Annotated in this window: 55 protein-coding genes and 1 tRNA gene (1 of these 56 running past the window's edge); 16 read left to right on the top strand and 40 right to left on the bottom strand. The window is 62.7% G+C overall.

The window, feature by feature from the left end:
* From QWI75_RS13035 to QWI75_RS12855, 37 genes are all read right to left on the bottom strand, one after another.
* Positions 1–566, bottom strand: partial view of a glycosyltransferase family 4 protein gene (locus QWI75_RS13035; RefSeq protein WP_289269012.1) — the 5' end (the start) only. The gene continues 598 nt to the left of window position 1, outside the view; 566 of the gene's 1,164 nt are visible here — the first part of the coding sequence; its start codon is at positions 564–566; the stop codon falls past the left edge of the window.
* The gene (locus QWI75_RS13030) at positions 547–1,653 is read right to left on the bottom strand and encodes a DegT/DnrJ/EryC1/StrS family aminotransferase (protein WP_289269011.1); all 1,107 of its coding nucleotides are present in this window, start codon (positions 1,651–1,653) and stop codon (positions 547–549) included. Before QWI75_RS13030 ends, QWI75_RS13035 begins: the two co-directional genes overlap by 20 nt.
* A 21-nt stretch (positions 1,654–1,674) precedes the next feature.
* Entirely contained in the window at positions 1,675–2,337 is a 663-nt protein-coding gene (locus QWI75_RS13025; RefSeq protein WP_289269010.1) for a PIG-L deacetylase family protein, read from the bottom strand.
* Between the two features lie 49 nt (positions 2,338–2,386).
* Positions 2,387–3,094, bottom strand: a complete 708-nt coding sequence (locus QWI75_RS13020; RefSeq protein ID WP_289269009.1) for a WbqC family protein — start codon at positions 3,092–3,094, stop codon at positions 2,387–2,389.
* Positions 3,091–4,689, bottom strand: a complete 1,599-nt coding sequence (locus QWI75_RS13015; RefSeq protein ID WP_289269008.1) for a hypothetical protein — start codon at positions 4,687–4,689, stop codon at positions 3,091–3,093. Before QWI75_RS13015 ends, QWI75_RS13020 begins: the two co-directional genes overlap by 4 nt.
* Entirely contained in the window at positions 4,686–5,897 is a 1,212-nt protein-coding gene (locus QWI75_RS13010) for a glycosyltransferase family 4 protein (RefSeq protein ID WP_289269007.1), read from the bottom strand. The genes QWI75_RS13015 and QWI75_RS13010 overlap by 4 nt, the downstream gene beginning before the upstream one ends.
* A 15-nt stretch (positions 5,898–5,912) precedes the next feature.
* Entirely contained in the window at positions 5,913–7,154 is a 1,242-nt protein-coding gene (locus tag QWI75_RS13005) for a glycosyltransferase family 4 protein (protein WP_289269006.1), read from the bottom strand.
* Entirely contained in the window at positions 7,132–9,054 is a 1,923-nt protein-coding gene (asnB, locus tag QWI75_RS13000; RefSeq protein WP_289269005.1) for an asparagine synthase (glutamine-hydrolyzing), read from the bottom strand. Before asnB ends, QWI75_RS13005 begins: the two co-directional genes overlap by 23 nt.
* A 7-nt stretch (positions 9,055–9,061) precedes the next feature.
* Positions 9,062–9,262, bottom strand: coding sequence for a hypothetical protein (locus QWI75_RS12995; protein WP_289269004.1), 201 nt, complete (start codon positions 9,260–9,262; stop codon positions 9,062–9,064).
* Entirely contained in the window at positions 9,259–10,206 is a 948-nt protein-coding gene (locus tag QWI75_RS12990; protein WP_289269003.1) for a class I SAM-dependent methyltransferase, read from the bottom strand. The genes QWI75_RS12995 and QWI75_RS12990 overlap by 4 nt, the downstream gene beginning before the upstream one ends.
* The gene (locus QWI75_RS12985) at positions 10,203–11,321 is read right to left on the bottom strand and encodes a glycosyltransferase family 4 protein (protein ID WP_289269002.1); all 1,119 of its coding nucleotides are present in this window, start codon (positions 11,319–11,321) and stop codon (positions 10,203–10,205) included. Before QWI75_RS12985 ends, QWI75_RS12990 begins: the two co-directional genes overlap by 4 nt.
* 40 nt (positions 11,322–11,361) lie before the next feature.
* On the bottom strand, positions 11,362–12,174 hold the full coding sequence (locus tag QWI75_RS12980) for a class I SAM-dependent methyltransferase (RefSeq protein ID WP_289269001.1): 813 nt from the start codon (positions 12,172–12,174) through the stop codon (positions 11,362–11,364).
* The gene (locus QWI75_RS12975) at positions 12,171–13,301 is read right to left on the bottom strand and encodes a glycosyltransferase family 4 protein (RefSeq protein ID WP_289269000.1); all 1,131 of its coding nucleotides are present in this window, start codon (positions 13,299–13,301) and stop codon (positions 12,171–12,173) included. Before QWI75_RS12975 ends, QWI75_RS12980 begins: the two co-directional genes overlap by 4 nt.
* A 20-nt stretch (positions 13,302–13,321) precedes the next feature.
* Positions 13,322–14,308, bottom strand: a complete 987-nt coding sequence (locus QWI75_RS12970) for a glycosyltransferase family 2 protein (RefSeq protein ID WP_289268999.1) — start codon at positions 14,306–14,308, stop codon at positions 13,322–13,324.
* Entirely contained in the window at positions 14,305–15,339 is a 1,035-nt protein-coding gene (locus tag QWI75_RS12965) for a glycosyltransferase family 2 protein (protein WP_289268998.1), read from the bottom strand. The genes QWI75_RS12970 and QWI75_RS12965 overlap by 4 nt, the downstream gene beginning before the upstream one ends.
* Positions 15,333–16,511, bottom strand: coding sequence for a glycosyltransferase (locus QWI75_RS12960; protein WP_289268997.1), 1,179 nt, complete (start codon positions 16,509–16,511; stop codon positions 15,333–15,335). The genes QWI75_RS12965 and QWI75_RS12960 overlap by 7 nt, the downstream gene beginning before the upstream one ends.
* Positions 16,508–17,194 (bottom strand): class I SAM-dependent methyltransferase, encoded by a 687-nt coding sequence (locus tag QWI75_RS12955; protein WP_289268996.1) that lies wholly within the window; start codon positions 17,192–17,194, stop codon positions 16,508–16,510. The genes QWI75_RS12960 and QWI75_RS12955 overlap by 4 nt, the downstream gene beginning before the upstream one ends.
* A gap of 4 nt (positions 17,195–17,198) precedes the next feature.
* On the bottom strand, positions 17,199–18,335 hold the full coding sequence (locus QWI75_RS12950) for a glycosyltransferase family 4 protein (RefSeq protein ID WP_289268995.1): 1,137 nt from the start codon (positions 18,333–18,335) through the stop codon (positions 17,199–17,201).
* A gap of 45 nt (positions 18,336–18,380) precedes the next feature.
* The gene (locus QWI75_RS12945; RefSeq protein ID WP_289268994.1) at positions 18,381–19,910 is read right to left on the bottom strand and encodes an oligosaccharide flippase family protein; all 1,530 of its coding nucleotides are present in this window, start codon (positions 19,908–19,910) and stop codon (positions 18,381–18,383) included.
* A gap of 10 nt (positions 19,911–19,920) precedes the next feature.
* The gene (locus QWI75_RS12940; protein WP_289268993.1) at positions 19,921–21,378 is read right to left on the bottom strand and encodes an O-antigen ligase family protein; all 1,458 of its coding nucleotides are present in this window, start codon (positions 21,376–21,378) and stop codon (positions 19,921–19,923) included.
* A 19-nt stretch (positions 21,379–21,397) separates the two neighbouring features.
* On the bottom strand, positions 21,398–23,536 hold the full coding sequence (locus QWI75_RS12935; protein WP_289268992.1) for a GumC family protein: 2,139 nt from the start codon (positions 23,534–23,536) through the stop codon (positions 21,398–21,400).
* Positions 23,537–23,569: 33 nt separating this feature from the next.
* Positions 23,570–24,373: a polysaccharide biosynthesis/export family protein gene (locus QWI75_RS12930; RefSeq protein WP_289268991.1), complete on the bottom strand. Its 804-nt coding sequence runs from the start codon at positions 24,371–24,373 to the stop codon at positions 23,570–23,572.
* On the bottom strand, positions 24,370–25,380 hold the full coding sequence (locus QWI75_RS12925; RefSeq protein ID WP_289268990.1) for an HD-GYP domain-containing protein: 1,011 nt from the start codon (positions 25,378–25,380) through the stop codon (positions 24,370–24,372). The genes QWI75_RS12930 and QWI75_RS12925 overlap by 4 nt, the downstream gene beginning before the upstream one ends.
* Positions 25,381–25,383: 3 nt before the next feature.
* Positions 25,384–25,581: a hypothetical protein gene (locus QWI75_RS12920; RefSeq protein WP_289268989.1), complete on the bottom strand. Its 198-nt coding sequence runs from the start codon at positions 25,579–25,581 to the stop codon at positions 25,384–25,386.
* 244 nt (positions 25,582–25,825) lie between these two features.
* On the bottom strand, positions 25,826–28,498 hold the full coding sequence (locus QWI75_RS12915) for a DNA internalization-related competence protein ComEC/Rec2 (RefSeq protein ID WP_289268988.1): 2,673 nt from the start codon (positions 28,496–28,498) through the stop codon (positions 25,826–25,828).
* 25 nt (positions 28,499–28,523) lie between these two features.
* A complete protein-coding gene (glmM, locus tag QWI75_RS12910; RefSeq protein WP_289268987.1) occupies positions 28,524–29,873 on the bottom strand; it encodes a phosphoglucosamine mutase in 1,350 nt (449 codons plus the stop codon).
* 13 nt (positions 29,874–29,886) lie between these two features.
* The gene (gene folP / locus QWI75_RS12905) at positions 29,887–30,705 is read right to left on the bottom strand and encodes a dihydropteroate synthase (RefSeq protein WP_289268986.1); all 819 of its coding nucleotides are present in this window, start codon (positions 30,703–30,705) and stop codon (positions 29,887–29,889) included.
* 153 nt (positions 30,706–30,858) lie between these two features.
* A complete protein-coding gene (ftsH, locus tag QWI75_RS12900) occupies positions 30,859–32,670 on the bottom strand; it encodes an ATP-dependent zinc metalloprotease FtsH (protein WP_289268985.1) in 1,812 nt (603 codons plus the stop codon).
* A gap of 98 nt (positions 32,671–32,768) precedes the next feature.
* Positions 32,769–33,317 (bottom strand): hypoxanthine phosphoribosyltransferase, encoded by a 549-nt coding sequence (gene hpt / locus QWI75_RS12895; RefSeq protein WP_370693576.1) that lies wholly within the window; start codon positions 33,315–33,317, stop codon positions 32,769–32,771.
* 9 nt (positions 33,318–33,326) lie between these two features.
* Positions 33,327–34,817, bottom strand: coding sequence for a tRNA lysidine(34) synthetase TilS (gene tilS / locus QWI75_RS12890; RefSeq protein ID WP_289268984.1), 1,491 nt, complete (start codon positions 34,815–34,817; stop codon positions 33,327–33,329).
* The gene (locus tag QWI75_RS12885) at positions 34,814–35,779 is read right to left on the bottom strand and encodes a bifunctional riboflavin kinase/FAD synthetase (protein ID WP_289268983.1); all 966 of its coding nucleotides are present in this window, start codon (positions 35,777–35,779) and stop codon (positions 34,814–34,816) included. The genes tilS and QWI75_RS12885 overlap by 4 nt, the downstream gene beginning before the upstream one ends.
* Before the next feature lie 2 nt (positions 35,780–35,781).
* Entirely contained in the window at positions 35,782–36,759 is a 978-nt protein-coding gene (hemB, locus tag QWI75_RS12880; RefSeq protein ID WP_289268982.1) for a porphobilinogen synthase, read from the bottom strand.
* 4 nt (positions 36,760–36,763) lie between these two features.
* Positions 36,764–37,165 carry a CBS domain-containing protein gene (locus QWI75_RS12875; RefSeq protein WP_289268981.1) on the bottom strand — a complete coding sequence of 134 codons (402 nt, stop codon included), beginning with the start codon at positions 37,163–37,165 and terminating at the stop codon, positions 36,764–36,766.
* A 53-nt stretch (positions 37,166–37,218) separates the two neighbouring features.
* Positions 37,219–38,772: a uroporphyrinogen-III C-methyltransferase gene (cobA, locus tag QWI75_RS12870; RefSeq protein WP_289268980.1), complete on the bottom strand. Its 1,554-nt coding sequence runs from the start codon at positions 38,770–38,772 to the stop codon at positions 37,219–37,221.
* A 5-nt stretch (positions 38,773–38,777) separates the two neighbouring features.
* The gene (hemC, locus tag QWI75_RS12865; RefSeq protein ID WP_289268979.1) at positions 38,778–39,719 is read right to left on the bottom strand and encodes a hydroxymethylbilane synthase; all 942 of its coding nucleotides are present in this window, start codon (positions 39,717–39,719) and stop codon (positions 38,778–38,780) included.
* Positions 39,720–39,909: 190 nt separating this feature from the next.
* Complete coding sequence (hemA, locus tag QWI75_RS12860) at positions 39,910–41,325, bottom strand: glutamyl-tRNA reductase (protein ID WP_289268978.1); 1,416 nt, start codon at positions 41,323–41,325, stop codon at positions 39,910–39,912.
* Position 41,326: 1 nt separating this feature from the next.
* Complete coding sequence (locus tag QWI75_RS12855; RefSeq protein WP_289268977.1) at positions 41,327–42,130, bottom strand: cytochrome C assembly family protein; 804 nt, start codon at positions 42,128–42,130, stop codon at positions 41,327–41,329.
* A gap of 160 nt (positions 42,131–42,290) precedes the next feature.
* On the opposite strand from QWI75_RS12855, the gene rsmI reads away from it, so the two are divergent.
* The gene (rsmI, locus tag QWI75_RS12850) at positions 42,291–43,088 is read left to right on the top strand and encodes a 16S rRNA (cytidine(1402)-2'-O)-methyltransferase (protein ID WP_289268976.1); all 798 of its coding nucleotides are present in this window, start codon (positions 42,291–42,293) and stop codon (positions 43,086–43,088) included.
* On the opposite strand, the gene QWI75_RS12845 is transcribed toward rsmI, so the two are convergent.
* From QWI75_RS12845 to QWI75_RS12835, 3 genes are all read right to left on the bottom strand, one after another.
* Positions 43,057–43,326: a sulfurtransferase TusA family protein gene (locus QWI75_RS12845; RefSeq protein ID WP_289268975.1), complete on the bottom strand. Its 270-nt coding sequence runs from the start codon at positions 43,324–43,326 to the stop codon at positions 43,057–43,059. The genes rsmI and QWI75_RS12845 overlap by 32 nt on opposite strands.
* Positions 43,327–43,484: 158 nt before the next feature.
* On the bottom strand, positions 43,485–44,255 hold the full coding sequence (locus QWI75_RS12840) for a hypothetical protein (RefSeq protein WP_289268974.1): 771 nt from the start codon (positions 44,253–44,255) through the stop codon (positions 43,485–43,487).
* Between the two features lie 288 nt (positions 44,256–44,543).
* Positions 44,544–44,630, bottom strand: a tRNA-Leu gene (locus QWI75_RS12835).
* A gap of 174 nt (positions 44,631–44,804) precedes the next feature.
* On the opposite strand from QWI75_RS12835, the gene QWI75_RS12830 reads away from it, so the two are divergent.
* From QWI75_RS12830 to QWI75_RS12760, 15 genes are all read left to right on the top strand, one after another.
* The gene (locus QWI75_RS12830) at positions 44,805–45,086 is read left to right on the top strand and encodes a Fe(2+)-trafficking protein (RefSeq protein ID WP_289268973.1); all 282 of its coding nucleotides are present in this window, start codon (positions 44,805–44,807) and stop codon (positions 45,084–45,086) included.
* Positions 45,087–45,406: 320 nt separating this feature from the next.
* On the top strand, positions 45,407–45,862 hold the full coding sequence (locus QWI75_RS12825) for a bifunctional nuclease family protein (RefSeq protein WP_289268972.1): 456 nt from the start codon (positions 45,407–45,409) through the stop codon (positions 45,860–45,862).
* 14 nt (positions 45,863–45,876) lie between these two features.
* The gene (locus QWI75_RS12820) at positions 45,877–46,359 is read left to right on the top strand and encodes a bifunctional nuclease family protein (protein WP_289268971.1); all 483 of its coding nucleotides are present in this window, start codon (positions 45,877–45,879) and stop codon (positions 46,357–46,359) included.
* A gap of 84 nt (positions 46,360–46,443) precedes the next feature.
* Positions 46,444–46,872, top strand: a complete 429-nt coding sequence (gene rplM, locus QWI75_RS12815; protein WP_289268970.1) for a 50S ribosomal protein L13 — start codon at positions 46,444–46,446, stop codon at positions 46,870–46,872.
* A gap of 40 nt (positions 46,873–46,912) precedes the next feature.
* Positions 46,913–47,305, top strand: a complete 393-nt coding sequence (gene rpsI, locus QWI75_RS12810) for a 30S ribosomal protein S9 (RefSeq protein ID WP_289268969.1) — start codon at positions 46,913–46,915, stop codon at positions 47,303–47,305.
* A 92-nt stretch (positions 47,306–47,397) separates the two neighbouring features.
* Positions 47,398–48,477 (top strand): N-acetyl-gamma-glutamyl-phosphate reductase, encoded by a 1,080-nt coding sequence (gene argC / locus QWI75_RS12805; protein ID WP_289268968.1) that lies wholly within the window; start codon positions 47,398–47,400, stop codon positions 48,475–48,477.
* Positions 48,478–48,531: 54 nt separating this feature from the next.
* Complete coding sequence (argJ, locus tag QWI75_RS12800; RefSeq protein ID WP_289268967.1) at positions 48,532–49,737, top strand: bifunctional glutamate N-acetyltransferase/amino-acid acetyltransferase ArgJ; 1,206 nt, start codon at positions 48,532–48,534, stop codon at positions 49,735–49,737.
* 241 nt (positions 49,738–49,978) lie between these two features.
* Positions 49,979–50,761 carry a 30S ribosomal protein S2 gene (gene rpsB, locus QWI75_RS12795; RefSeq protein ID WP_289268966.1) on the top strand — a complete coding sequence of 261 codons (783 nt, stop codon included), beginning with the start codon at positions 49,979–49,981 and terminating at the stop codon, positions 50,759–50,761.
* A 68-nt stretch (positions 50,762–50,829) separates the two neighbouring features.
* Positions 50,830–51,426 carry a translation elongation factor Ts gene (gene tsf / locus QWI75_RS12790; protein ID WP_289268965.1) on the top strand — a complete coding sequence of 199 codons (597 nt, stop codon included), beginning with the start codon at positions 50,830–50,832 and terminating at the stop codon, positions 51,424–51,426.
* Complete coding sequence (pyrH, locus tag QWI75_RS12785) at positions 51,423–52,148, top strand: UMP kinase (protein ID WP_289268964.1); 726 nt, start codon at positions 51,423–51,425, stop codon at positions 52,146–52,148. Before tsf ends, pyrH begins: the two co-directional genes overlap by 4 nt.
* A gap of 46 nt (positions 52,149–52,194) precedes the next feature.
* Positions 52,195–52,752, top strand: a complete 558-nt coding sequence (gene frr, locus QWI75_RS12780; protein ID WP_289268963.1) for a ribosome recycling factor — start codon at positions 52,195–52,197, stop codon at positions 52,750–52,752.
* A 28-nt stretch (positions 52,753–52,780) separates the two neighbouring features.
* Positions 52,781–53,911 carry an alanine racemase gene (gene alr / locus QWI75_RS12775; RefSeq protein ID WP_289268962.1) on the top strand — a complete coding sequence of 377 codons (1,131 nt, stop codon included), beginning with the start codon at positions 52,781–52,783 and terminating at the stop codon, positions 53,909–53,911.
* Between the two features lie 239 nt (positions 53,912–54,150).
* Positions 54,151–54,966: a hypothetical protein gene (locus QWI75_RS12770; protein WP_289268961.1), complete on the top strand. Its 816-nt coding sequence runs from the start codon at positions 54,151–54,153 to the stop codon at positions 54,964–54,966.
* Between the two features lie 257 nt (positions 54,967–55,223).
* On the top strand, positions 55,224–55,901 hold the full coding sequence (locus tag QWI75_RS12765) for an FKBP-type peptidyl-prolyl cis-trans isomerase (RefSeq protein ID WP_289268960.1): 678 nt from the start codon (positions 55,224–55,226) through the stop codon (positions 55,899–55,901).
* Positions 55,902–56,041: 140 nt separating this feature from the next.
* The gene (locus tag QWI75_RS12760) at positions 56,042–56,575 is read left to right on the top strand and encodes a hypothetical protein (RefSeq protein ID WP_289268959.1); all 534 of its coding nucleotides are present in this window, start codon (positions 56,042–56,044) and stop codon (positions 56,573–56,575) included.
* Positions 56,576–56,596 lie beyond the last annotated feature (21 nt).

Raw genomic sequence — 56,596 nt, 5'->3', positions numbered from 1 at the left:
GCGCTCGTGATGCCGACGATCCACAACAAGGTGAGCGCCAGGTTGGCGGCATCTCCCATCGGCGAGGCCGGAAACAGGGTCAGCACCTTGCCGGAGGCAGTCACGAGCCCGGCTGCCAGAATGTGGGAGAACAACTTGAACCTGGCCGGTACTTCGCGGGCGTCGTCAAACAGGCCGACCACGAACAACAACGAGCCGGCGATCAGGAGCGCCGCCATCCATCCGGCCAGGATCGAGTTCATCAGCAGAGCGAGCACCAGAGCCAAATACACGGCCACGCCCCCTGTCCGCGGCGTGGCATGGCGGTGAATCTTGCGGGCGGCTGGCACGTCCACCAGTCCCCACCGATGCCCGGCCCAGGCCGCGATGGGAGTCAGGGCGATGCTGGTCCAAAAGGAGAGCAGCAGAATGTGGAGCCACCGTTCCCCCTGCTCGATGAACCACCCTTGGACGGTGGGCGTCAGCAAGAGAGCGGTGAGCGCCAATCCGGAGAGGCCCGCGGCGCCGGTCCACTGGAATATCCTGGCGGGAGGAGCGAGGGCCGGATCAAGTTCGAGCGACCTCACCACAAGCCTCCTGGATTGTTGCAAGACAACATTGCAGGTCTTCCTCGGTCATCGACGGATAAATGGGAAGCGACAGCGCGGTGCGGGAGGCTTCCTCGCTGGCGGGAAAGCCCTTGTGGCCCAGGTATTGGTGCAGGGGGCGAAACACGGGGCGACGTGCCTGAAGCCCCGCGGCATGAAAGCGAGCCAGCAGCGAGTCTGTCGGATCAACCGTCGCGGCCGAACTTCCCCACGGGCCTTCGGCCTTTAGACGCACGACGTACCGAAAGTAGACGTGCGTGCGGGCGGACGGCACCGACGGGCCGATCAGCCCCTTACCGGCCCGAGTCTCTGCCAAGGTCTGCCGATAGACCTCCGCAATCCGGCGTCGCCTGGCGATGAATGCGGGGAGACGAGCCAGTTGCGCCCGGCCCAGCGCCGCATGGAGATCCGACATCTTGAGGTTGGACGACCCCAACGTCAGCACAGGACGCTCGTCGTATTCGCGGAACTGGCGGACACGATCGAGCAGGGCGCTGTCATTGGACAGGATCATGCCCCCCTCACCGGCGCACAGGAGCTTGGTGGCGTAGAATGAGCAAACCGTCAGCGTCCCGACGGACCCGACCGGTCGGCCTGCCACCGTTGCTCCGAGCGTGTGGGCACAGTCTTCGATCAGCGGTACGTCCAACTGTTGCAGGGCTTCGAGATCGGCCGGCAGGCCGAACAGATGCGGCACGAGGATGGCTCTCGTCTTCGTCGTGAGCGCCCGCCGCGCGGAGGCCGGATCGATATTCAAGGTCTCGGGATCGATGTCGGCCAAGACGGGCCTGGCCCCGACGCGCGTGATGGCCTGCCAGGGCGCCGAGCAGACATAGCTGGGCAGGATCACTTCGTCATGCTCGCCGATATGAAGCGCGCGCAGCGCCAGCTCGAGCGCCATCGTGCCGGAATTGACCGCCACGCCTCCCTGGAGGCCGAGATATTCCGCCATCGCCTGTTCGAAGCGCGCGACTGCGGGACCCTGCGCAATCTGGCCGGAGCGCAGCACGTCGAGCACGGCCTGTTCGTCAACCGGTTCAATGCAGGGTTTGGAGTGGGGAATCATCGCATGCTCCCGATGCGCAGACTACACATTGATGAACAGTCTGAGCGGCACGAACCCCTCCGCGTTGCGTACGCGCCCTTGGATGCCGCGGAAGTGCGCTGCCGACCGGATGATATCGACGATCGATAGGCCTTCGATGTTGGTCTTGGCGACCTGCGATGCGTGGGCGCGGATCGACGCGAGCTTGTCGTCCAGCACTTCGTCGATGTCCACGAAAACCGTCGGAGAAAAATGTTGCGTCGTCGGCCCCTCGTAGAACAGCACGTTCTTGGTGTAGCGGGTAGCCGTGATCGTGCTTTCGGCCAGGTGCCGGTGATCCTGATGGGTGTCGTCGAAGTAATGGACGAAGATGAAATGGGGTTGAATGGCCTTCACGATCCGTTCGAGTTTCTGGATCAGGCGGCGGCCGGACGGCAATTGGGTGTCGCGGTATCCGCCCCAGTACAGTTGCTCCGCGCACAGGACCTTGGCCGCCAGACGTTGTTCCCGGCGGCGGATGCCGCGCGAGGCGCCCAACTCCCCTTCCGTCATGACCATTAAAAACACGCGATGGCCGTTCCTGGCGTACTTGATCAGGGTCCCGCCGCAGCCGGCCTCGATGTCGTCCGGGTGCGCGCCGATGGCCAGGAGCCGCATGGCGCCCGACCGGTCTTGAGCGGGCCTGAGAATCCGCGAGGCGGTCATCGATAAGACGTCTCCCCTCCGTCCGGTCCGACCGAACCGAGCCGCATCGTCACGCGCACACAATGCGTCCGTTTGCCGATTCTTCGATCACCAGCCTGCGGAACCCGGACGGGCCTTCCATCATCAGCAGGTCCAGCGCGCTCATGCCGGGAATGAACGGGTCGTAGCACTGGATATAGACCGGGTGCTGGAACCGTTGCAGCTCCAGCCGGAAGCCGGAGGTCTCGAATCGCGGGCGATCCAGATATTGTTCGGCTCCTGGTCCAGCCAGGTACGTGGCCGCGCCCACTGCGCGGCAGATGTCGATCAATCGATCCGTCGGCTGGTCCCGGAGGGACAGCTCGGACGCCAATCGGACCGGCGTCATGATCTGAAAGGTCTCCAGCAGCCAGCGGATGACTGCGAGGTTGAGATCGACCAGCCGCTCCCAATCTGTCTCATAGAGACGCCGAAGCCCGGCGAGCGCCAGGTCTCGATAGGGCGCCTTTGCGTAGTGCAGGGCCAAGGCGCGCAGGTGTCGGCGCCGCCAATCGACCTGCCGGTTGACATGCACCTCGTTGATGCGTTGGCCGAACCGCTGGTGCACGGGAACCGTCAGCCATTGCCATTCATGGGCGGTCCTGATTCGGTTGCGGTTCTGCCATTCCTGCTTCTTGAATTGCACCTGATCCAGCACCACGAAGAGGTCTGCCCGCGCGATCTTCTCCAGATAGCCCAGCCAGGGGAGGAATTGCGGTTGATGGATCGTGACCTTCACGGACGTGTCTCTCGGACGACGGCGGCAGTGAGCTGATCGGACGGTAGGGGTGGCATGGGCCCGACGAAGACGGGATTGCTGACGAGCTCCCCCTCCCCTTCCACCAGCAGGCGATAGGCCAACCATTGGCCGGCCGGCACGGTCTTGTCCGGGATCTCGATGGTCAGCGGGGTCGTCCCGGAGAACCGTGTCAGCGTCTCGCCGGAGCGAATGAGGGTAGCGGTGATGTGGTGGGCTTGCCGATCCGTGGTCGAGACGGACGCTCGAATCACCATATCGCGATGGCCTTCCGGGTCAAGGATCTCTCCTACAGAGGCGCTTCGGCGACCCGCGTCGCATTCTACCCGAAAGGTTTCCAGACGGAGAGCAAACTCTTTCTTCCGACGCTCGACGGCATAGAGTCGGCCTGTCCGGATAGCCTCCAACAGGTCGTCCGGCGTCCGGCCGTGAACGGAAACAATCGACAGCACCTGATCCAGATCCTTCCCGGCCTGGTCCAGGCTGTGAAAGGCGATCTCGCCGAGCATCACGGGCGGTTGCGGCCGTTCGCCGCGGAGGAACAGCTCGATGGCCTGGTCCCAGACCTGCCCCGGCTGAACCGCGCGATGCACGTCCTGGTACAACCCGCCGAAGCCGGTATGGCGATCGGTCAGGATCACCGCCTCCGGATGGGGCTCCGTCCTCACGGTCACCCGGCCCAACGGCCCGAAGGAGTAGGTTTCATGATCGCGCGCTTCGACCATCGACCAAAAGACCAATCCACCGGTGCCGCGCGCCGCATCGATGAACTGTTGATAGGGGCGGTAGCCCTGCCCGCTGTCATAGATGGGATACGGAGGTTGGCCGATAGGCCAGGCGGTCCAGAGCAATGCCGCGCCAATTGCGGCGAGGCCGCACATCACAGCCAGCCTCAGCCGGCTCAGCCGAGCGGCGAGCCCTTGGCGGAGCGCCTGGCGGTCCCTTATGCCCATCACTGTCGCCAGCGTGACCAGCAGAGGCGGCAGCATCAAGGCCATCATCGATTCCGCCGTGAGGTGATAGGAAGCCGGGTTGCCGTTCGCGGGAAGCTGTCCATAGCGAACCGGGTCGTTGAGGCCGAACACGAGGAGATTCTTCTGGCTGTCGTGCAGGGTCAGATCGCCGTTCCAGAGAGAGCCGGTCCAATAGGCGTAAGGGGCTGCTTCGACGCCCGGTATCAGCAGAATGTTGGGATGTCTCGATTGGACGTCTGCCAGCTCCGCGAGATAGCGTTCGATGCCATAGTCGATCAGGGAAGGAAAGTGTCTGGCATAGCGGAGCAGGGTCCTGAACGGCGGGAGCCCGTATTCATACCGAAGGGCCAAATTCTCGGTGAAGATGACGGCGTCGAGCCCGAGTTGTTCAGCCCTCTGTGCGATGGCCTCCAGCGGGAGAACGCCGGTGCTGGCTTGGCTGTGCACATGGATCGCGACCGCGAGTTGGACCAGTTCCTCCGCAGAGACAGCGTTCAGTGGGGACCAGGTCAAGGCCAGGAGCAGGCAAAGTCCGAACGCGAAGCAGGACCCTGCCGCCGGTCTCTTCCTTATCTGTCCACGCCGAACGTGCTCGATCGTCATGGGCTGGTGGCGGTCCGCGGCCAAGAGGCTGGTTGGAGACAACTCACATAAACGGACTCGACAGCCCTGACCATGCCGGCGGCATTGAACTCGGCCCCGATACTCTCGCGCGCCGCCTGTCCCATGGCTTGGGCTCGCACAGGGTCGTCCAGCAATTCGGCCATGGCGGCGGCCAGCGCCGGGCTATCCCCCGGCGGAACCAGCAGGCCTGTGCGTCCCTGCTCGATGATCCCGGGGATGCCTCCGACGTTGGTCGCCACCACCGGAAGCGCGGCGGCCATCGCTTCGATCAGCGCCCGGCCCATTCCCTCGTTCTGAGACGGGAACACGAACAGATCCAAGGCCGCGAGGCATTCAGCGATATCGTGGCGATGGCCGAGAAACCTCACCCGATCGCCGATGTCCAGCCGCGAGGCCAGAGCCGCCAGGTCATCATGCAGTTCACCGGTTCCGATGATCACTAAGAACAACGAGGGTCTGGATGGCGCGAGCCGGGCGAAGGCTTCGATGAGCCGGCGATGGCCCTTTACTTCGGTCAGCCAGCCGACCGTTCCCACGAGAATCGAATCGACCGGACAATGGAACAGGACCGGCCGTCGATCAGGTCTGGGTTCAACCGAGCGGAAGCGTGCGAGGTCGATCCCGCTGGGAATGACCGACCAATCCTCTGCCCGTCCAACCATCCGAACGACATGGTCGTCGCGTTCAGCCGTGGTCAGCGCAATGAAGTGCGTGGTCACAAGGGCGAGGATTCGTTCGATCTGCAGGAACAGCCAGGAGACCGGCCGGCTGAAGTGTCCGTAGAACACATGCCCATGGGGCGTATGGACGATCACCGGCACGGAAGCCAGCCAGGCCGCGATCCGGCCGAGCGCGCCGGCTTTGGACGTATGGGTATGGACAATGGCCGGTTTCGTGCGGCGAAATAAGCAAAGGAGCGCCCAGAGCGATTTCAGATCGCGGATCGGGCTCGGATGCCGGACGAGGTCCTTGATGATGATCCAGGGTGCCCCGGCCTGATTAAGCCGATGTCCCTGTTGCCACGTGGCTTCCAATCCCCCTTGCGCGGACCAGCGATCCGGATCGCCGACCACGAGCATCGGGCGAAAATGGCTTCGGTCATGGCCCAGCATGGTCAGCATCGTGTTTTCAGCGGAGCCGCCGTGGTCCAACCTGGTGATGACATGGATGACGGAATAGGGCGCCATCGTGATTCGCCTGAATCAGGCCGCGCGACGATCTGCCGCGCAGACGCTTCCGCCATGCTCAGCGAGCAACGACGCGAGGGCGTCGATCTGCCTCGGCCAGTTCCACTCCTGCTCGATGAGCCGCCGGCCTTTGCTCGCCAAACGTTCCTGTTCGCCCGGGAGTTCTCGGAAACGGCGGAGCAATCGCCCCAACCCATCGGCGAGATCCGGCGCAAGGGGCCCGTCCGTGACCAAAGACGGATCGATGCGCCTGAGAACTTCCGGCAGGGCTCCCACCGGAGTGCCGAGAACCGGAGTGCCGGCTGCGAGTGCCTCGACCGTGACGAGGCCGAAGCCTTCCAACTCCAGAGTCGGCATGACAACGAGATCGGCGCATTGATAATACCGGCACAGTTGTGCTTCCGGCACAAACCCCAGGAGCCGCACGCGATCGGCGAGATGTCGCTGCACGATCCGGTCGTGAAGAGCCTGGCGCAACGGTCCCTCCCCGCCGATGAGCAGAAGCAGGTCCCTCCCCTCCTCTTCGAGCAGCGAGACCGAATCGATGAGGTGCTCCAGTCCCATCCGGGGCACGAGATTGCGGAGAGTGAACAGGATCGTGCGGTCCAGAGGTAGGTCCAGCTCACGCCGGACTTGCACGCGGTCCTCGGGCGGCTGAAACTGCTCGTGGTCCGCCGCCCCGGGGATGAGGGCGATCCTGTCCGGCGGAATCCGGTGCGTACCCATTACGCGCGTTTTCATGAACTCGCTCATGACGACGACCTGCGCGCAGCGGTTCATGACGTAATCCTCGACCAGGAAGCGAGCGTGGCGGTTCGCCCTGTGCCTGAACTGTTGCGCCGGTCCGTCCGCCTGCGGCGCCCGGGAGACAAACTCTTCATGGGCCAGCGACAGACACATATAGATCCAGGCCTGCGGCACGTCCGCCCGTCGCAACAAGGGTCCGATGCCTGCCGTCGATTGATAGACGATCACGAGGTCCGGTCTGGCGAGACGCGCAGTCCGATCGAAACACTCGACCGACCGTTGCACGGAGGAGAGGATGAAGGACAGTTCATTGGATCTCGAGACGGCAAAGCGGTGTTCCTGCACCGGCCCGATCTTGACGAAAGGGCGGGCATCGCCTTCCGGAGCCCTGGTGACAAGGTGGACCTGGTGACCCCTTGCGGCCAATCCGAGCGCCTGCTGGCGCAACATGCGTTCGGCTCCGCCGATCACGAGCGCGGCCGAGACGTCAGCGAGCAACAGTATAGTCATGGTTCTCGATTCTCCGAGCCATCCAGACCTCAAGCATCAGCAACGCATAGAGTTGATCCGTGAAGTTGCGCCGCCCGCTCAGGTGCTCGTCCATCAGCCATTGCACGTAGGCGGGACGCAGAATCCGCCGGAAGAGGCCGGACGCGGCCGTCAGGTGATCCTGCAACAACTCGCGGAGGTCCTCCCGGAGCCAGCGGGCGAGCGGCACGCGGAAGCCCTGTTTCGGACCTTCCAGCACAAAGGCCGGAAGCCAGGGCTCAAGCGCCGCCCGTAAGAATCCTTTCAGATGCCACCCGTCGAAACGCGCTGCGGTGGATAGGCTCTTGGCAAACGCCAGCAGCCGATGGTCGCAAAACGGGACCCGGAGCTCCAGTGAATGGACCATGCTCAGACGATCCGCCATGCGGAGCAGATCGTCCGGCAAATAGGTTTGGAGATCGAGGCCCATTGCCCGGTCGGCCAGGGTCTCGCCAGGCCAGTCCTGGAAGAGGACGCGCGACCGGGCCGACGGGGCATGTCCGGAGATCCGGGCCAGGAACTCCGGCTCGAACGCTTCCGTCCCCCATTCCGGCGGGATGAAGGTTGTCCAGGAGAGATATTGTTCGACCGGCTCGCCCGTTCCAAAGCGGAGAAATCGCTTGAGCCGTCCCGTTTGATCCCGTCCGTCCGTGCCTTCCGGCAAGAGCCTCGTCGCGAGCGAGGACAAAGCGGACCGTACCGGGCGAGGCAGGCCGAGATAGGGGCCGAGCGCTCTCATGCCCAGGTATCGGGGATATCCGCCGAACAGTTCGTCGCCCCCGATGCCGGACAAGGCGACGGTCACGGACAGTTTGGCGACTTCGGACACGAGATAGGTCGGGATGGCCGCGGAGTCGGCAAAGGGCTCGCCCATGGCGGCGGCGAGGCATGGCAGCAACGTGGCGTGGTCCGGGGAGAGGATCGCTTCGGTATGGGCGCTGTCGAAATGGTTGGCGACCGCCCGCGCCCGCGCCAGCTCATTGTAGGACTGATCGGATGGGGCCGCGTACCCGATCGAAAAGGTGCGAATCGTGCCGGAGGTCACCTGGCGCATCATGGCGAGGATCGCCGAACTGTCCAGCCCTCCGGACAAGAACAGTCCCAGCGGCACGTCGCTGATCAGATGGGCCTTCACGGTGTCGCGAAACAGCTCGATGAATTGCTCGCGGGCTTCAGCCATCGAGGACCAGGTCGGTTTGCCGGCCGGTTCGTCGAGTGCCGCGTACCGGAGAATCTCGATCCGGCCGAGCCGATACTGCAACAGGCAACCGGGAAGCAAATGCTCAATTCCGCGGTACAGAGTCCGCGGGCTCGGGACATAGAGCCAGGTCAGATAATCGAGCAGCGCCTCCGGTTCCGGCTCCGATCTGTCCAGCGCACAGGCCAATGACGGGAGTTCGGATGAGAAGGCCAAATGGAACCGGGCGCCGGCCTCCCCTTCTCCTGTCGCATAGTAGAGCGGCTTGATCCCCATCCGGTCTCGGGCCAGCAGGAGCGTCTCGCGTTCGCTGTCCCAGAGGGCGAAGGCAAACATGCCCCGCAGCCGTTTGACGCCCGCGGTTCCCTCCTCTTCGTAGAGGTGCGCCAGCACTTCCGTGTCGCAATGGGAAGAAAAGCGGTGTCCTTTCCGCATCAGCTCGTCCTGCAGTTCGCGATAGTTGTAGATCTCCCCGTTGAGCGCGACCCGGACCGTTCCGGTCTCGTTGGACATCGGCTGATGGCCTCCTTGCGGATCGATCACCTGGAGGCGGCGCGCGCCGATGCCCACGCCGGGCGACAGATAGCGCCCTTCATCGTCCGGCCCGCGATGCCTCAGGGCCGGAAGCATCCGGTCCAGCCACTCCGCCGGTTCGGAACCGATGACGCCGCAGATGCCGCACATGGTCTGGTTACCGTTTCTCCGGGTTGGCCTGTTGCAACTGAAGCTCGCGCTCGGAATCGAAGGGCTGGTAGTCCTTCACTTCATGCTGGTAGTACGTGCCGACGAAATAGCTGAGGCCGAGCACCAACAGCGCGGTCAATAGGGCGAGCAGGACGGTCGCCTCGCCCCACTTGAGCCGTTCTCTCCAGCGAGTGGTGAAGATCGTCATCGGCCTGCGCCGTCCCCTGCGTCAACCAGATTGCCGGCGTGTGCCACGTCGCCGTGAGCCTGCTCCGGCTTCGATGCGAGGGCTTCGATCGACGGCCCCCAGGGCAACCGGTCGAGGCCGAGACAGGCCGAGAGGCCGTAGCCGACCTTCAACGCCTGTTTCGCCAACGTCCGGACCATTCCTCCCGCTTCCCCATTGGCATAGGCGTCGCCCTCGCTCAAGGGGGCCGTGCGGATGTCGATCCGTTCAAACCCGGCTCGTGTCAGGAAATGCTGGAGCGAGCGCCGGCCGAAGCCATAGAGGTGAAAGACCGTCATCGTCGACAACATCCGGCTCCACCGCCCGGTCAATAGGCGGAGGTGAAAGGGACCGTTGGGCACTCGAAGATAGAGAATCCCGCCGGGACGAAGCACACGCCAGGCCGCTTGAAGGGCTGTGAAGGGGTCAGGCAGGTGGTCCAGCACATTGAGAAACACGATCGCATCGGCCGAGTGACCGGAGATGTCCGTGAGGGGCCAAGCGGCCTGCCGGATCTCGATCCCTCCAGTCCGGCGCTTCCCGTTCCTGTCCCCGGACGGATCAAGACCCATCACCGACCATCCTGCCTGCTGGGCCAGTTCGAGCAGCCGGCCGTTTCCGCAGCCGACATCGATCAGAAAGCGGCGAGCGCCAGGCCGATGGTCGCACACACCCCTGAAGCGCGCTGCGCGCGACTCGATGCGCCGGAGGGCGTGGGCCTGCAAGTTGTCTCTCGGGCCGGACTGTTCCGCGGCGAATTGCCGAGTGTACTCCTGTTCATAAAAAAGCTCCAAGGCCCGGGGAGCGGGGGCTTCTCGCCGAGCGTACAGATCGCAGGCTCGGCAGTGCACCAATTGGAGGCCTGACGGTAGTCTCACCATCTCAGCCAGACTGTCGCGACAGGCGCAGGTCACCGCCCGGATCATGAGGCCTTTCTCCGATGTTCCCAACTCGCCGCCTGCTCGATCACCTGGATGACCCGCTCCGCCGCGTGATCGGGCGTGAAATGTCGGGCCCGCTCGAGCCCCTTGGATCCGAGGTGATCTTGAAGCGATGGGTCTTCCAGCACCCGTCTCATGGCGGAGGTCATCGACTCTTTATCGGTCGGATCGCACAAGACTGCGGCGGCGCCGACGACTTCTGGGAGCGAGGCGCGGTTCGACGCCACGACCGCCGTTCCGCAGGCCATGGCCTCCAGCGCCGGCAGCCCGAAGCCCTCTTCAAGAGAGGGCAGCACGAACAATGAACAGGCGCTGTACAGCATGGGCAAGTCCCGATCGTCGATCAGCCCGGGAAAGCGCACGTGGCTGGCGATTCCGAGAGACAGAGCCAGCCTGTCCAGCTCGGGCCGGTGCGCCGCGTCTCCTCCCGCCAGCACCAGGCGATACCGCCCGCGCAAGGCCGGAGGCAGCGCGGCGTAGGCCTGAAGGAGGCGCGGCAGATTCTTGTGCGGCTTGAAATTGCCGACACAGAGCAGGTATGGCGCGTCGATGCCGTATCGCCGCAACGTCGTGTCGTCGGGCGCCGTCGGTCTGAATTCAGATCCCAACGTGACCGGGATCACGTGGACCTTGCCCGGATTGACCCGCAACCGTGTGACGATCCTGTGCTTCGAGTAGTGCGAGTCGGCGATGATGGAGGCGGCTCGCCGCGAATAGAGCGTCGCCAGTCCGGTCATGGCGCGGTCGTAGATGGGGCGATGGGTTCCCGGATAGCCGATAAACAGCAAGTCGTGGATGGTGATGACGGTGGGACAGGGCGTCCTCAACGGGCATTTGTAATAGGGGGAAAAGAACACCGTCACCTCGTCCCTGCGAAGCGACGCCGGGAGGGTAATCTGATCCCACCAGGATGTCCAGGGGGCGGCCAGGCGCTTCACGGGGAGGTGGGCCAAATCCTCAGGCAAGGAGGTGGACCGGTCGCCGTAGACGACGCAGTCCCACTTCTTCCGATCGAGCGCCCGCAGGACCTCCCGCAGATAACGGCCGATCCCCGTCCGCGCCCCTGTTTGCAGCTCCCGCCCGTCGATGCCCAATTTCATCGTGGACCCGAGTGCCGCGCTCCGGCTGATCCAGAGACGCTCACGACCCGTTCCCCTTGCGGGCGACGAGCTGCAGGCCCATGCCCCAATGCAGACCGGTCGCGCGATACCACCAATAGGCGAGCCGGTCCACCAGCCGTTTAGCCGTGGTGACCGCTGCCCCCTCATCGTAGCCGATCGTCAGGTCTCGAAACCCGGCCTTCTCCGCCAAGGCCCGTAACGTGGGTACGTTGAAGTAATAGAGATGCAGCTCCCGTTCATCCGGTTCGTAAAGCGGAGGCCACCGCCCCCTTGCGACCAGATAGGCCAGGCGGAACAGGTAATCACGGCCGTTGGGAGTCGCCAGCAACAAGAGCCCTCCTGGGCGGAGCAGCCGGAGGACTTCGGACAGGAGACGCAAGGGATCTCTCACATGTTCAATGACGTGCCAGCAGGTCGCCACGTCGAACGAGCCGGAGCGAAGTCCGGCTTCCCAGATCTCTCCGCGATGGATCGTCAGATCAGGCGAGGCCTGGGAGGCAAAGGCCGACAGCTCCGTGCCGGCAACCTGCCAGCCTCGGCTCCGAGCCAACCGGAGAAATGTCCCTTCGCCGCAGCCGACATCCAACAGCGTCCCCTTCTCAGACCATAAGGATTCCACCAGTTGCATGCGCCTGATCCACATGCGCCGGCGTTCATCGTCCTGGGATTGCCATTCCTCATAATAGTGGGCGCCGTAGGCCGATTCGATGGTCGGCCGGTCGGGCAAGGGCGTGACGAAGACCAGCTTGCAGGAACAACGCACCACCCTGGTGGGCGCGAGGTCCTCCAGAACGGTCCAGGCCGTGCCTCCGCAGAGATTGCAAGCCGTCATGGTTGACCGAAGAGCAACGATCGGTACAGGTTCCCCACCGCCTGGAGATGTCGATCGAGCGTGAAACAGGTTTCCACCCGATGTCTCCCATTGGCGCCCAGATAGTCGGCCAGCGGCCGGTTGGCCAACAGTCCCTGCACCGCCTCGGCCAGCGCCTGCGAATCGGACGGCGGGACGAGCACGCCGGTATAGCCGGCCCTCACGATCTCCCGGGCGCCCCCGGCATTGGTCGCCACTACCGCCTTGCGCATGGCCATGGCTTCAAGAAGCACCCGACCGAAATGTTCGCCGAGCGAGGGCAGCACGAACACCTGGCCGGCGGCGAGCGCGAGCTGCGGGCGGGAAAGCCAGCCCGTAAAGTGCAGGGTCCGCTCAAGGCCCAGATCTTTGGCGAGACGTTCGAGCGAGCTTCGCTCCTCGCCGTCGCCGACCAGAAGCCAATGGATCTCCGGCAGGCGGTCCGCCAGACGGCGCGCCGCCTGAATCAAAAACCGATAGCCCTTGTAGGGAACGAAGCGCCCGACGCTGACCACGACCGGAGCGTCCGCGGGAATCCCATAACTCCGGCGAAACGATGTCAGGTCCGCCGCCGGAACCGGATCATAGTCCGCCGGGTCGATGCCGTTATGGATGCAGACCAGCTTGTCCTGCGGGACGAACTGGAAGCGGCTTCCGACCGCATGGGAATTGACGATGATGCGATCCGCGGAGGCTGCCAGCAGACGGTCCAGCAGCCCGTCAGAGTCCGCCACGCGGACATGCCAGACGGTCCGCGCTTTCGTCGTTCGGCGAGCCAGGGCCGCATACACCATGGCGCGCGATCCGTTGGCGTGCACCAACTCCGCTCGACAGTCGGCAATGAGCCGCCGCAACAGGCTGATTCCCGCCCTCATGGCGGCGTTCGGCCATCGGCAGGAGGGCATGGGCATGACATGGGTTGGAATGTGCATGGCGCGACCGTATTCGGCCACCCGGCCTTCGCCTGGTACGACCAGGATGGGGGACCAGACTTCGCGGTCGAGGCCCTTCAGCAAGGTCAGCAGGCTGATCTCTCCCCCACCGATGATGTCGGCATGGTGCGAGACGTAAAGCACGGGAACAGGCCGATTCATTATGGCCTTGTGCATGGCCTTGTGGTCGTTTCCGATCACGGTGATGGCAGGGGGCCGGGCGATCTCTTCGCGGCCCAGGCCATGCCCCGCCCCACATCGGCGCCCAGATCCATGACGAGTTTGACGACCGGCACCAGCCAGAGGGCCTTCCGATGGGGGTAGTATCGCCAAGCAAAGCGATAACGCCGGAGTAGAACTCCATAGTAGATCAGCATCACGAGGGCCAGAAGGGAAATCCGGTTTGACGCACCGGCCAACAGTCCGATAACCGGGATCGATTTGAGTGTCCAGGAACTGCGCAAGAGGCCAATCACGCAGCCAAGGCGGTCGAGACGATATTGGATCGTGGCGACGTCGCTGCGGCCTCGCCTGACGAACCAGGAGAAGACCTTGCCCAGACCGTCGCGGGTCCGATGGTAGACCTGCGCATCTGGCATAAACAGGCAGGGACCGATTGCCGAAATCCGCTCCGCGACCAGGGCGTCCTCCCCGCCCCATGGCGTCTCCTCCGGAAACCCACCGATCTGCTCCAAGACGGCACGGCGGTAGGCGCAGTTACAGGTGGACAGATGACGCGTGGGCATCGTGCGCCCCCTAGCCTCATGGAGGGAGCGGAGCCCGCCGCCCGGAAATCCCAGGATATGCTCGGCATAGCCGATCGGGCCGCAGCCCTTGACGAGCACGGCGCCCGCCACGCCGAGGACCGATTGGTCTGAGCGAAAGGGGCGGAGCAGAGCGGAGGCCCATCCGGGCGCGGCTCGGCAATCATCGTCGATAAACAGCAGGATGTCGCCGCCGGCGGCCTTCAAGCCGCTGTTGCGCGCATGGCCGAATCCACGGCCCAGCGGCGGCAGGTGCACGTAACGAACGTCAGGAATCTCCCGCGCCTTGGGACATTCCTCCACGACGATCAGCTCCGCCTGCCGTCCGACTTCATCGCAGCTTCTGATGGAGGCGATGGCCGCGATCAAGTCGTCGGGACGATCCTTGGAACAGACGATGATCGAGATGGACGGCGTCATAAACAGAGCGTTCCATACTTCACGGAACCCACCAATCGGCCGGCGGTCATGGCGCCGGATTTGGCGATCAACAGGACTCCCAGGCCAAACGATGTGAGCCAGGAGGCCTCGACCGGTTCGGTAACTGCCCGTTGATGGGCCTGCCTGGCCAGCCAGAACAGATAGGCAGGGACCAGCCATCCAACGATTGGCACGATGAGCGAACCAGCCAGGATCGCCAAACATTTCTTGTCAGCCGAGGCGCAATCGATCCAACCGGCGACCGGGGCACGGCTCCAGGTCGCTGATCCTTGCGGCAGATCCACCCAGAGCCCGCGGGTGACATGTTTATGGATCAGATAGGCCTGGCCCAGACCGAACCCATAGGCCTGCCGCAAAATCGCGCGCCACGTTGTTCGATGGTGGTGGATCACCTGAGCCTCCGGTCGATACAGCAGGCGCCATCCTGCCGCGTAGAGGCGCGCGCAGAGGTCGTAGTCCTCTCCATAAATCGCGACGCTCTCATCGAATCCCTGGAGTCTCTCCAGAACAGTCCGGCGCACCGCGAGGTTGGCGGTCGGATAGCCTCCCTGAAGCGGCGTCCAATGGTCGTGGAGCGAGGCCTCTTTGGGAAGCCGCAAGGTGTAGAGCATGCTGAAGAGTTCGGGCAGCGTCGATCCAGGATCACCGCTTACCCGGCCTGCCACTGCACCGATCTTGGGATCATCAAATGATTCCAGCAACCGCCCGAGCCAGTCCGGCGCCGGTGAGCAATCGGCGTCCGTGAACAGGATGATGTCACCGCTGGCGGCCTTGATCCCCGTGTTACGGGCAATAGAGGCGCTGTGTGGCGCTGCGGACAGGAGCTGAACCCGAAACGGATGGGACTCTCCTTCATAGGTCTTGGCCAGGAGCAGGCTCTCGTCGGTCGAGCCGTTATCGATGAGGACGACTTCGCCGGGAGAGGGGCGAAGGTTGTCCAACGCGCGCAGGCAAGCCGGGAGGGTGCGGGCTGCGTTCAGGATGGGCACCACGACGGAACTGGTCAACATGCGATCGCCTGTTCCTTAAGCCATGTGCGATAGAGTCCCTCCAGCGGCGCCAGGCAACGGTCCCAATCGTAGCGAGCTTCAATCAGGTTCCTTGCCGATCGTCCCAGATCGGCCCTCATCCAGGGATCGGTCAAGAGCCCGCAGAGGGCTTCGCCGAGCGCTGGAAGGTCGTCGGCCAGGATCACCTCGCGGCCTGCTTCGGCCTCGATGCCCTGCAATCCGATGCTCGTCGTCACGACCGGCAGGCCGGCCGCCATCGCTTCCAAAATCTTGGTCCTGGTTCCGGCTCCGGTGAAGTGCGGCGCCGCAAAGACCGTGGCCTCGCGGAGATAGGGCCTCATGTCGGGCACGTTCGCGATGACGCGCACGCGAGGGCCGGCCAATCGTTGCACGCGCGGATGGGGATGGCGTCCGACCAGGCGAAGCTCGGCATCCGGGTGGCTCGCCAGCACCATCGGGAGGAGGTGCAACGCCAGCAGTTCCGCCGCCTCGATATTGGGAGCAAACCCCAGGTCTCCGGTGAACAGGATCACGCCCTGAGGAGCCTCACCGGATGGCGGCGGAGTCACGGCGGAAGAATCCACGCCGTTGGGCACCACCAGCACCTGACGTCCAGGCCTGGTGCGGAGACAACGCAACCGGTCCTGCTCCGAGACGACAAGCACGCAGGCCGTGCTGGGCCAACAGAAGGCGTCGAAGAGGCCGAAGCGCGCCAGACGAAAGGCGTTGCGCGCTCGGACCAGCGGTCCTCGTTCCTGTGTCAGGGCACGGATCGCTCCGGAGAGTCCATAGGCCCAGACATCCAATACCAGCGGGATGGACAGGTCGGTCGGGAGATAGGGAACCATGGCCGGCTTTTCGATCTGCATAGCGCCGTATTTTCTATCCCGGAGCCGATGCAGGATAGCCTCGGCGAGCGCCGGGTCTTTCTCATAGGGCCCCAGGTGGCTGCGTTTCCGCCAGGCGGGCCGAACCGTTTGTGGAACGATCTCGACCTCCCGGCACCAGGCGCGCAACTGCGCCTCACTCCCCTCCGCCCCCGGTGTTTGCGGAGCGATCAGATCCAGATCGAACCGTTGAGCAAGAAAACGGACGAGGTGATACATCCGGATGGCGCCGCCGCCGAACGTGGGCGAGGGCAAGCTTGGGGCGATAAAAAGCAGGCGCCTCATGTGCCGCCACCTGGCGTCGGAGGAGATGCTTTCCAAAGGACGAACTTATAATCGGCTGGCGTGCCGATGGCGGCCCATTCCCGCATCAGCCGGAGCAGATCCTTGGCTCGTTCGGACGGACTCGTCTCCCCGCTTAGCTCCGTCTCATAACAGCGCCGGTATCGGAAGCCGGCTTGCTTGAATAACCTGGTCCAATACCCTAACGGTTGCACGTTGATGTGGGTCGGATCGCGGGTGGCATTGGGATGCTGAGGATGACAGATTTTGAGGTAGGCCCGTCCATCGGGTGCCAAGACTCGGTGGATGTCGATGAGGACCGGCAAGGGATCGACCAAGTGTTCGAACAGGTCGAGGGCCGTCACAAGGTCCAAGCTTCCGTTCCGGAACGGAAGTCCTGTCACCACGTCACCAACCAAGAGTCGCCCCCGCAAAGCGTTTTCGGCGCACGCGACGGCGTAGGGGCTCGCGTCGAGGCCGAACGAATGGGGAATGCCTGAAGCGGACAGGGCCTCGACGAGATAGCCCTTGGCGCACCCAAGATCCAGCGAGCGGGAGGCCATCATGTGGCGGCACAAGAAGCGGCCGGTGCGCATTGCCCATGGATAGATCAACTCTCTGGTATGGGGCGGGCTCTGTCTGGTTCGGCCTTCAAAATACTCGCGATCGTAGAGCGTCGTACTCATAAACCTACGCGGCCTCCCGATGCGCTTGTCCCGACTTCAACAACCGATGGACCTCCGTCGCGCTTCGCCGCCATGAGAACTGCGCAGCTCGAACCATTCCCTCACGCCCGAGGCGCTCCCTGGTCATGTCATCGCGACAGATCAGACAGAGGGCATCGGCCCAGGCCTCGATTGAATCGGGAGGCAGGCAGATGCCCGCTCCTCCCACCACTTCCGGCAAGGCTCCGCCGGTTGAGACGATCGCCGGGACGCCACAGGTCATGGCGTCCAGCACCGGTAGTCCAAATCCTTCATACAAAGACGGAAACACGAACGCCGTGGCGCCGGAATACATGGCCGGAACATCGGAATCCGGCACGCGCCCGGTCAGGATGATGTGCCGGCGGCTAGGCAGATCTTTCAAGAACTCCAACGCTTGTTCTCCCCAGCGAGGATCACCGACGATGACCAAGGGAACATCCAATCGGCCGGTCTCATGGGCCAGAGCAAAGGCGCGGAGCAAGGTCGAGACGTTCTTGTGTGGGCCGAGCGAACCCAGGTACAAGAGATAACGGGGCGGAAGTCCATAACGGTCGCGGATGGCCGAGAGCGCAGCAGGTGGGATGGTGGACCATTCTTCGTGCCGTCCCGGATACACGACCTGGACGCGATCCGGTTCCACCTTCAGCAGTTCGATCAGATCCGCCTTGGTTCGATGAGAGATCGTGATCAGCCTGTCCGAGCGCTCCACCGTCTCGCGCACCAGCGCCAAGAACTCTCTTCGGCGAGGAAAGAGGTGTGGAAGGCGCAACGGGATGAGGTCGTAGATGAGGCTGATGATGGTGGCGTGCGTCAATGTCGGAGTCATGAGGCAGGTCGAGAGATAGCCGTCGAGCGCCTGCCAGCTTCGGTCCATGGGCAAACAGGATGGAGGGAGCCAACGCCATCCGAATCGGAGCAGACGGTCGGGCGTCCACAGGGTCGTTGTCGGCGCCAAATCAGAGAAGCTGTGGTCGTGCCGGTGATCGCGCCAACTACGGCGCAGGAACAGGCGCCAGTGCGTATCAGTGGCACCGGCCACGAGGGTCCGGACCAGAGGCGTGACATAAGAACTGATGCCTCCCTGTCCCACCATCGGACCCGCGTCGATTCCGATCATCATACGTGCATCCCGGTGACGGTCGCTCCGCCGCATCAAGCGGATGGGTCACGAGCGATGTCTCCCCTGCCAGGTCTCGCGAATCCGTGACACGATCGCAAGTCCATCCTGCCAACCGATGGTCCTGGTGGCTCGGAGCAGGCAGACGTACACAGTCAGCGCGCAGCCTGTGGCGGCGATTGGTCCCCAATGGGACGACTGCCACAGGGTCAAGGCACCGGCTCCCGCAGCCAAGGCGATGCAGACGATCATCCTCGCCGGCGGCCTGTATCCCAGTTCTTTCATCACCAGCCAGGCTCCGATCACCAGCAGGAGGATCTCCGAGACCAGGGTCGCGATGGCGGCGCCCATGCCACTCCACAGGGGAATGACCGCCAGGTTGACCATGACATTGACGAGCAGCGCGAGCGAGAGGCCTCGCAGCCAGGCATACTCCTTATGCTTGGCCTGCAGGGTCGTGCAGAGCGGGACGTAGAGCCAATTGGCCGCTGCGGACCAGGCCAGAATGGCCAACATCGGCGCCGCGTCCTTGAAGGCTGCTCCGTAAAGAGCGTCCAACATCCAAGCGGCGAGGCCGCTGAAGATCAACGCAACAGCCGGCGCCATGACGGCGAAGACCTTCATGACCCGGTGGAATGTGCCGGACGTTCCGGCGCGCAGTTCGTCTACCATGTACGGGAACAGAGTGCCCGCGGCGGAGGCTCCGAAATGGGTCAGCATCGTGATCGGTTTGTAGGCGGCGCTGTAGAGGCCGAGGACGGAACCGGGAACGAACTGGCTCAGCAACAACAGATCGCATCGGGTGTACGCACTTTGCAGGAAGGCCGTGAGTCCGAAAGGGGCAGCCGTCCGGAGGAACGCGCCGATGGGATGAGCGGTCGGACTGTCCGATTGGATGAATTTCGCAGCCGCACCGCGTGCGACGAGCACGGCCAGGAGCGTAACCAAGACCTGGGACCACAAGAAGGCCGGCACGGTGCCGCTGCCGATGGCGGCGATCCCCAACGCCAGCGAGCCGGCCGCCGCCATCGCGGTTTCCACGCCGGCCAGCAGGTCGTAGCGCGCCCGGCCCGCGAGCACGGCCAGGTACGGCCAACTCAACGACGCCAGCGACATCTGTATCGCGGCCAAAACGATGTTGGTGATCGTCGTGGCGCGAACCGGAAGGCACCAAGCCGTCAGCATCACCAGTCCACAGGCCGTGGCGGCCGCGCCTCTTTGGATCGTTCGCGCGGTGGAGAGGACGGCTGCCGTCGAGCCGGGGGCCGACGCGACGGTTCTGGTGACCACTGTGCTGATGCCGAGATGGGGCAGCAGACCGAACAGGCCGGCAAGGCCCGTGGCATAGGCGAACTGGCCGAGCCCGTCGGTTCCCAGCGTCCGTGCCAGCACGACGGAATTGCCGACCGTGAGCCCGTACGTGAGGAGTCGGTTGAGCAGCAACAGACCCGTGACACGGCTGAACGAGGGCATAGACCGCCGGGCCGCCGGTTCGGCCTCTGCGCAGGGCTCTCTTCTGACCGTCAGACTGTCAGTACGGGTCGTGCCGACTGCGGGCATCGTCTCGATTCGCTCCATGGCTGATCATCTAACGCGGTATGACCGGTCCAAGACCGGGAATGAACTGACGCTCGTCAGCCAGACCATTCGTCCGCGACGCGGAGTCATCCGGATTCCTTTGCGGCGCGGCGGGATTCCCCAGCATGTGCCCCTTCACGACCAACCCGGCGAACAGCCAGAACGGTTCCATGATGCGCACGATGATGAAGGTGTTCGATCCGATCGCATGCACGAGCAGGCCGAGGAATCCCAGTACGAACCCCAGGCTGATCGCCTGTAGATATGGATCGGGAGAGAGGTGATAGCCGGTCATCCCGGCCCTGAAGAGGCTCCACAGCAGGACGCCGAAGGCCGCCAGCCCGATGAGTCCGGTTTCGGTCAAGACGTGGGGGTACATCGCATCCATGAAGGGACCGCCGGTGACCCCCTTGCCCCACAAAGGAGAAGTCAGCCACACCTCGCCTGCCTGCTTCCAAGACCGGAGACGGTCGGAGGTGGACGTATCGATCCGGAGCGCCCCCACCTTGATCTGTCCCTCCTCTGCCGGCTGGTTGAAGGTGTAGGTGATGCGATCGACCACCGGCCTGGGCAGGAGCCACGCGAGACCGATGGCGGCGATCAAGGCCCATATGAGCAGGAGCGGATGGCGCCGCCGGATGATGTAGGCGAAGCCCAGCAGGACCGGGACGAGGGCCAGGAATGACGCGCGTGATAGGGTGGCTTGCAGGGCGACGACGGCGGTCGCTCCCAACAGGATGAGCGGCCAGCGTCGGAAGACGGCTCCTCTCACGATGACCAGAGATCCGATGATGGCCAACAGGAACACCAGATAGCCGCCCAGCGTGTTGGGCTCTCCCTCCTGACCCTCGAACGGAGCGGAGACCCGCACGCCGGAGGGAATCTGCGCAATCGCATACAACGAGACGAGCCCGCAGGTGACCAGACTGGCGGTGACGAGCCGCTGCACGTCCCGTTTGTCGGTGACGATATTCACGGTCATGAAGTAGATGAAAAAGTATTCGTAATACTTGAGGAGGAAGAAGAAGCCGCTGGCCGGCCGGATCCGTCCCGCCAACACGCCGACCAACGTGGCGAACACGCAGCCCACGACATACCAGACGATCGGGCGATTCAGCGGCGTCCGCAGGACGATTCGCTGGCTGGGAGCCAGCGCCATGCGGCCCAGCCAGCCGAATCCGACGAGCAGCAGGAGCAGATCGTCGAATCGGAGCGTGACCCCTCGGCCGAGCAGCGCTCCGGAGCCCAATTCCCCGATCAGCACTTCCGGGCCCAGCAACATGGAGAAGACCAGGATGTAGAGCCCGCTCGCCGGCGAGAGAAACGAGACGATCAGCGGGGAGACGGCGGCGACGACGGTCAGGACCGCCGAGGGTGTTGCCGTCGCGCTGAGCCAAGCGACCGGGGCGGCCAGCAGTACCGTCCATAGCCAGTCGGGCCGCGGGCGGATGACGGGTGAGGGCATCATCGTTCGCGTGATTTGCGCGCTAGCGGTATTCGTAGCGGTAGAACGTGGCCTCGGTGGAGATTTCCGCCTTCACGTTCGTCAGGACCACCCCCATGATGTTGGCCTGCGCATGGTCCAGCAGGAACTTGGCGCGCTTCAGCGCATTCCGGCCGATCCGTCCGACCTGATAGACCAGCACAGTCCCGTCAATCCGGGAACTCATGGCCACGGCGTCGGTGACGGGCAGGATCGGCGGCGTGTCGAACAGCACGATGTCGTAGGCGTCCTGCATCTCGGCCAACAGCGGCTTTAACTTGGCCAGGCTCATGCACTCGCTGGGATTGTGCGCGGCGGACCCGCTGCTGAGAATGTGCAGATTGTCGAGCCCCGGACTCTTGAGCACCCGGTCCACGCCGAGCGATCCGATCATCAGATCCGTCGCGGTCCGCACCGCCTCCTGCCACGAGACGATTCCTTGCAGCGCTTCAACCAGCCCCGGCTCCCGCGGGAGGCCGAGCCGCTTATGGACAATCGGACGGCGAAGGTCCGCATCCACCAACAGGACCCGCTGGCCTTCCTGGGCGAGCGTGATGGCCAGGTTGATGACGGTCGTGCTCTTGCCCTCGCCGAGCCCGGCGCTGGTGAAGAGCAGAGATTTGATGCGGCGGTCCATGCTGGCAAACTGGATATTCGTGCGCAGCGAGCGGAAGCTTTCCGACAGCAGAGATTTGGGGTCGAGCAGCGTGATGAGCTTGGACACCCCCTCCACCAGCTCTTGATCGGCGTCGCACGGCAGAGCCTGCTTGGCCGCCTCTTGCAGCTCCTGTTCGTCAAAGGTTGGAATGACGCCGAGCACGGGCACTTTCAGGAAGTCCTCGACGCCCTCGATCGTGCCGATCGACGTGTCAAGTGATTCCCGCGTGAAGGCCAGAACCACGCCCAGGAACAGGCCCATGATCGAGCCGACGGCCATGTTCAAGGGCACGTTGGGCGCGTTAATCGGCTTCGGAGGCTTGACCGCCGGCGCGATCAATGTCACCTCCTCGATTTGTTCCGCGCTCTTGATGAGCAGTTCCTGATGCTTGATCTTGAGCGTGGAGTAGAGGTCCGCGTTGACCTTCACCTCGCGTTCCAGCCTGTTCAGCTCGATGGCGGCCTTGGGAAAGGCCAGATACCGATCCCGGTAATGCGCGATCTGAACGGCCAGCGTGTTCTCCCGGTCCTGGAGACTCGCGGCCTTGGACCGCAGCTCCCGGATCATCTCGTTTTTTACGTTGGTGATTTTGCGGTCCGTCTCCTTGACCTGCGGATGCTCCGGCGTGTAGTTGATCAACAGGGTCGAGCGGTCCTGCAGCAATTCGAGCAGGCGGCCGTTGAGTTTGGTCAGGAGCGCGTAGGGGTCTTCGGTGAAGATCCGCCCGATCCTGCTGTCGATGGATGAGGACGGCCTCTCAAGTGCCTCGATCTGGCGCAGGGTTTCGTCCTTCTGCCTGGCGATCGCGTTCCATTCGCCTTCGAGCTGGGTAAAGCTCTGGAGCGCGGCCTTGGCCTCGTCGTCCAAAAAGACCTGCCCTTCCCGCTCCTTGAAGATGCGGAGGGCCTCTTCCGCCGCCTGGAGCTTTTCTTCCAGGGCCGCCAGTTGGTCTTCGACGAACCGGCGCGACTCGGTCACCATCCGGTTGCGGGCGGCGATGTTCTCGATCCGGTAGGCCTGCGCGACGGCGTTGGCCGTGCGCTCGGCCAGCTCCGGTTCGTAGGCGGTGGCCGTGATGCGGATGATGTTCGTGTCCGATTCGCGGGAGGTTTGGATCTGCTGTCCGAGATTGTAGATGGTGTTGAGATACTCCGCCGATCGCCGCTGTTCGGGGGGAAGATCCGTCTCGACGATGCCCAAGGCCTGCGCAACCCGCTCCATGACCGGAAAACCCTTGATGACTTCCGTCTGGGTCGTGAGGTCATTGGCGGTGGCGAAGGTGATGGATTCGAGCAGTTGCTGGGCGACCGTCGTGCTGCGGTCGAACTTGACGCGCGCGGAGGCCTCGTACAGGGGTGTCGGCTTCATAAACTGGGTAAAGGTGAACGTGAAGCCGACCACCAGCAGGGTGGCCAGCACAATCAGGTACTTCCGCTTTTTGAGGATCATCCAATAGTCGAGGACATCGAGTTCGTATTGGGCCATGGGTGATCCTCGGAACCAGCGTGCTCGGCGCTCCTATTTGATTTGCGCCGCGGGAACGAACAGCGGGATCGCGAACAACGGATAGAAGGGTGCGACGGCGGCCTGGATCACCGGCATCAGTTTCTTGGCGGTCTCCGAGCCGTCGCCCAGGTGTTCGCGCGGCACGAAGACGACATCGTTTTCTTCCAGCGGCAGATTCCGCGTCATGTCGCCGTAGGTCCAGAGGCGCGCCAGATCGGCCGTATAGATCTGCGGTCGGTTCAAATCTCCGCGGATGACGCGGATTTCGTCGACCAACGCAGTTTCCGTGTAGTTGTCCGCCGCGGACAGGGCATGCAGCACGGTCATGTTGCGCGACATGGGATACATGCCGGGTTTGCGCACTTCTCCGAACACGAAGATCCGCTTCACGCGGACGCCTCGTTTTTTGAGCGACACCTGCACCTTGGGGTTCCGCATGTAGGGCCGGACGCCTTCGGTGATTCTGGCTTCGGCCTCGGAGACCGTCAGCCCCCTGACATCGATATCGACGAAGGACAGCGTGATATGGCCCGACTCGCGCACGGTGCCCGAGAACTTCTCTTCGCCGGCGCCTCGATGGATCAACACTTCGACCGTGTCGCCCGGGTCGATTCTGGCGTCCGCGCTCACGACGGATTCGTCCGCATAGGCATCCCCTTTCGGAAGCGGCGGAAAGGGCGTACCGGCCGGCGCCATGTCCGAGGGGGACAGGGTCGATTGGGCCGGGTTCCGGCAGGACAGGGTTCCCGTTCCAAGCACCATGATCAGCAGCCATGCGATCGTTCGTTCGGCTGGCCGTCCCATCGGAGGGTTCATACCTGGGTTCCTCCGGAAGGCGACTGCGCCAGGACCTCCACGATATGGACGGACGGAGTGAGGGACAGATCGAGAATGCGTTCGGTCATGGCGGTCGGAGCGATCAATCGGACAACCGGCCTGAGGGGCGTGCGCGCATTGAGCCGTTCGACCGTGGCGTCGTCTCCCGTGCTGAGCCTCACCTCGGTCCCAGGGGGATAGAGGGAGATGCGATTCAACAGCGAGCGCAACAGTTCCTGCGGAAAGACGTGTTTCTGGGCGGTCACGAGCTGGTGGACGGCCCGGTGGGCGCTGAGCCTGTGCCGGTAAGGGCGAGGATTCACCAAGGCGTCCAACACGTCCGCGAGTCCGATCACCTGCGCAATGCGGTGGATCCGGGGGCCGGACAGTTGATGCGGATACCCCCGCCCGTCCCATCGTTCATGCTCCTGCTCCACGATCGATGCGAGCCATCGGTAGGCGGCGTCCACGCGACTCAGCGCCAAGGCTCCGTTGCGGGGATGATGATAGACCAGCGCCCGCTCGCTGCTGGTCAGGGTCTGGGGCTTGGCGACCAACGAGTCCGGCACCAGGAACATCCCCAAGTCATGAACCAGACCGGCGAGCGTGACGCACTCGCGTTCGGCCTGTGAGTAGCCCAGCCCCTCGGCCAAGCGATTCCCGATGATCGCCACATTGACGCAATTGGCGGCCAATGGGGAGAGGGCCTGCGAACCGGACACGGCGTGCCGCAGGAGGTCGTCATGATTCCGGCAGGAACTGGTCAGCGCCGAGGCCAGCCCGGTCAACGGCTTGAGGTCCAAGTCACCCTGTTCGGCAACCGCGCGGCCGAGCCGAGAGACCTCAAGGATCGCGCGTTGATACCACTCGCGGTCGGTCGATCCGCCGTCCGTTTCCGTGACGACGGGGGGCGGCGCGGCCGGCTTGAACGAGGTGGAGGTGAAAGCCGGACCGGCGAGCGGAGGGAGGCGGTCGGTCCGGCGAATGAGGTCGGTGAGACGGGCCATCGGTTATCCGGCGATGGAGCGGGGAAGCGGCCGCACCGAAGGATGCGGATGGTCCGCCTTCTCCTCCTCGACCTTGGCGAATTCCCGCTCGAGAACGGCGCGAATGTAGCCGCTGGCGGTATAGCCCTGTTGCTTGAGAAGGTCCAACTGCTGCTTGAGTTCAATCGGCAACTGAATGACGACCCGCACTAACTTTCCCATACAGCCTCGTGGTGATGATCGGCCCTTTTTGTCGATCAGGAATGGTCATTAAAGGACGAGAGCGCTGCATACGATGTGCCAATGTTGGAATTGATGATTTGTGATGTCTTTCAACGGCTTGCTACACGAATCCGTGACAAACGGACCTAGGGGTGCCATTCATTGCCACTTTGCGTACAATTTTGGAGCAGGGACAGGCAACAACGGAAGGCAACAGAGCCGAGCAGGACGAACCCTGATCGGATCAATATGAAGAAGTACGGTTCGGCGGATCGGGTCGCAGACGTTCCGGTTCTCTCGCTCTCCAGCAGGCCGGCCCAAACTGCCGGAGGCAGACTCGATGGTAGTTTCGACGCTCCTGTTCCCAGACTGTTTTGGTCAATGAAACTCGCTCGAACTTCAACTGGGAGGCCGAGCTGATCAGGAGGTGCTGCGACCCAGCCGAGCCGGTGATGGTGATCGCTCCATCCCGATCGGTGCGGAACAGGAGGGAGCCCTGTGCCTGATAAGAGGCGAGGACTTGTGGATGGGGATGGCGGTAAGGATTGTAGCGTCCAACGGACAGGACCGCGATCTCCGGAGCCGTTGCCCTCATCCAAGCGAGGTCGAGCGAGCTGGCCGCTCCATGATGCGGGACCTTGACGACCTGCGTCCGCGGCGCGAGCCCTTGCTGGACAAGCCGCGCAAGGCTTGGCCGCTCAAGATCGGCCGCAAACAGGAAAGAGGCCGCGCCGCATTCCAGCCGTGAGGCGACCGAAAGGTTGTTCAACGCGGAGCCTGAACGGGGCGACCACTCCACGCCGACCGGGGTGATCTCGGATGGCATCGGACTCACGATCGACAGGACACAGCCGCCCTCTGCCGCGATGGTCTCCCCTGCCGCCGGGATCAGCTCATTCAACCCCTTTTCGGAGAGGGCCTGCCGGAGGTCTAGATAGAAGGCCTCGCTGCGCGGGACCCCGTTCCCCCAATACCGGGCGACCTCGAAGTGGCGAATGAGCCAGGGAATGCCGCCGATATGGTCAAGTTGGGGATGGGTCCCGATCAGATGGTCGATCCGGTGGATGCCCTGGTCCCAGAGGTAGGGGCCGACCACGGAAGCGCCGAGATCGAATTGGCCGTAATGGCCGCCTCCGTCAATCACGATGGTTTGATCCCGCTGGTCGTCCTGATCTCCGGCCAATTGAATCACCGTGGCGTCTCCTTGTCCGACATCCAAAAAGGTGACTCGCACCTGGCCTGGAAGCAACGTCGTCACAGGCGACATCGCCCACCAGAGCAGCAGGACGGCGAGGGAGCCGATCGCAGCCAGGCGGGTCGGTTTTTGAGAGTCGGGACGGACCGTGAGCGCCAGGAGAGCGTAGTACGCACACAACATCAACAACGAAGGCGCAGCGACGTGCCGGTCCACGGCGGGAATCGTTGCCCACAATTCCGTCGTGTTGGTCAACAGCCGAAGGACGGCCTCGTTCAATTGGACCAGCGGCAGGCCCTCGCCTCCCGATGCCAACAACCACAGGGCTGAGACAAGGCCGACCGGGACGACCACGAATCCAGCCAAGGGGACGATGACCAGGTTGGCGAAGGGGCTGATCCAGGCGAATTGATGGAAATAGCGGGCGACCAACGGCAGCGTGACCAGCGTGATGGCCAGCGACAGCAGCAAGGACTGTATCAGCCATTGCCCCGCCCTCCCCCAGTTTGGCCGGAAAGATCGGAGCGGGACGGTTGGCGCTGGATCGAAGGAGGAAGAATCCGACTCGGGATCTTCGGCTCTGAGAGAAAGATAGAGGGCGATGGCGAGAACCGACAAATAGGACAATTGGAACGACACGTCAAACAGGGCCTGTGGGTTGACCAACAGCATCGACAACGCGGTCAGGGAAAGGATCGGGAGGAGCGGCTTGTCACGGCCGGACCAGGCGGCGAACAAGAAGGCCAGCACCATGACCAAGGCCCGCCTCGTCGCGACTTCCGCCCCGGCCAACAGGGCATAGCCGACGACCACAGGAACCGTCGCGAGGATCGCCAGCCGTGTTCCGGTCAGTCGCCATCGGTTGAGCGTCAACGTCCACCGGTTCGGCAAGGGGCGGCAGAGAGCCCGAACGATCACAAAGGTCAGGAAGGCGATCAGGCCGAGGTGGGAACCGGAGATCGAGAGGATGTGAACCGTCCCCGTCGTCATGAAGGCATCGCGGATTCGGGCGGGTAATTCGTGTTGCTCGCCGAGAATGATGCCCAGGAACAGGCCCCGCAGCGGCTGATCCAGCGAGGCCTCTGCCGCCTGTTGAACGAGCAGGCGCCACGAATCAATGGTCGCCCAGGGAGCCCATCGCCAAGAGTCCAACCCCGATTCCAAACGATGCAAGCGGCCCGGGCCGGTAAATGAGGAGACAGCGACGATTCCCTGTCCGGCGAGATAGGCCGCGAAGTCGAACCCTCCGGGATTGTTCAGACCATGCGGAGGATGGAGGCGCCCCTGATATTCGATCACATCCCCCTGTAGAACCGGCACGTCCGGTTGACGCCAGGTGAGTCGTACGCGACCCAAGATCGGCGTCGCCACGGGTGGCGGTCCTGTTTCGGAGACCTCGATGACCAGGATATGCTGGCCTGAGATCCGGCGGACCGGCTCCGTGACACGGCCGACGATGCGAGTGGGCTCCTCGTCTATGGACGGGGGCAAGGAAATCCCGCCGCTCGCGGCAAAATTGTAGGCCGGCCAATAGCAGGTGCCGGCCAGGACGACGGCGAAGCAGAGGAGGCCCTCGCGAGCGGCAATTCGCTCCTTCCATTCGAGCCGTGTGACGGCGAGGCCGATCACGACCAGGAGACAGAACACCGTGACGGGAAAGAACGGCAGGTAAGAGCCCATGAGCAGCCCGAGGAGGAAACAGGCCGTCAGGAGGGCAAGCATCGGACGGAAGGTCCTGTGGTTGAGGCTATGACAGGTGGAGGCGAACCACGCCCGCCAAGTCCTCGGCGAGGGTTCGAATCAAGGCGTCATCCGATCCCTCCACCATGATGCGCAACAGCGGTTCCGTGCCGGAATAGCGGACCAACACGCGGCCGTTGCTGTTGAGCCTGGTTTCCGAGGCCCGAATGGCCTCGTGAATGGCGGGAATCGAAGACAGGTCCGGCTTGCTGTTGACCTTCACGCCGATGAGCACCTGCGGGATCCGGGTCATCGCACAGGCCAATTCCGACAGCGGTTTCCCGGTCCGTTTCATCAGCGACAGGACCTGAAGGCCGGCGATCAGACCGTCGCCGGTCGTGTTGTGATCGAGAAAGATCATATGCCCGGATTGCTCGCCGCCGAAATTATAACCGTCCGCGATCATCCGTTCGAGAATGTAACGGTCGCCTACCGGCGTGCGGACCAGCTTCACGCCCGCCTTGCCGAGAGCCAATTCGAGGCCGAAATTGCTCATGACCGTGCCGACGACCGTCTGTTGCGTAAGCTGGTTGCGTTCGTGCAGATCAAACGCCAAGGCGGCCATGATGTGATCGCCGTCCACCACGGTGCCCTGTTCGCAGACGAAAATCGCGCGGTCGGCGTCGCCGTCGAGGGCGATCCCGATGTGGGCCTGGTGCCGGAGCACAGTCTCTTGCAACTGCTCCGGATGAACGGCCCCGCAGCCGGCGTTGATGTTCATGCCGTCCGGCTTGATCCCGACCGCCTCCACCGAGGCCCCCAACTCTCGCAAAATGGTCGGAGCCACCTTGTAGGCGGCGCCATGCGCGCAATCCACGACCACGCGGAGGCCCTGGAAATCGAGATCCTTGGGCAAACTCCGCTTGACGAATTCGATATAGCGGCCCTCGGCGTCGTCGATTCGAAAGGCCTTGCCGATCGCGTCGGCCGTGGGACGCAGATGTTTGATTTCGTCGGAGACGATCAACGACTCGATGCGCGCTTCCAGTTCATCGGGCAATTTCAGGCCGTTGTTCGAAAAGAATTTGATGCCGTTGTCTTGATAGGGATTGTGCGAGGCGGAAATCACGACGCCGGCATCCGCGCGAAGGCTGCGGGTCAGGAAGGCGATGGCGGGGGTCGGGAGCGGGCCGACAAGCAGGACGTCGACGCCCATGGAGCAGATTCCGGACGTCAATGCCGACTCCAGCATGTAGCCGGAGAGGCGCGTGTCCTTGCCGATCACGATTTGGTGTCGCCCCGCCCGCCGCTGGAAGATATGGGCGGCCGCCCGTCCCAGTTGCATGGCGATTTCGCTGGTCATGGGCTCGAGGTTGGCGACGCCCCGCACCCCGTCCGTGCCGAAGAGTTTTCGCATAGCGATCCCGTCCTTATTTCTGAGCACGTTGGCGCATCACCGCCTCCACGACCTTCACCGCATCGGCCATGTGAGCGACATCGTGAACCCGAAGCAAGCTGGCGCCCCGCTCGACGGCCAGGGCGACGGCTGCGGCGGTGCCGAATTCCCGCTCGTTCACCGGCCGACCCGTCACCTGCCCGATGAACGACTTTCGCGAAAGGCCCACGAACAACGGACGTCCGAGATCGCACAGTTCGGGTAATCGGTCCAGCAGGGCCAGATTGTGTGGCACCAGCTTACCAAAACCGAAACCCGGGTCAAGCACGATTTGCTCCGACTTGACGCCGATCGCTTCGGCCGCCGCCATGCGTTCGGTCAAGTAGGCCGTCACCTCGTGCACGACATCCGCATAGGAGGCCTGCTGCTGCATGGTTTGCGGAGTTCCCGGCATATGCATCAGGACCAAGCCGGCGCCTGTCTCGGCGGCCAACTTCCCCATGGCGGGATCAAATCGCAGCGCGCTGATGTCGTTGATGAGGCTCGCGCCGGCCTCGATGGCACGGCGGGCCACGCCGGCCTTGGTCGTATCGACCGAGATCGGCACCCGACAATGCCGGGCGATTTTCTCCAGCATCGGCATGAGCCGCGCGGTTTCTTCCTCCTCGGTGACAGGAATGGCTCCCGGCCGCGACGATTCAGCGCCGATGTCGAGCATGGCGGCTCCGGCCTCGACCATCCTCAAGGCATGGGCGATGGCTTCATCATCCGAGCGAAACTGACCTCCGTCGGAGAAGGAATCAGGTGTGACGTTGAGAATCCCCACCAGCAAGGGCCGGTCGATCGTGATCAAGAATTGTCCGGCGTGGATTCGATTAGCTGACTGTCGAACCCGGGACATCATGGGCCGCAACGCCGAGGGTGGTCAGGGTGTTGAGCGGAGGACCGGGTTCGAATGTATGGCCGCGGCGCGGGGATCGTCCGTTCCCGCACCGCGGCAGTGGGATCAGGCCGGAATGGGTTGCGGCGACGAGGATTGAATGATGTCGTCGATTTCGGTCCCTTCCAGGACTTCTTTCTCGAGCAGCGCCTCGGCGACGGCCTTGAGCGAGCTCATATGCTCGGTCAACATGCGTTTGGCGCGCTCGTAATTTTCCGTGACGAGGCGGCTGATTTCATGGTCGATTTCGATCGCGACCTGCTCGCTGAAGTCGCGGCGCGTGGCGATTTCCCGACCCAGGAAAATCTCCTCGTCCTTCTTGCCGAAGGTCAACGGGCCGAGTTTTTCGCTCATGCCCCATTCGCAGACCATTTTCCTGGCCAGGTCGGTCGCCCGCTCCAGGTCGTTGCCCGCGCCGGTCGTGATGTGCTTGAGGACCAGTTCCTCGGCCACACGCCCGCCGAGGAGAATGGCCAGGGTGTTGTAAAGGAAATCCTTGGAGTAGTTGTGGCGGTCGTCCGTGGGCAGTTGCATCGTCACGCCCAACGCCCGGCCCCGCGGGATGATGGTCACCTTGTGGACCGGATCGGTCCCGGGCAGCAATTTCGCCATGAGGGCATGGCCGGCTTCATGGTAGGCGGTGATGCGCTTTTCCTCGTCGCTCAGGATCATGCTCTTTCGTTCGGCCCCCATGAGCACTTTGTCCTTGGCCATCTCGAAGTCGGAGTACTCCACTTCTTTCTTATTCTGCCGGGCCGCCCAGAGGGCGGCTTCGTTGACAAGATTTTCCAGATCGGCGCCGGAGAATCCTGGAGTTCCCCTGGCGATTTTTTCCAGCTCAACATCGCCGGCCAACGGCACCTTCTTCGTGTGGACCTTGAGAATCTCGGAGCGGCCGCGCAGATCCGGCCGGTTGACCACGATCTGGCGGTCGAACCGCCCGGGGCGCAACAGCGCCGGGTCCAGGACATCCGGCCGGTTGGTCGCGGCAATAAGGATCACGCCCTCGGTCGTGTCGAATCCGTCCATCTCGACCAGCAACTGATTTAACGTCTGCTCGCGCTCGTCATGTCCGCCTCCGAGCCCGGCTCCGCGCAGCCGGCCGACCGCGTCGATCTCGTCGATGAAGATGATGCAGGGCGCGTGTTTCTTGCCCTGCTCGAAGAGATCGCGGACGCGCGAGGCGCCCACCCCGACAAACATCTCGACGAAGTCCGACCCGCTGATGCTGAAAAACGGGACACCGGCCTCCCCCGCGATCGCCTTCGCGAGCAGGGTCTTACCGGTGCCGGGAGGGCCGACGATCAACACCCCCTTGGGGATGCGTCCGCCGAGTTTCTGGAATTTTCTGGGATCTTTCAGGAACTCGATGATCTCGACGACCTCTTCCTTGGCCTCATCGATGCCGGCCACGTCAGAGAAGGTGACTTTCTTCCGCTCTTCCGTCAGCATCCGCGCGCGGCTCTTGCCGAAAGACAGGGCCTTGTTGCCACCGATTTGCATCTGCCGCATCAGGAAGAACCAGAGCCCCAGGAAGAGGATAAACGGCCCCCACGTCACGAGGAACGTAATGTACCAGGGGCTGTCCTCCGGGGGTTTGGCTTCGATCTGGACATTGCGCTCGCGCAGGATCTTGACGAACTCGGGATAATCGGCCGTGTAGGTCTTGATGCGGGAGCCGTCCTTCAGAATCGCGCTGATATTGCTGCCCTTAATGGTGACCTTGGTCACCTCCCCCTTCTCCAATTGGGTCATAAAGTCGCTGAAGATCACCTCTTCTTCGGGGGCGTGCGTCGGGACGCTGAAGAGGTTGAATAAGAGAATCATGAAGAGCGCCACCACGACCCAGAACAATACGTTCTTCACACGTGAATTCATTCAGTCCCTCCTCACACCACAAGACGACGGCTATGCGATGAGTGCGGAGCTATCGCTGCGAAATGCTAACATACAGAACCCGAGGCTGACAACCGTCCTCATAACTCCTGGTCGAGTTCCGCCACCTGATCCAGCGCGACCAAGTAAGGCAGATTTCGGTATTTCTGCTGGTAATCGAGACCGTACCCCACCACGTATTGGTTCGGGATATTGAACCCCACGTAATCGACGGGCGGATGCACTTGACGCCGGTCCGGTTTGCTGAGCAAGGTGCAGATGCGGAGCGAGCGAGGCTTCCGTTTGGTCAAGATCTTGAGGAGATAGGAGGCCGTCAATCCGGAATCCACGATGTCTTCCACCAGCAACACGTCTCGGCCTTTGATCTCCTCCGTCAGATCCGACACCAGCTTGACCTTGCCGGAGGTTTTCGACCCGGCGCCGTAGCTCCTGACGACGATGAAATCGACCCGCATCGGGAGCCTGATCGCCCGGGCCAGGTCAGCATAGAAGGCATAGGCTCCCTTGAGGACCCCCACCAGGACGAGATCCTTTCCCGCATAATCCTCGGAAATTTGTTTGCCGAGTTCCTTGATGCGGGCCCGCATTTGTTCCTGCGTGACGACCGGGCGACCGAACATCCGCTCCATTTCCCCTCCCTACTGACCGACTGCTGTTTCGACCTCAACGATGAGCACCTGCGTTGTCTTGGCGTCGGGCACGTACCGGTGGTCGGCCCGGCAACCGACGACCCAGAGAATCCCCTCCGGTGCGACAAGAATCGGCAGGCGGCCACGGTCGTGGCGTGGAATCTTCATGTCCGTGAAGAGGTCCTGGAGTTTTTTTCGATGCCCGCCCATGCCGGTCGGACACAGAGAGTCCCCAGGCTGCCAGGACCGAAGGGAGAGGGCATGGGTGAAGCGGCCGGCGTCGAAGGCCATGGAAAGAGACCGGCCCTTCCCGACCGACAGCTCTTGTTCCGGCTGCCACGATTCCCATCGCAGGGCGATCCGTTGGCTGGACGGGGGCCAGGTGACGGTTGAAGGAATCACCAGGGGCAACGAGGTCGTTGGATTCGATGAAAGAGCGATCGTATTGGAGCGATTTCGGTTTGCAGGATCGCCGGGTGGGACAGGGATCACGATGACCTGATCGGAATCTCTGGTGATGACCACGCGGGCGATCCGAAACGAGGCGCCGTTCCGGGCCCGCACGATACCGTTCAGCACGGCCGAAACCTGTCTCAGCGAAGGTACTTTCCCGGCGGCCTGGTGTGTTTGCAGGAGCCGACGAATGATCCGGCGCTGGATGCCTGTCGGCAACGCAAGCAGGCCATCGCGTTGGACGGCAAGGAGAGCCGGTTCCCGTTTGATCAGCAAGCGCGAGAGATGGCGGTCTGTCTCCTCTTCGAGCACGTGCTCATCTTCGGCCAGCAGATCGGCCTGCCGGCAGAGCACGCGGAGGATCGCGGGATTCAACTCCTTTAAGAGCGGCAGCACGTCATGCCGGATGCGGTTGCGCCGGTAGACCCTGGATTGATTGCTGGAATCCCGCCGATAGGGCAGGCCTTCCGATTGGAGATAGGCGAGGACCGCCTCTCGCGAACAGTCCAGCAGGGGACGGATGAAATGGACGCGCGACCCTCTCCGATCATGTCGCATCCCGCCAAGGCCGGTCGTTCCCGCGCCCCGGAGCATCCACAGGAGGACGGTTTCGGCCTGATCGTCGGCCGTATGGCCGAGGGCGATGCGATCGCATCCATGGCGCGCGGCTAATTCTTCAAGCAGCCGATACCGCAGCTCGCGGGCCATCTCCTGCACCGACCGGCGTCCTCTGGGAGCGTCGCGGGAGAGTCGAGGCCGTTCGACCAGCAACGGAATAGCTCTGTGCCGGCAGAAAGCCGCCACGAACGCTTCGTCCTCATCCGATTCATGGCCGCGGAGCCCGTAATTGAAATGCACCGCCGTCAGTTGCAGATGCCACCGTGGAGCCAGGTGATGAAGACAGGCCACCAAGGCCACCGAGTCCGGTCCGCCGGACAGGGCCACCAGGAGGGACACGCCGGGATCGAGCAGGCGACGGGTTCGAATGGTCCGCATCACCTGCCGGATCAAGGGGGGAGTCCGAGTGGCACAGGCGGAGAGGGTCATGCTGATTGTTCCGCCGATTTGCGATATTCGATCTGCACCGTTTTTAGACGGGCTTCGGCCTGCTGCACGTCCTCCTGGATCTGGCGGGAGAGCGCGTCGGGGCTCGGAAACGTCATATCGCCGCGTAGATATGAAGCGAACTGCACCGTAATGCGCTCACCGTACAATGTCCGCTGCTCGTTGAGCAAGTAGACTTCCAGGATCCGCTCGCCCTTCGTTTCGAACGTCGGCCTCGTTCCAATGTAGGCGACCGAATCAAATACCTGGGCGCCATGAACCGTCAGCGCCGCATACACCCCATCCGGAGGCACCACGCGATCGGCCGGGAGGGCCAGGTTGGCGGTTGGCCAGCCAAGGCTCCGGCCCCGCTGGTCCCCCTGTTCGACCAGGCCGCTTAGGGCATAGAGCCGGCCGAGGTAGTCCGTCGCCAGTTCCATCCGGCCAGCCAAAATCGCCGAGCGCACCTTCGTCGAACTGATGATCCCCCCCTCCCAGAGCACGGGCTTCATGGGGTGGATGGAAAATCCATACAGGGCGCCGAACCGTTGAAGGTCGGCAACGGTGCCGGCGCGCCCCTTGCCGAACGCGAAATGTTCTCCAACAAAGAGCTCCCGCAGGGAAAGCCGGGCCACCAGGATGTCCCGAACAAAGGCCTCGGGCGTCAGCTCCGCCAAAGCCGGCGAGAATTCCAAAAAGATGACCTCGTCGATGCCGGTCGAGGCAAAGGCCGCCAGTTTTTCCTCGGGAGAGGTCAGAAATTTCAAGGCCACATGGGGAGCCAGGATACGGACCGGATGGGGATCGAAGGTGATCACCAGGGCCCGGCCGCCGGTCTCCCGGGCCCGCTCGACCACGCTGCGTAGCAGGGCCTGGTGTCCCCGGTGTTGCCCATCAAAGTTGCCGATCGTGGCGACCGGATAGGACGACGGCTGATATCCCGTGAGGTTCCGGATGACGTGCATGGTCATCCGGCAAGCAAGCGGCGTGCAGCATCCTTCGCGAAATAAGTCAGGATGAGGTCGGCCCCTGCCCGTTTGATGCTGACCAGCGACTCCAGCATGGCGCGCGCCTCATCTAACCAGCCCGCCTGGGCGGCGGCCTTGATCATGCTGTACTCGCCGCTGACTTGATAGGCCGCGATCGGATGGGGATAGGTCGCACGGGCTGCGGCGATGATGTCCAGATACGGAAGGGCCGGCTTAACCATGAGAATATCGGCTCCTTCGGCTACGTCCAATTGGAGCTCCCTCATCGCCTCCCGGTGGTTCGCCGGGTCCATCTGATAGGACTGGCGGTCGCCGAACGAAGGGCTGGAGTCCGCCGCCTCCCGAAACGGAGCGTAGAGACAGGACGCGTACTTGGCCGAATAGGCCATGATCGGAAGATCCTCAAACCCGGCTCGATCCAATGCCTCACGGATCGCCCCGACCCGCCCGTCCATCATGTCGGAAGGGGCCACCATATCCGCCCCCGCTTGGGCGTGGGCCAGGGCCATGGTTTGCAGGCAATCGAGCGTTTCGTCGTTGAGAATTTTTCCCTCTCGAACGATCCCGCAATGTCCGTGCGAGGTGTATTCGTCGATGCAGACATCGGTGATCACCAACAGGCCCGGTACCTGGTCCTTGAGGGCTCGGACGGCCTGCGGCACAATCCCGTTGGGGTCCAGCCCCGAAGTGCCCCGCTCGTCTTTGCTGTCCGGAATCCCGAAAAGAATGACGGCGGGAATGCCCAGTTGCTGTGCCTCCGCCGCCTCCTTGATCAGCAAGTCAATCGACCGCCGGTACTGGCCCGGCATCGAGGCGATCGGGTCCTGCCTCCCCTGCCCGCTCCGAACAAACAGGGGGTAGATCAGGTCTGCCGGGTTCAGGCTGGTTTCCCGCACCATCCGCCGGATCGGTTCGGTCGTCCGGAGGCGGCGAAGACGTTCGGAAGGAAACGGCATCGGATTACTTCCTGGGCAAGTTGGTGAGGAACACGACGAGATCACGGACCGAGATCATACCCACAAGTTTGCCGCCCCGTGACACCCCCAGGTGTCGCAGGTGCGATTGGGCCATCATGTCGTTGGCGTCCAAAAGCGTCTTGTTCTCATCGATCGTCAGGATCGGCGCCGACATGATCATTTCCACCGTCGTCTTGGCGGTATCCGCGGCGGTGGCCAGGACGCGGCGGACCATGTCGGTATCGGTCACGATGCCGATCACATCTTTGGAATCGCCCCCTCTGGTGACCATCAGGCTTCCGATGTTGCGGTCGCGCATCATGACGGCCGCGGTCTTCACGTCCGTGTCACGGCCGACGGTCACGAATTTTTCCGCAGGAATCATAAACGACTTCACTGGAACCATACTGTCCCCCTCCTTGGTCTGTAAGGAAATCAGTTCACGTCCACCGCTTCGCGTTAGGTCTTCGACCTGTCAGGCACAGATTCCCCATAGTATTCCACAATGGCCTCGGCCAACGCCGGAATTGTGTTCTCTCCGGCCTGAATCGTCACCGACAGCCCCAGCTCGCGGGCCGTGTCCGCCGTGATCGGACCGATGCAGGCGACCGGGACGCCCTGCGTGAGCCGAACCATCTCTTCAGGCGACTCGAAGAGGCTCGCAAAATTGCGCACGGTGGACGAGCTGGTAAAGGTGAGCATGTCGATCGTCCTGTCGGCCAACCGCTTCGTCAACCGAGCCGTGTCGGCTTCGGGCTTTACCGTCCGGTACACCGGTACCACCGTGACTTCCGCCCCCATTGCCGTCAACTCGGCTGGCAGCATCTCGCGCGCCACCTCCGCGCGGGGGATCAGAATCCGCCGGCCCTTCACGCCGATCCGCCGGAACGACTCGATCAGGCCTTCGGCCTGGTACTCGTCCGGAACCAGGTCCGCTTGCAGGCCGTACTGCCTCAGCTCCTGGGCGGTGCGGGGGCCGATGCAACAGATCTTCACGGACGCCAAGGCCCGGACATCCCGCCCGTGTTTGTACAACCGATTCATGAAAGGTGCAATCCCATTCATGCTGGTAAAGACCAGCCAATCGACCGACGCGAGCTGGTCGATCGCCTGGTCAAGCGCCTCCCAGGTCGGAGGCGCGGCGATCTCGATCGTCGGACATTCCACCGGCTCCCCTCCCTGGGCGGTGATCAAGCGGGAAAATTCTCCCGCCTGCTCCTTGGCCCTGGTGACGAGAATGCGCTTGCCGAACAGCGGCTGCCGCTCAAACCAGTTCAGTTGATCCCGCAGGCGGACGACCTCGCCGATGACGACCGTGGTCGGAGGTTCGAGCCCGGCGGCCTGGCCCTTGGCGACGATGTCCCGGAGCGTCCCGGTGACGGTCCGTTGCTTGGGCCAGGAACCCCAGTGAATCAAGGCGACGGGGGTCTCAGCGGAGCGGCCTTCTTTGATCAGACGATCGACGATCAGGGGGAGATTCTTCAGGCCCATCAGAAACACGAGGGTTCCCTGCGCCGTGGCGAGCTTGGGCCATTCCAACAGTTCCGTTTCCTTGTTCGGATCCTCGTGGCCTGTGACGAAGGCGACGGTAGAGGCCAGGGTCCGATGCGTGACGGGAATGCCGGCATAGGCCGGGACGGCGGTGGCGGAGGTTACGCCGGGGACGATTTCAAAAGGCAAGCCAGCCGCCGCCACCGCCTCCGCCTCCTCCCCACCCCGTCCAAAGACGAAGGGATCGCCGCCTTTCAGCCGCACGACAATCTTCCCCTCCCGGGCATTCGCGATAATCAAGCGGTTGATCTCCTGCTGGTCCAGATAGGCCCCTCGCCCCCGCCGGCCGACATAGATCCGTTCCGCATTCGGACGCGCATAATCGAGCAGGGAGGGATTGGCCAGGTAATCGTAGAACACCGAGTCTGCCTGCTCGAGACAATGTTTCCCCTTCAAGGTCAGCAAACCTGGGTCTCCGGGGCCTGCGCCGACAAGGTAGATTTTTCCTGCTATGGCTCCCACGAACCTCACGTCCTTCCGTAAATCTGATCCAGGATCTCACGGGCTCCTTGCCGCAGCAGACGCTCGGCCAGCTCGGCTCCGATCCGGGACGCGTCCGACAGCGGTCCTTCCAGTTGATCGTGAACCAGCCGTGAGCCATCGACCCGTCCGACCAAGGCCGCCAGCCGGAGGCGGTCTCCCTGAAGCGAAGCATGGCCGGCGATGGGGACCTGGCACCCTCCTTCCAGACGATGGAGCAGGGCCCGTTCGGCCGTCACGGCCGAACGGGCGGCGGCATCTTCCAGCCTCGCCAGGATAGAGACGACAAAGGCATCGTCCCGCCTGGCCTCGATCCCCAGGGCCCCCTGGCCGATGGCCGGCAGGCTGATCTCGACCGGCAGGTACTGAGTCACCTGCTCCTGCCAACCCAAACGCTTCAGCCCCGCAGCGGCGAGGACGATCGCGTCATAGAGGCCCTCGCGCAGTTTGCGAAGGCGGGTGTCGAGGTTGCCCCGCAACATCTCAACCACAAGGTCCGGTCGGTGATGGAGCAATTGGGCCTGACGCCTCAGGCTGCTCGTGCCGATCGTGGCGCCGCACGGCAGGTCTTCGAAGCGCTTGACCTCGCGGGCGATCAGGGCGTCGCGAGGATCTTCACGCGGCGGCACACAGACGATGTCGAGTCCGTCGGGCAACTGGGTGGGCACGTCCTTCATGCTATGGACGGCGAAGTCGATGTCCCTCGCGAGCAGCGCATCCTCGATTTCCTTGACGAACAAGCCCTTCCCGCCGATCTTGGCCAGCGGCACGTCGAGGATCTTATCGCCGGATGTCCGAATTTCCTTCAATTCCACCCGCAGGCCGGGGTTCAGGTTCATGACCTGCTCCGCCACCCAACGACTCTGTTGCAGGGCGAGCTTGCTGGCGCGGGTGCCGAGCACGAGTGGTTGGCGCGATTGCAGAGTCATGCGGTTCTCCCAGGCGGACTGGGTCGCTCCTGAATCTGTGCGCCTCGGTTGCTCATCGATGATGGGTCACAGGGCGGCGGTTCAAGCTGCGGGTGATTGGAGCACCGAGGTCATGATGAAGACGGTTCCTGGCCGGTCCAGTTTTCCGGTCGTTGAAGAAGATGAGGAGCAGCCTCGTGATCCACCTCTCTCATGATGGTTGCCGCAGACGCACCGGCTGGTCCGCACGCATCCTGTCGTTCTCCTCGTTCTGGGCACGGTAGGAGGCCTCCTCTTCCGTCTGGCCGGAAATCGCCTCCGGGCGGGTGCATCGAGCCGAGGTCCGGACTGATCCGGCCGCCTCTTCGAGATTGAAAAATCTTCGCGCCGCCTCGACAAACAAAGCACCGGAGGAGGAATCCGCCTCGGCCTTCAAGGTGACCATCGTGCCGTGCAGGAGCTTGTTGACGATGGCGGAGGCGAGGGACTCCACCATTTCCTGATCTTGCGGAGACAGTTGGTTCAGGCGGGCTTGCAGGCGCTCCATCTCGGCCTTCTTGACCGCGTCGGCCTTGCTGCGCAGCGCCACGATCGTCGGGGTCACCTCCAACGATTTCATCCATTGCTGCAACACGCCGACTTCTTCGGCCACCATCGATTCGGCTTTCTCCGCCTCGCGCAGCCGCTCTTCGCGATTCTGCTCGACGCGCAGCTTCAGATCGTCGATGTCGAAGAGGAAGGCGTTGTCGATGTGCCGGACCGCCGGATCAATATTGCGGGGGACGGAAATGTCGATCAGGAAAATCGGGCGGTTCATCCGTTGCCGGACGGCATGCTGCACCTGCTCGGGCGTGATCAGGTAGTGCGAGGCGCCGGTCGAGCAGAGCAAAATGTCCGAGGCGATCATTTCGGTCGGAAAATCATCGAATGGCACCGGAACTCCGTTGAACCGCTTGGCCAACTCGATGGCATTGACCGGGTTGCGCGTGGTCACGCGGATGTGCCGCACACCTTGGGCCACGAAATGTTTGGCGGCCAGTTTGGCCATTTCCCCCGCCCCGACAAGCAACACGGTCCGCTCGCTGAGATTCGAAAAGATCTTCTTCGCCAGCTCGACGGCGGCGTAACTGACCGAGACGGCGGTTTCGGCGATTTTGGTCTCGGTGCGGACCCGCTTGGCCACGGATATCGCCTTCTTGACCACCTTGTTCAAGACGACGCCGGTGGCTTTATGAGTCAAGGCCGCGTCATAGGCCTCCTTGATCTGTCCAAGAATCTGAGATTCCCCGACGATCATCGAGTCGAGGCTCGACGCCACGCGAAACAGGTGGGCGATCGCCCGATCGCCCGTATGCCAATAGAGATGCGGGGTCAGTTGCTCGGAGGAGAGCGAGAGATGCGTGTCGGCCAGGAACTCCTGCACGCGGTGGTAGCCGGCATCGACGGCATCGACGACGGCGTATACTTCCACCCGGTTGCAGGTCGACAGGAGCAGGCCTTCTTTGATGCCGGGATAGGAACAGAGTCTCGTCAGGGCCTCGCCCAGGCGGCTTTCCGGCACGGCGAGCCGTTCACGGATTTCAACGGGGGCGGTTTTATGGCTGAGACCGACCGTGATGATATGCATATCAGGAGTAGGTCCCGTAATTCTTGAGCACCACGCCGATCAATGTCAGCACCACGCCGGCGAACCCGATAATCGTCAAATAGGCCGCGCGCTTGGCCCGCCATCCGACCGTCAGGCGGCCGAGCAGGACCACAAAATAGAACATCCAGGTCACCAAGGCCCAGACCTGTTCGGGGTTCCAGTTCAGGTACGAGCCCTTGGCGAACTCGGCTGAAATCGCCCCGGTGATGATCCCCAAGGTGAGCAACGGAAACCCCAGGATGATCGACCGTTGATTGAGATTATCGAGGAAATCCAGCGGCGGGAGTTTGCTGTACAGGACATTGAACCGTTTGGACTTGAGCAGCCCGTCCTGAATGACGTACATCAAGCCGGCTACGAACGCGACCGCAAAGCCCACGGTGCCCAACATGCTGAGCGTCACATGGAGCCAGACTGTTCGAAGCGCCGGGCCGAGCGTGGGGACGCGGTCGGGCAAGGCCGCAGCGGACACCAAGGAAACCAGGGCCAGGGGAACAATGAAGGAACCCAGCACGTGAATGCGATGGCGGAACTCCACGGCCAAGAAAACCAGCACCAGCATCCAGGAGAAGAACGATAGGGCTTCCTGAAAACTGGCCAAAGGCGTCCCGGACCCGCTCCATATTCTGAGGAGAAGCGCGATCGTGTGGGTGGTGAACCCCGCAGCGGTCAACCACAGGGAAACCGTCGAAAGCGCCTCCGAACGCCTCAGCAGATACACCAGGAAACAGACGGTTCCGGCCAAATACAGCAAGATCGTGGCCATCACAAACGAGACCGGCATCAACCCTATCTCCTCGACTTTGCGAAAGAAATTACAGGTGTGAGAGAATCTAAAAATTATACTGATCCGTGAAAAGAGCAGTCAAGAAATGAAAGTGCCAAAAGTCGATGCCGTCCGGAGAAATAGCAATCGCAGAATGTCGCCCGCGCGCGGCGCGACGATGACGCAGCCAATCAATCAGGCGCCGGCCGGCGCCGGCCGGCTCTTTGTGGTCGGTGTGCCGATCGGGCATCCCGGTGATCTGACGTTCCGGGCGCGGCGTGTCTTGCGCAGTGCCGGCATCATCGCCTCCGAAGATCCTCGGGCCACACAACAGTTGCTGGCGCGTTATCGCATCGCCGTTCCCGTGACCACCTACTTCCCAGGCAACCGCAAGGAAAAAACGGCCGTGCTCTTGCAGCAGCTTGCGCAGGGGCGCGACGTGGCCCTGGTTACGGATGCCGGCACACCTGCCGTCTTCGATCCTGGCGCCTACTTGGTCCGGGCCGCACACCGGGCGGGCGTTTCCGTTGTGGCTGTGCCTGGCCCGTCGATCCTGCCCGCGGCGCTCTCCGTGGCGGGCTGCGAGGGGAAGCGAGTGCTCTTCATCGGCCGGCTTCCGCCGTCGCGGGCGGCGCGCCGCTCCCTCTTCAGGCGGGCCCGCACACTGGCGGATACCCATGTGGTGCTGCTTGAGCCGCAAGAGGTGCCTCGTCTGGTGCGGGAGGTTCATGGTTGGGAGGGAAACCGGAGGATGGTCATCCTCCGCAATCTCACGACGGCCTCCGAGGAGATTTGCCCTACGACGACCGGACGATTTCTACGTTCTGCCGTGTATGAATCGGCACCCGCGCTGGTCACCGTGGTATTCGCGGGAATGGCGCGGCGGGCGCGGGGAATGGCCTCACGACTAGGGAAGCGACGGCAAGGCAAGCGGATGGGGGGAGTTATTCGTCCGCATCGCCGCGCCGCCGTATGATCACGCGAAATGATGGACCGATCCGTTCCTCAGCCAGCACGACATGTCCCTCGTTGCGGACGCTCTGGGGTACGTTCTTGATAGGATCCCCGTCATCGAGCAGGACGCCCAATACTTCGCCGGGACTCATGGTTTCCAGCTTCAATTTGGTCTTCACGAAATTATAGGGACAGATCACGCCGCGCAGGTCGATCTCGCTATCGACGGCAACGGGCTGGTAAATCTGCTCGGACGACATTTTCCACTTCCCTCTTGATAATCGAAGCGCTGCTGATTGGGCGGCGCACTACATTCTCTCGCTTATCTATTCTGCCATGTTCCGGTGGAAGAAAACAAAAAGGGCAGCCTCTCGGAGGAGGCTGCCCTTTGTCGACCGATCGGTCGCGAGATCAGGACCTACTTGCCGGAGTACCCCTTCATCAGATTCGGCTTGGTGTTGTCTGTCCCATAGTCGGACTTGTTTTGCACCTTGGTGTCCGGGGCGAGCGTGCCGTATCCCCACCCTGGCTGCGGTTCGCAGTTCCAGCAGGGGGCCGCGCCGGTAAACTCGCCGACGCTGGTTGTGACGATTGCGTCCTTCACCTCGCCAGGAAGAATGGCGCCGACCGCGCCGCCGGTGACTCCGCCACCGTTGGTGACGATGCCGCGCTCCGTGGTCGGATTCGGCCGCTGGCCGAGGCCGCCGAATCCGGCGAGCTTCTCGTTGCCGCGGATCACGGTTACTTCACGCACCAGCTTTTTCCCCGTCCCGAATGGTTGAGCCGCCGTGGTTTCCTCGAACACCTGGACAGCAAGGTCGTCCCCGGCGTTGATCGTCCGGATTTGATCCATGTTGGTCTTTTCATCGAAATACACGGTCAGCGAACTCATGGCCCCTGTGCCCGCCCGCCCCTCGTCATGGGAACTGCCGCCCGTTTCGAGGTGCATCTTTCTAGCCGGGATATCGATGGCGAGCACACGGCCGAAGACGGTCTCGGCCTGCGACAGCCGGTCCAGGAATGCGCTGCGATCAAACGAGTTGACGCGGTTCGCCGAGCCGGAAATGTCGCCGACCCCGCTCCCCACGCCGAGCCCCGTGGAGACCTGAGGGAGTCGCTCTTGGGCGTTTGCAACGCTGAAGGAGCCGACGAAAAGCACCGCCGCTCCTAGTGCAACCACGTTACGCATGTGCTGCCTCCTTGTAAGTTAGAAGGTGAGTGAGATGATGAAGTTGAATGAACGACAAGTGCCGAAAAGGAACATCGATGTCAATTGCGTACAACCCTCGAATGTGGCGGAACTATAGGCCAGGAGGCTCATCATGTCAAGGGGGAATTCAGACCCACCCGGGGCAAGGCCTACAGGGTCCCACGGTCCGAAGATTCAGGGCGGAGGGGGGCGGTTAGCCACCAACGAGGGCTTTAAGAGAGGCGCCTGTGCAGGAGGTGTGGATAGGCTAAGGCGTTACCTGTGAGTTGGTGCCCGGAGGGAGGGTCGAACTCCCACTCTCTTGCGAGAACCGGATTTTGAGTCCGGCGCGTCTGCCAGTTCCGCCATCCGGGCCACCTGGAAATCAGTGAGGCCAGCCAGGTCGTCGCGAAGCCGCACTTACTAGCATGATGCATCGGGAGCGTCAACCGGCTGCCCTTCCTTTTGCAAAAGGAACGGTGCTAATATCTCACGAACACGAATCGTAGCCACCGACGAGCCGTGCGGAATAGAGATGCGGAGGAAACCATGACGCAGGTGCAGTGTGTGTGCTGTGGGCAGGCCGGAGACCCTATCACCGACCCTATCTTTCTCGGCCGGTTGGAGGCCGAAGTCAAGTCGAAGGTCTGTCTGGCCTGTTGGAAGAAGTGGGAAGGTATGCGGGTGATGGTGATCAATGAGTACCACATCAACCTCGGCGAAGAGAGCGGAAGAGACCTATTAAAAAAGCATATGAAGGCGTTTCTCAAGCTGGGTGAAAGCACCGATACGGCTAAACTCGCGGAGAACTATCGTCCCGCAAGCTCGTGAGCGCCGGTAGGCTCTCACGTTCCCATTTCTCTTCCGAGTTCCACTTCCAGACTCTTTGCGGTGCCGACGAAGGTCTTGAGTCGCCTCGCCTGGGCGGCCAGTGCCGATTGATTCATTATTCTGGATGACGTGTCCGACTTCGGACGGAGCTTCGACTCCCTTTGCGCAGGTGGACATCGCGCGAGCAGCGTTATCCGCCGGAGACGAATGCGCCATCGGAACCTTCACTCTCGACGCTTCGTTGACAGAGCTGCCAACCATTTGATATTGTTTCGCGTTCTGCCCTCTGCGATTCGTTCCGACGATCGGCAGGTGCCGCCATGATCACACAGATGAAGGTCCGGGGGTTGATGTTCGACCCCTATAACAACGCCTATATCATTATCTTGCGCGGCGAAGAGCACGGGGAGGTGTTGCCGATTTGGGTCGGCAAGGCGGAGGCGAGCGCCATCAGTTTCGCGTTGGAGAATATCGTCGCGCCCCGTCCGATGACCCACGATCTCCTCAAGTCCTTCATGGATCTGTTCGACGCCAAGGTCATCAGCGTGGTGATCACGGACCTGTCCGAAAACACCTACTATGCAAAGATTCACCTGCTGTATCAGGATTCCGAGTTTTCGATCGATTCGAGGCCGAGCGACGCCATCGCCATCGCGTTGCGCGCCGATGCGCCGGTATTCGCGAACGAGACAGTGATGAAGAAGCAAACATCCGAGGAGCTCGAGCAGTGGCTGGAGAACCTCAAGCCCGAGGACTTCGGCAAATTGGACACCTAGCCATTGAGTCGGAGATGACGACGCCTGGCCAAGAAACGGGCGAATGGGTGGAACTCAAGGTGCACGGGGTCGTGCGCGACGAGAACACCGACACGCAGATCGTGATCCTGCGGGACGATCGGGGCGGCGAGGTCTTGCCGCTGTGGGTCGGTCTGGCGGAAGGCAACGCCATCCGCTTGGCGCAGGAAGCCGTTGTCACTCCACGGCCCATGACGCACGATCTGATCAAGAGCCTGGCGGACCACCTCAACATTCAATTGCAGCGGGTGGCGATCACCGATGTGAAGAACACGACGTACTACGCCACGCTCTACCTGACCTCCAAGGGAGTGACGCGAACATTGGACGCCCGTCCGAGCGATGCGATTGCCTTGGCCTTGCGGGCCAAATGCCCCATTTACGTCACCCAGGACGTGCTCAACCGCCGTGGCGGGGGCAATGCCGACGTATGGCTGGAGAAGCTCCAATCAAAAAAGGTGGACCCGGCCGAGGCCTGACCGCCCTGCGGCGTGACTCGCGGGCGTCTCAGCCTATCGATGCGAGAGTCGAAACAGGAAACCGGAAACTGGAGAAGACAGACGATGCGAACGTATCTGGCAAAGCCGAAGGAGATTCAGGAAACCTGGCACCTCGTCGACGCGGAGGGCAAAACGTTGGGCCGGCTTGCCGCCCGCGTTGCGTCCTATCTGAGGGGGAAGCACCGCCCGACCTTTACACCGAACGTGGACATGGGCGATCACGTGGTCGTGATCAATGCCGAGAAGATCAAATTGACAGGCGACAAGATGCGGACGAAGACCTATGCCTACCACACGGGCTATCCCGGGGGATTGAAATCGGCCACCGCCGAACAGGTGTTTGCCAAGGATCCGACCAGATTGCTGCGCACCGCAATCGAAGGCATGCTGCCGAAGACGCCGCTTGGAAAAAAACTGGCCAAGAAGCTCAGGGTCTATGCCGGCGCGGTCCATCCGCATCAGGCGCAACAACCTCAGTCCCTGTCGCTCTAACCGATCTGACACACCCTTTCGCGAAGGAGGACGAATTCGAATGGCTGCTGCAGTTCAATACGCCACCGGGAAACGTAAAACCGCGGTCGCGCGGGTCTGGCTGACCCCCGGCAACGGCGAGATCGTCGTCAACAATCGCTCGCTCGATCAGTACTTCGGGCGCGAGATACTCCGGAACTTGGTGCAACTGCCCTTTGTGGTCAGCAACACGGCCGGCAAGTTTTCGGTCCGCGCCACGGTGGCGGGAGGCGGGCATGCCGGGCAGGCGGGAGCCTTGCGACACGGCATTGCCAAGGCCCTGGTCACCTTGAACACCGGGCTCCGCGAGCCGGTGAAGAAGGAAGGGTTCCTGACGAGGGATTCGCGCGTCAAGGAGCGGAAGAAGTACGGACAGAAGGGCGCGCGGCGCCGCTTCCAATACTCCAAGCGCTAAGACCGGACCAGCTACGGTGACGAAAAGGGAAGGTCCGGCGGCCTTCCCTTTTTTTATGTGTACGGCCACCGAGTCGCCGAAAGAGATTATGCATGTCCTCATCAACCTCACAGAAGGTCCGTGTGGCAGTGGCCGGCGCAAGCGGCTATGCAGGAGGGGAACTCCTGCGGCTGATCGCCGCGCACCCCTATCTCGATCTCACCGTGACGACCTCCGAGAAATCGGCCGGGTCCCGCGTGTCGTCGATCTTTCCCCATTTGGCCGGTATCGTGGACCTGACATTTGAAGCCCTCGCCCCCGAGGCGCTGCCGGATCGCGCCGATGTCATGCTGCTGGCGCTGCCCCATACCAAGTCCTTTGACGCGGTGGCCACCTGTCTCAAGGCCGGCAAGCAGGTCGTGGACCTCAGCGCCGATTACAGATTGAGGGAGGCGGCGAGCTATCCGGCTTGGTATCAAGCGACGCACCCCTATCCCGATCTGCTTCGCCAGGCGGTCTATGGCCTGCCAGAACTGCACCGTGCCGCCATCCAACGAACAAAGCTGGTGGCGTCGCCGGGTTGCTATCCGACCGCCGGCATTCTTCAGTTCGCGCCGCTAGCCGCGGAAAGGCTGATCGACCTCCGTTCCATCGTCATCGACGCAAAATCCGGCGTGTCAGGAGCGGGCCGAAGCCCGGCCCTGCCCTATCATTTCCCGGAGGCGCACGAGTCTCTGGAGCCCTATAAGATCGGCCAGCACAGGCACATTCCGGAGATCGAGCAAGAACTCGGTTTGCTGGCGCAGCGCGGCACCGCCTCTTCGGGGCCGGTTACGGTGACGTTTACGCCCCACCTGGTGCCGATGAACCGGGGCATCCTCAGCACGGGCTACGCGAAGCTCACGCGCGACCTGGATCAGGCTGCGCTTAGGGATCTGTACGCGACCTTTTATAAGGGCGAGCGGTTCGTCCGGCTTCAAGAGGGCGACAAGGCGGCCAATCCGCGGCACGTCCGCGGCTCCAATTTCTGCGACCTTTCGGTCCATCTCGATCGTCGGACCGGGTCGGTCGTGACCGTGGCGGCGCTGGACAATCTGGTGAAGGGGGCCGCAGGTCAGGCAATCCAGGCGCTGAATATCATGTTGGGCTATCCTGAAGAGACCGGACTGTTGTCCGCCGGCCTGTTTCCGTGACCGGTTCCGCCAGCTCTTCCCGCCCGTTCATTCCTTTTCACGCGTGGGAGCAACATGAAGTCTAGTCGTGGGGGCATTACCGCGCCGATCGGATTTGTCGCCGCTGGCCTTCATTGCGGCATCAAGAAGCCGCCCGGCCTGGATCTCGCGCTGGTGCTGTCCGAGCGCCCCGGTCCCATCGCCGGAGTCTTTACGACCAATCAAGTGACGGCCGCCCCGGTGACCGTCGATCGAGCGCATCTGGCCGGTAGGATCGGCCGGGTCCTGCTCGTCAACAGCGGTTGCGCGAACGTCTGCACGGGTCCTCACGGGATGCGGGCGGCGCAGGAGATGGTGCGTCTGGCCGCAGACCGGTTCCACATCCCTCCTCGCCAGGTCTTCATCGGCTCGACCGGCGTCATCGGCAAACCGCTGGCGATCGAGCGGATCCGGGCCGGCTTTCCCCGCCTGGTCGTGCGGCTCCGCCGTGGCGGCGGCGAGGAAGCCGCCAGGGCGATCATGACGACCGACACCCATGTGAAGCAGACGGCGTTCAGGCAAAAGATCGGCGGAGCCGTGATCACGATCGGCGGCATGGCCAAGGGGTCCGGCATGATCCACCCGAACATGGCCACGATGCTGGCGTACCTCTCGACCGATGCGGCAATCGCCCAGCCGGCTCTGCAACGAGCCCTGCGGAAGGCCGTGGATGAGTCGTTCAACTGCATCTCGGTCGACGGCGATACCAGCACCAACGACACCGTGTTGTGCCTGGCGAACGGCATGGCGGGCAATCGGACGATTCAAGCCGGCTCGACGGCCTTCAGGGCCTTTGAGCGGCTGTTGCGGGCCGCTTGCGAGAACCTGGCCCACCAGGTTTGCCGGGACGGCGAAGGGGTCACCAAATTCGTCGAAATTGTGGTGACGGGGGCGCGGCATGAGCAGGATGCCCGCCGGATTGCCCAGACCATCGCCACGTCCTGTCTGGTCAAGACCGCCCTCTTTGGAGAGGACGCCAACTGGGGACGGGTCATGGCGGCCGTCGGACGGGCCGGCGCGGCGCTCAAGCCGGAGCGAATCAGTCTTGCCTTCAGCGGCGTGCCGATTTACCGCCGCGGGATGGGACTGGGCGCGGCTGCCGAGCGGCGCGTGGCCCGGATATTCCGGCGCAAGGAATTTCGCATCGAAGTGGATGTGGGACTGGGCACAGGATCAAGCCGGATGTGGACGACCGATCTGTCCTATGAATACGTCCGGATCAACGCGAGCTACCGCTCCTGAACGCGTGGGATGTTTCCAGGGCGTCTCCATCGGCTTGAAAAGCCCTGCCCGCCGTGCTAGGCTCTCGCGTTCCAGCAAATTGTGCCGGGAAATCGAGATGATGCGACTGGAATGGGCCTGTCGCGTCCACCGTTCAAATTGAAATCGGCGTCTGACACGCCGCTCGCTTGGGAGCAAGGGGCTCACGCCCCTCGCCGGCCGGATTGACCGGCGTTCCGCAAGCGGGGAAGGAGGTGAAGGTATGGGAGAAGTCACGTTGAAGGATCTACTGGAAGCGGGTGTGCATTTCGGGCACCAGACCAACCGGTGGAACCCAAAAATGAAGCGGTTCATCTTCGGCGAGCGCAACGGGATCTACATCATCGATTTGCAGCAGTCGTTGGAGCGGCTGGAGCAGGCCTATGCCTTCATCCGCGACACGGTGGCCAACGGCGATTCGGTCCTGTTCATCGGGACCAAGCGGCAGGCTGCGGACGTGCTCGAAGAGGAAGCGAAACGGGCCAACATGTTTTTCGTCAACCAGCGTTGGCTGGGCGGCATGCTCACCAACTTCCAAACTATTCGACGGAGCATCGAGAAGCTGAAGAAGATGGAAGCGACGCTGGCGGACGGCGGCGTGCGGCAGGGCCTCACCAAAAAAGAACTCAATCAGATGGAAAAGGACCGCGTCAAGCTCGAGAAGTACCTCAGCGGCATCAAGAACATGCGGTCGCTGCCGGGGTGCGTGTTCGTGCTGGACACGCGGGTCGAGCGCATCGCGGTGCTCGAGGCGAACCGGTTGGGCATCCCGATCGTGGCGATTGTCGATACGAATTGCGAGCCGGACCTCATCACCTACCCGATTCCGGGCAACGATGACGCCATCCGGTCCATTAAGTTGATTACCACCCATATTGCGGATGCCTGTATCGAAGGCGCCCATCTCCGCGCGCAGCGCGAAGAAGCGGAAACTCCCGTCCTGGCAGCGGGCGCGGAGAAGCGCGGACCGGCCCCGCTCGACGTGGTCGGATTGGCGGCCCGTTGACCGCCAAGGCGGCGCTCACCGGGGTTGGAAATCACTATTCACTTTTTGACATGCGAGGGTGACGATTCATGGCGGCTTCTGCAACGTTGGTGAAGGAATTACGCGACAAAACCGGAGCGGGCATTCTGGATTGCCAGAAGGCGCTCACTGAAAACGGCAACGACATCGAGAAGGCGATCGACTACCTTCGGCAGAAAGGCCTGGCCGCCGCGCAAAAGCGAGCGGGGCGCGAGGCCAACGAGGGATTGATCTCGGCCTACATCCATCCGGGCAGCCGGATCGGCGTGTTGGTGGAGGTCAATTGCGAGACCGACTTCGTCGCGCGAAACGACGAATTCCAGGCGTTCGTCAAGGATATCGCGTTGCAGATCGCGGCGGCGCGTCCCGCCTACGTCTCGCGCGAGGATATCCCCGCCGAGGTCATCGAGCGCGAGAAGGCGGTGTATCAAGGCCAATGCAGGGAAATGGGCAAGCCCGAGGCGGCTTGGCCGAAGATCATCGAGGGGAAGCTGGAGAAGTTCTATCAGGAAATGTGTCTGCTGGAGCAGGCGTTCATCAAGGATCCGAGCGTCACCGTCAAGGACCTGTTGACCCAGCGGATCGCCAAGATCGGAGAAAACATCGTCATTCGGCGGTTCACCCGTTATGAACTCGGTCAGGCATGACGGCGGCGAAGTACCGGCGCATTCTCCTGAAAGTCAGCGGCGAAATGCTGGCGGGCGATCAGGGGTATGGGATCCAACCGTCCATATTGGACGGGCTGGCCGGCGAGATCGCGGATGTCGTCGCGATGGACGTCGAGGTCGCGCTGGTCATCGGCGGAGGCAATATCTTCAGAGGGATCGCCGCCAGCGCCAAGGGCATGGAGCGCGCCTCCGCCGATTACATGGGGATGCTCGCCACTGTCCTGAACGCGCTGGCGCTGCAAAACAGCCTTGAGCGACGCGGCGTGATGACCCGCGTGCAATCGGCCATCGAAATGCGGCAATTGGCCGAAGGCTATATCCGCCGGCGGGCGATCCGGCATCTGGAAAAGAAGCGGGTGGTGATTTTTGCGGGCGGCACCGGGAACCCGTACTTTTCGACCGATACGGCGGCGGCGCTCCGGGCGATGGAGATCGGCGCCGATGTGATCATGAAGGGCACGAAGGTGGACGGCGTCTATGAAGCCGATCCGGTCACGAATCCCACGGCCAAGCGGTTCGATCGGCTGCCGTTTCTCTCGCTCATCAATCAGAACTTGAAGGTCATGGATTCCACGGCCGTCACGCTCTGCATGGACAACAACCTGCCGCTGATCGTCTTCAATCTTAAACAGCGGGGGAATCTCAAACGGATCATGCAAGGCGAGGCCCTGGGCACTTTGGTGACGGCGGGGTCCCAATAGCGGACCGATATTCGGTCAAACCACGACAGGGTCGCAGGACACGGCTATGGCACATCCGGTTCATCAGAAAACGACGGAGGGGATGGAGCGCACCCTCGAGCATCTCAAGCGGGAATTGAGCACGATGCGCACCGGGCGGGCCTCCATCGCGTTGCTCGATAACGTCAAGGTGGATTACTACGGCACGATGACGCCGCTGAAACAGGTGGGCACGTTGTCCACGCCGGAGCCGCGGCTGATCACCATCCAGCCGTGGGATGTGAAACTGATCAAGGAAATCGAAAAGGCGCTCGCCGCCTCGAATCTGGGCGTGACGCCCTCGAACGACGGCAAGACCATCCGGGTGCCGCTCCCGCCGTTGACCGAAGAGCGGCGCAAGGAGCTGATCAAGATCTGCAAGAAACACGGCGAGGACACCAAGGTCCACATCCGAACCGTGCGGCGCGAGGCCAACGAGGAGCTCAAGAAACTTCAGAAGGACGGCAAGATGAGCGAAGACGACCTGCGCCGAGCCGAGGCGGAAATTCAGAAATTGACTGACCAATATATCGAAAAGGTCGATCATGTGTTAAAGAAGAAAGAGGAGGAAATTCTCGAAGTCTGATCACCTCACCCTCCTCCTGACCAGTTTCGTGCTGCCCACTCATTCGGCTTCTCCAACCCGATCCATCGTCGATCTTGGGGCTCTGATCCACAATCTTCAGCGCCTACGTGCCCGGTTGGCTCCCTCGTGCCGAGTGATCGGCATCGTGAAGGCCAATGCCTATGGACATGGGGCGGTGGCCGTCTCGCGCGCCCTCGCGCAGGCCGGCGTCACCCTGTTGGGCGTGGCGACCCTTGCGGAGGGCATCCAGCTCAGAGAGGCAGGGATCGACGCCGGCGTCATCGTCATGGGACCGCTCGTCCAAGGCGAGATGCCCGACCTGGCGGCGCATCGCCTCACGCCGGTCATCTACAGCGAGGATTTCGCGCTCGATCTTGCAAGGGTGCTGCGGGATCAAACGGTCCCCTACCCCGTCCATGTCGAGGTGGAAACCGGGATGGGACGGTTGGGAGTGGACCAGGACCGCCTGTTGAACCTTCTGCAAGCCCCCGCCTTCAAGGGGCCGCTGAGGCTGGAAGGGCTGATGAGTCATTTCGCCGACGCGGACAGCGATGATCCGTCCTACACCCAAAGCCAGCTTGCGCAGTTTACCGGCCTGCTGGAGCGAATCCGGCGCGCCGGCGTGACCGTGCCGCTGGCGCATGTGGCGAATACCGCCGGCATCCTTCGTTTTCCCGCCTCCCATTTGGATGCCGTCCGGCCTGGCATCGGCCTCTACGGGTATCATCACTCCACGAATCAGGAGGCGGACGTCCCCTTGCGGCCGGTCCTCTCGCTGCTGACGCAGATTGTCCAGGTTCGGACCATCCGGCCTGGTGAAACTGTCAGCTACAACCGCACGTTTCGGGCTTCACGTGCGACGCGGGTCGGCGTGCTTCCGATCGGCTATGCCGACGGGTACAACCGGCTGCTCTCGAACAAGGGGACGGTGCTCATCGGAGGGAAGCGGGCGCCGGTAGTCGGCCGCGTCTGCATGGACATGACCATGGTGGATGTCACCGATGTGCCGGAGGCGCAGGTGGGCGCGGATGTGGCGCTGATCGGCGAACAGGGAGCCGAACGGATCAGCGCGGTGGACCTCGCCCGCTGGCAAGGGACGATCCCCTACGAAGTGCTCTGCGCGATCGGTCCGCGAGTCCGCCGCCTGCATATTTATTGAGCAGGCTCTCCTTTTCGGGACTACTGCCGTCAGATCTCATGCAAGACCGCCTCCGATCGAGGGTGGCGTCGGCGTCGTTCGTTCCCGTTGCCGGCTGTTGCCAAATGTTTCCGAAGGGAGTATAAGCAGGCTGCCCTTTCGTGACTCGCACGGTTTCTCCCCGGGGAGAAACCTCTTGTCCTGCCACCAGGTCAGCGGTCGTCGTTATGGCGAGAGCTGGTCGTGGGTTTGATTCTTTCGTGCTCTTTCTCCTTGTCCTCGGGACAGGCTGCGCCACCGATCCATCGGGTCCCCACATCACAGGCACCACGACAGTCGCGACGTTCCATGCGTCGGACTTTGGGTTCGAAGGGCCTGACCGATTGCCCGCCGGGCAGACGGTCGTCCGATTAGTGAATCACGGCCAGCAGCCGCATCACATCCAACTTGTCAAACTCACCGACGGGATGAACCTGGATCACCTCGTCGAAGCGTTGCAGGCCCCGGTGGTCCAGATGCCCAATTGGGCGAAACATATGGGAGGCCCCAATGGCATCGGCCCAGGGGGGCGCGCGGAGGCGACGTTGTTTTTGGAGCCGGGCTCCTATGCCCTGCTCTGCACCATCCCGACCACAGACCGTCAACCTCACATCACGCTCGGCATGTACAAGGCGCTCACGGTGGTCGAGCAGGGAGATCGGCCGCAGTCGTTTGCCGCAAACTACCATCTCTCGCTGCGGGATTACGAGGTGGCGGTGATCGAGCCCATGACGGCCGGACTGCACAGTTTTTACGTCAAGAATCGCGGCACGCAGGTCCATCAGGTCAGTTTGGTCAGGCTGAATCCCAGCGCATCGGACGGCCATGTGGCGGCCGCCCTCGCGCCGGCATCCGATCTTCCCTCATGGCCGTGGCAGTTGGCGGGCGGGATGACCGGTTTGGAACCGGGGGGAGAAGGGGTCTTTACTGCCATGCTGGCTTCCGGTCGCTATTCGCTCATCTGTCTGTTTCCTAATCCGAACACCCCTCAGTCTCATGCCGCCAAAGGAATGGTCCTGACCTTTGATGTTCCTTGAACGGGGAGTTTCACGGGTGTGAGAACGTTTGGCCGGCCTCGAAGAGCAGGCAATTCCGGCCTGCCCTTTCCATAGGACTTCGGTCGGCATTCCTCTCGTTCAGGAAGCCTGTCTTGCCTGTCACGAGACCGGCCTTCGGCAAGGAAAGTTTGGGATGCCGTCCATGGGTATGCTAAGGTGTGCGCGACCCTGTTATTCGTCTGCATGCGACCAGGGCTGTTGGCCTATCTCCTGCCACCCATAAGAAAGGATCACCCATGCGATTTCCCGTCCTCTGCCTTTCAGCTTTCATCGGTCTTGGCCTTGCCGGCGGTGTTGCGACCGCGGCGGACCCGACGACCGATGATCAGAAGACTCTCTATGCCCTGGGTCTGGCGATCAGCCAATCGCTCGGCACGTTCGCGTTGAGCGAAGGTGAGCTGGATTTCGTCAAGAGCGGCATCACCGACGGCGTGCTGAAGAAGCCGGCCAAGGTTGATTTTCAGGCCTTCGGCCCGAAGATCAAGCAACTGCAAACGGCGCGGGCCTCGGTGCTTGCCGAAGCCGAGAAGAAGACGGGCGCGGCATTTCTGGCCAAGGCCGCGGCCGAACCGGGCGCGACCAAAACGGAATCTGGCGCGATCGTCAAGTCCATCACGCCGGGCAAAGGCGCCACCCCGCAGGCGACCGACACGGTCAAGGTGCATTATCATGGAACCCTGATCGACGGGACGGTGTTCGACAGCTCGGTCCAGCGCAAGGAACCGGCGACCTTCCCGCTCGGCAACGTCATCAAGTGCTGGACCGAAGGCTTGCAGCATATCAAAGTCGGGGGGAAAAGCCGGTTGGTCTGCCCATCGAACCTGGCCTACGGAGACCGTGGGGCGCCGCCGGATATCAAACCGGGCGCCACGTTGATCTTCGAGGTCGAGCTGCTCGACATCGTCAAGCCGTAAGCCGACTCAACGACAGGGAGGCTGGGACGGCCCTGCTCGTCCCGCTTCCCGCCCCGCCAGATGCCTGTCCGGCTCAGGCCTGTGCAAGACCTTTGTGATGTGATAGCGTGTGATCGAGAGACCGGGCAGGAGGTGAGACAATGGGACGGCTTCAGATCGATCATCTGAAATCTTTCCAAAGCGGCCGCCGGCGTAGGGGCGCGTTCGCCCTGTGGGGGCTCTCCGCATGGCTGCTGTTCGGCGTGACTTCGGTTCAAGCCGGTGAGAGCTCGATCCCCTGGGAGTGCACCGGCTACGAGGGGCCGGCTCAAACGCGCTGCCTCCAGGCTTATATCGAAGTCCAACGGGAAAAGATCGGGAAGCTTGAAGAGGAGCTGCGTGACCAGCAGGGGGCGCTGGGCCGGCTGAGAGACCAGGTCGATCGGCAAGCCGCAGCCACGGCGGATCTCCAACGGTCCTTGGAGGACCGGCCGCCGGTCGTCTCGCCCGGTCCCTATGGCTACGTGCCTTTCGGATATGCCTATTACGGCTATGCCTCCGTGGTCCCGCCGATCGGGTTTGGTCTGTACATCGGGCGTCCGTGGCTCTACGGCCCCTCCTCGTTCTATCGGCCGTACCTCTGGGGACCTCCCTATTTTGGTCCCCGTTACCGCTATTGGGGTCGCCGCTGGTAGCGGCTGGCCCTGAGACCACCT

It is taken from the genome of Nitrospira tepida (assembly GCF_947241125.1).
In the GTDB taxonomy this organism is placed as follows: domain Bacteria; phylum Nitrospirota; class Nitrospiria; order Nitrospirales; family Nitrospiraceae; genus Nitrospira_G; species Nitrospira_G tepida.
This window is presented reverse-complemented; position numbering and strand designations above follow the sequence as displayed.

What these genes read in the sequence shown, in the direction of transcription:
- QWI75_RS13030 (WP_289269011.1), bottom strand. Translation starts at nt 1,653, where the DNA reads ATGATTCCCCACTCCAAACCCTGCATTGAACCGGTTGACGAACAGGCC.
- QWI75_RS13025 (WP_289269010.1), bottom strand. Translation starts at nt 2,337, where the DNA reads ATGACCGCCTCGCGGATTCTCAGGCCCGCTCAAGACCGGTCGGGCGCC.
- QWI75_RS13015 (WP_289269008.1), bottom strand. Translation starts at nt 4,689, where the DNA reads ATGACGATCGAGCACGTTCGGCGTGGACAGATAAGGAAGAGACCGGCG.
- QWI75_RS13010 (WP_289269007.1), bottom strand. Translation starts at nt 5,897, where the DNA reads ATGGCGCCCTATTCCGTCATCCATGTCATCACCAGGTTGGACCACGGC.
- QWI75_RS13005 (WP_289269006.1), bottom strand. Translation starts at nt 7,154, where the DNA reads ATGACTATACTGTTGCTCGCTGACGTCTCGGCCGCGCTCGTGATCGGC.
- asnB (WP_289269005.1), bottom strand. Translation starts at nt 9,054, where the DNA reads ATGTGCGGCATCTGCGGCGTCATCGGTTCCGAACCGGCGGAGTGGCTG.
- QWI75_RS12995 (WP_289269004.1), bottom strand. Translation starts at nt 9,262, where the DNA reads ATGACGATCTTCACCACTCGCTGGAGAGAACGGCTCAAGTGGGGCGAG.
- QWI75_RS12990 (WP_289269003.1), bottom strand. Translation starts at nt 10,206, where the DNA reads ATGATCCGGGCGGTGACCTGCGCCTGTCGCGACAGTCTGGCTGAGATG.
- QWI75_RS12985 (WP_289269002.1), bottom strand. Translation starts at nt 11,321, where the DNA reads ATGAAATTGGGCATCGACGGGCGGGAGCTGCAAACAGGGGCGCGGACG.
- QWI75_RS12980 (WP_289269001.1), bottom strand. Translation starts at nt 12,174, where the DNA reads ATGACGGCTTGCAATCTCTGCGGAGGCACGGCCTGGACCGTTCTGGAG.
- QWI75_RS12975 (WP_289269000.1), bottom strand. Translation starts at nt 13,301, where the DNA reads ATGCACAAGGCCATAATGAATCGGCCTGTTCCCGTGCTTTACGTCTCG.
- QWI75_RS12970 (WP_289268999.1), bottom strand. Translation starts at nt 14,308, where the DNA reads ATGACGCCGTCCATCTCGATCATCGTCTGTTCCAAGGATCGTCCCGAC.
- QWI75_RS12965 (WP_289268998.1), bottom strand. Translation starts at nt 15,339, where the DNA reads ATGTTGACCAGTTCCGTCGTGGTGCCCATCCTGAACGCAGCCCGCACC.
- QWI75_RS12960 (WP_289268997.1), bottom strand. Translation starts at nt 16,511, where the DNA reads ATGAGGCGCCTGCTTTTTATCGCCCCAAGCTTGCCCTCGCCCACGTTC.
- QWI75_RS12955 (WP_289268996.1), bottom strand. Translation starts at nt 17,194, where the DNA reads ATGAGTACGACGCTCTACGATCGCGAGTATTTTGAAGGCCGAACCAGA.
- QWI75_RS12950 (WP_289268995.1), bottom strand. Translation starts at nt 18,335, where the DNA reads ATGATGATCGGAATCGACGCGGGTCCGATGGTGGGACAGGGAGGCATC.
- QWI75_RS12945 (WP_289268994.1), bottom strand. Translation starts at nt 19,910, where the DNA reads ATGGAGCGAATCGAGACGATGCCCGCAGTCGGCACGACCCGTACTGAC.
- QWI75_RS12940 (WP_289268993.1), bottom strand. Translation starts at nt 21,378, where the DNA reads ATGATGCCCTCACCCGTCATCCGCCCGCGGCCCGACTGGCTATGGACG.
- QWI75_RS12935 (WP_289268992.1), bottom strand. Translation starts at nt 23,536, where the DNA reads ATGGCCCAATACGAACTCGATGTCCTCGACTATTGGATGATCCTCAAA.
- QWI75_RS12930 (WP_289268991.1), bottom strand. Translation starts at nt 24,373, where the DNA reads ATGAACCCTCCGATGGGACGGCCAGCCGAACGAACGATCGCATGGCTG.
- QWI75_RS12925 (WP_289268990.1), bottom strand. Translation starts at nt 25,380, where the DNA reads ATGGCCCGTCTCACCGACCTCATTCGCCGGACCGACCGCCTCCCTCCG.
- QWI75_RS12920 (WP_289268989.1), bottom strand. Translation starts at nt 25,581, where the DNA reads ATGGGAAAGTTAGTGCGGGTCGTCATTCAGTTGCCGATTGAACTCAAG.
- QWI75_RS12915 (WP_289268988.1), bottom strand. Translation starts at nt 28,498, where the DNA reads ATGCTTGCCCTCCTGACGGCCTGTTTCCTCCTCGGGCTGCTCATGGGC.
- glmM (WP_289268987.1), bottom strand. Translation starts at nt 29,873, where the DNA reads ATGCGAAAACTCTTCGGCACGGACGGGGTGCGGGGCGTCGCCAACCTC.
- ftsH (WP_289268985.1), bottom strand. Translation starts at nt 32,670, where the DNA reads ATGAATTCACGTGTGAAGAACGTATTGTTCTGGGTCGTGGTGGCGCTC.
- hpt (WP_370693576.1), bottom strand. Translation starts at nt 33,317, where the DNA reads ATGGAGCGGATGTTCGGTCGCCCGGTCGTCACGCAGGAACAAATGCGG.
- tilS (WP_289268984.1), bottom strand. Translation starts at nt 34,817, where the DNA reads ATGACCCTCTCCGCCTGTGCCACTCGGACTCCCCCCTTGATCCGGCAG.
- QWI75_RS12885 (WP_289268983.1), bottom strand. Translation starts at nt 35,779, where the DNA reads ATGCACGTCATCCGGAACCTCACGGGATATCAGCCGTCGTCCTATCCG.
- hemB (WP_289268982.1), bottom strand. Translation starts at nt 36,759, where the DNA reads ATGCCGTTTCCTTCCGAACGTCTTCGCCGCCTCCGGACGACCGAACCG.
- QWI75_RS12875 (WP_289268981.1), bottom strand. Translation starts at nt 37,165, where the DNA reads ATGGTTCCAGTGAAGTCGTTTATGATTCCTGCGGAAAAATTCGTGACC.
- hemC (WP_289268979.1), bottom strand. Translation starts at nt 39,719, where the DNA reads ATGACTCTGCAATCGCGCCAACCACTCGTGCTCGGCACCCGCGCCAGC.
- hemA (WP_289268978.1), bottom strand. Translation starts at nt 41,325, where the DNA reads ATGCATATCATCACGGTCGGTCTCAGCCATAAAACCGCCCCCGTTGAA.
- QWI75_RS12855 (WP_289268977.1), bottom strand. Translation starts at nt 42,130, where the DNA reads ATGCCGGTCTCGTTTGTGATGGCCACGATCTTGCTGTATTTGGCCGGA.
- rsmI (WP_289268976.1), top strand. Translation starts at nt 42,291, where the DNA reads ATGACGCAGCCAATCAATCAGGCGCCGGCCGGCGCCGGCCGGCTCTTT.
- QWI75_RS12845 (WP_289268975.1), bottom strand. Translation starts at nt 43,326, where the DNA reads ATGTCGTCCGAGCAGATTTACCAGCCCGTTGCCGTCGATAGCGAGATC.
- QWI75_RS12840 (WP_289268974.1), bottom strand. Translation starts at nt 44,255, where the DNA reads ATGCGTAACGTGGTTGCACTAGGAGCGGCGGTGCTTTTCGTCGGCTCC.
- QWI75_RS12830 (WP_289268973.1), top strand. Translation starts at nt 44,805, where the DNA reads ATGACGCAGGTGCAGTGTGTGTGCTGTGGGCAGGCCGGAGACCCTATC.
- QWI75_RS12825 (WP_289268972.1), top strand. Translation starts at nt 45,407, where the DNA reads ATGATCACACAGATGAAGGTCCGGGGGTTGATGTTCGACCCCTATAAC.
- QWI75_RS12820 (WP_289268971.1), top strand. Translation starts at nt 45,877, where the DNA reads ATGACGACGCCTGGCCAAGAAACGGGCGAATGGGTGGAACTCAAGGTG.
- rplM (WP_289268970.1), top strand. Translation starts at nt 46,444, where the DNA reads ATGCGAACGTATCTGGCAAAGCCGAAGGAGATTCAGGAAACCTGGCAC.
- rpsI (WP_289268969.1), top strand. Translation starts at nt 46,913, where the DNA reads ATGGCTGCTGCAGTTCAATACGCCACCGGGAAACGTAAAACCGCGGTC.
- argC (WP_289268968.1), top strand. Translation starts at nt 47,398, where the DNA reads ATGTCCTCATCAACCTCACAGAAGGTCCGTGTGGCAGTGGCCGGCGCA.
- argJ (WP_289268967.1), top strand. Translation starts at nt 48,532, where the DNA reads ATGAAGTCTAGTCGTGGGGGCATTACCGCGCCGATCGGATTTGTCGCC.
- rpsB (WP_289268966.1), top strand. Translation starts at nt 49,979, where the DNA reads ATGGGAGAAGTCACGTTGAAGGATCTACTGGAAGCGGGTGTGCATTTC.
- tsf (WP_289268965.1), top strand. Translation starts at nt 50,830, where the DNA reads ATGGCGGCTTCTGCAACGTTGGTGAAGGAATTACGCGACAAAACCGGA.
- pyrH (WP_289268964.1), top strand. Translation starts at nt 51,423, where the DNA reads ATGACGGCGGCGAAGTACCGGCGCATTCTCCTGAAAGTCAGCGGCGAA.
- frr (WP_289268963.1), top strand. Translation starts at nt 52,195, where the DNA reads ATGGCACATCCGGTTCATCAGAAAACGACGGAGGGGATGGAGCGCACC.
- QWI75_RS12765 (WP_289268960.1), top strand. Translation starts at nt 55,224, where the DNA reads ATGCGATTTCCCGTCCTCTGCCTTTCAGCTTTCATCGGTCTTGGCCTT.
- QWI75_RS12760 (WP_289268959.1), top strand. Translation starts at nt 56,042, where the DNA reads ATGGGACGGCTTCAGATCGATCATCTGAAATCTTTCCAAAGCGGCCGC.